The organism is Qipengyuania sp. (assembly GCF_042095715.1).
Taxonomy (GTDB): Bacteria; Pseudomonadota; Alphaproteobacteria; order Sphingomonadales; family Sphingomonadaceae; genus Qipengyuania.
Genome location: NZ_JBELMO010000007.1, coordinates 1 through 56,902, shown reverse-complemented (window position 1 = coordinate 56,902; position 56,902 = coordinate 1). Strand labels below are relative to the sequence as shown.

Sequence of the window (56,902 nt, the reverse complement as noted above, 5' to 3'; positions counted from 1 at the left end):
CACCACGAGATTCTGGTGCGCCGACCCGACCGCAGCCTTAATCTGGCGAAAGAGGTCCAGTCGTGCGTCCAAACCGGGCGTTGGAGTGTCCTTCAGCCACTGCCTCAAAGTCCTGCCCGCGACGTATTCCATCACGATGTAGGGCTGACCATCTTCCGTTTCCCCACCATCGTAGAGACGGGCGATATGCGGGTGGTTCAGCTTCGCCAAAATCTGGCGCTCGCGTCTGAACCGCTCGATCAGGCTTTCGCTTAGCGCTCCGGGGCGGATAACCTTGATTGCGACGGTGTGATCGAAATCGCCCTCATTTCTTTCCGCGAGCCAGACCGAGCCCATCCCGCCCCGGCCCAGTTGACGTATGACCCGGTATCCCGCGATATCCGGCGCAACCTCGTCACCACCGTAAAGTCCTGCGCCTGCACCCCCAGTTCGCAAAGATGCCCTGGCGTCCCGATCCGACAGCAGAAGCTCCAGAGCGCGCTCGCGGATCGCAGGTTCCAAGTCGTCGCGCGAAGCAATGTACGCTTCGCGGACATCTGGAGAATGGCCCATTGCCGCATCCAACAGGTCGAGAGCCGCCCGCTCCGAACGCCCGCGATCTCCGCCGATCATCTTATCTGCTCAATCGGTCGTGTAGCCACGCACGCGTGGCGGACCAGCGCCTCTTGATCGTGGGTTCGCTTACCCCCAGAACCTCGCCGATGTCGGCGGAATTCATGCCGCCGAAGAACCGCATCTCCACGATCTGGCTGCGCTCGGGATCGATCTTTTCCAACTCGCGCAGAGCAAGATCCAGTTCGATCAGGTCGAGAGGTATCTCCCAGTCCGCGACATCGGTACAAAGCGTGAGGGGGGTTTCCCCACGCTTGAGCGCATTTCGCTGACGTGCCGCGTCGATCAGGACGCGTCGCATCAGGTGCGATGCCAGGGCCAGGATATGCGAACGACCATGAAACTCCATGACGGTAAGCCGAGACAAGCGAATAACCGCCTCGTTGATGAGATCTCCCGTCGAAAGGGACGTGTTCCGCTCGGAGCGCAGTTTTGCGGCTGCGATTTGCCGCAATTCACCATCCAGACTTGAAAACAGCGCATCCCCTGCCTTGCGATCCCCGCCCTGCCACTGTCCGGCCAAGGCCACGAAGTCGGTTTGGTCCGCCATTTTCCCCCCGAAGAAAACCTGCTCCCATTACTAAGGCGCAGGATAGCAGATTGTCGGATCAATTAGAAACGCTGCCGATCTCGATCACTCGGTGCGGCTCTGCTCCTCAAAAGCCCGCTGACAATGTCAGCACCGCCGCACCTGCATCCTTCGTGTCCTCTTCACCTACGCGCCATCTATAGGACGCTTCCAGCCGTCCAAAGCCGGATCCGAGCGGAAAGACGACATCTGCGCTGGGACCCAATTCCAGGCGTGCGACATTCTTTTCCGCTCCTCCCCAAACCCCTGCTCCGATTGCCATCGCCGAATTTAGGCCAACAGGTATCTTTTTTCCCAGAACGAGATTGCCGTCTACAAACTGGGTATCGGGTTGCCCGCCGACATATCCAGCCTGCGCATAGCCTCGGACGGAAGCGCCAAGCTTGGGTACAACATCGTCGATACCGCCAGACACGAAAGCCGCCGGAGCGATTTGCTGACTTCCAGCCGACAAATACACGCGGCCTTCGAGGTGAACATTGATCGGAACGCCCCCTATCGGCCTCGCCGCCATTCCGACCCCCAGATGGCCATCCTCGCGGTCGTCGAGCGACTTTACCGCTCGAACATAGGCAAAAGGTCTTCTCGAAGATTCTGAATCCATCGCAAAGCGAAGAACCGCTCCGGTCTGGCTGCCGCCATAGGCCGACGCTCCAAATCCGGAAGAATTGGACCGAACTGCGTCAGGCCGCACCAGAAGCCAAGCATCGATTGACCAGGTGCGCTGGTTGCCTAACCGCACGCGGTCCGGTGCACGTGCATTTCCGATCCCGTTATCGCGCAACACCGGCCACGGTGACAGTCTTTCGCGGACCTGCCCGCAGCTGGCTTCTTCTTCACAGCTCTTTAAGCTGGGCATGGGCGATACCGTCCGGCCGGTGAGAAATTGAGGCGCAACGCGTTCTTTTCGATCTGGCGCCGCGACGTTGCCCTGCTCCCCCCCGAAGAATTTGGACTGAAGCGGGGCCTTTCTAGAGCTCTGCGCGATTGCCTTCACGAGCTGCGAGCGCGGCTCGATTGCCATATCGCGCTTCGCATACAGTTGAGGTTCGATCATTGGATCATAAACTGCAATCCTCAGGGCGATCCACGATACCATTACGGTAACTAGGGCAATCAGCGGCTGGCCACGAATGGTCGCACGGGAGGATGCGCTCACTTCGATCCCTCAGCCTCTATCGCGGGGATCGGATGATCGAAGTGTTCCGTCTTGTCCCAACTGGCCACCCCACCCATCAGCGAATGGATATAGGCAAAAACAGCTCGTCTCGCCGCCACGATGGCGATTGCATTCGACACCACAATTCTCGGGATCGCCAGCAGAGCCTGCCGCCGGCCATGCTCGCGCCAAGTGAAGAGTGACCGCGAAAGCGCACGCCAGGCCAGGGCAAGAAGATTCGCGAACAGCAAAATGTCGAGCGTCGAACTCAATGGCGGCAGTGAGACGAGATCAAGCCACCGCAGCATCAGTTCGATTCCAAAAAGGACCACTAGGAAATAGGCCAGAAAGAGAAGAAATGCCGCAAGTGGGCCGCGCCGGTCGCGACTGCGCATCCACAACTCGACAGGCGACCAGTTCCAGCCGAGCCGGTCCCATCCTTGCAGCGCGATACCATGTATCCAACGGGCTTTTTGCCGCACCGCTGCATTGATGTTGGTGGGAAAATATGCCCGCGTCGCGATGAGCCGCCCCTCGGTGGTCCGGATTCTCAAAAAGCTGCTTTTTCCGCCCCAAGCCGCGACGCCGATCCCAGGCTCATAATCCTCGGTCAACGCTCCGGTGGCAAACGGGCCCCTTCCGCCACTCGCGACGGACAGACGTTCGAGATGCTCGCGAGCGATCGCACAGCCCACCCCGGCACCGGGGAGACTTCGGGCCAAGGCAGCGCGGACGACCATCGTTTTTGCGTGAGATTCTGCAAATTCATCGGAGTAATGTCCGGAAATCCAGGGGGATCGCGGGTGCGGCATCGCGAGTACGGGCAATTGCACGAAGGCCGCCTCGCCGATCGCCTGATCGAGCAGATTAATAGCGGCAGGATCCACCAGGTCTTCGGCATCGTGCAGGATCACCATTCTCACAGGCCGACCGCTCGCATTCTCTTCCGCTTCCATTTCACGGAAAATTCGATTCAGGCAGTCGGCCTTGCATGTTGGCCCGTGGCTCGCGTGTATCGCCATCCGGATCCGCGGATCCTCGAAAGACGCTTTCCGAACCGCGTCGATCGTGCGCGGATCATTGTTATAACAGCCGACGAATATAAGCAGATCGGCCTGGGGCCAGACTTTTGAAATGTGAGACAGGGTGGTCGCGATGACTCTCTCTTCCTGCCACGCCGGGATAAATACGCAGCACCTGCCCCGCAGAGGTCGCGATCGCAGGCAAGCCTCGTCGACCCGCTCCCGCTTGATGCGACCAGTCAGGTGCAAAACGAGATAAGCGACATCGATCAGCATCTCGTCGATAGCGCCGATGAGGAAGAAGCAACCGGTGAAGAGAAACAGTTCCTGCCGAGCCAACAACAGCCATTCGCCCGCCGCCATACCCAATACCCCCCCATCGATACCCCGGCAAAATCAAGCGTAACGCCTTGGTGCGGGGTTGCAACGCGCGCTGCAATCGCGAAAAGCGCCGATATGAACAAAAGTGATCAGACGAACCCGCTGCTAAGCGTCCTGCTCGCCCCGGTGAAAGCGTTGTTCGTCAGCGAATCGAAGCAAGGCATCCTTCTCATCGTGGTGGCCGCCGCAGCCTTGATTGCAGCCAATTCCATATTCGCCGAGGCCTACCATCATTTCTTCCACGACCGGCTATCATGGACGCCGATCCCCAAACTCAACACGGCGCATCTGTGGATCAATGACGGCCTGATGGCGATTTTTTTCTTCGTCGTCGGCTTGGAAGTGAAGCGCGAGATTATCGAGGGGCAGCTATCATCCCCGGAACAGCGCCGCTTGCCAGTGGTCGCAGCCATTTCCGGCATGATCGCACCTGCGCTCGTCTACCTCAGCATTGCTGGCGGGGTGCCGGGGCTCACGCGCGGCTGGGCGATCCCTGCCGCCACGGATATCGCATTCGCGATGGGCGTCCTGGGACTGTTGGGAAACCGCGTGCCCGCATCGCTTCGCATGTTTCTCCTCACCGTGGCCATCGTCGACGATATCGGTGCAGTCCTGATCATCGCGCTCTTCTTCACTGCGGGGATAAAGCTCACTTGGTTGATCGGGGCGCTCGTCGTCGTGGGCGTGATGGTCGCACTCAACCGTGCCCGTCACTCCGTGACGACAACCTATATTCTGCTGGCCCTGGTGCTGTGGTTCTGCATTCTCAATTCCGGGGTGCATGCCACCGTGGCGGGCGTGGTAGCGGCGCTGACCATTCCAATGCGAGGCCGCGACAACGACACCATGGTCGAACGCGTCGAGCATGCGCTCGCACCCTGGAGCGCCTATCTGATCGTTCCCGTCTTCGGTTTCGCCAATGCAGGCGTGCATGTGACCGATCTCGGTCCGGAAGAGTTCCTTGCACCCCTGCCGGTGGCGGTTGCCGCCGGCCTCGCGCTAGGCAAGATGGTGGGGATATTCGGGATAGTGCTGGCGGCCGAGAAAGTCGGCTTTGCCAAGCGACCCGGTGGCGCCAACTGGGTCGAGATCTGGGGTGTGTCGATGCTTTGCGGGATCGGGTTCACCATGTCGCTGTTCATCGGCGAACTGGCATTCCCCGGGGTCAGCTCGCTGGCAAGCGAACTTCGTGACGAGGCGAAGATCGGCATTCTCGGCGGATCGCTGATCTCGGCTATTTGTGGCTACACGGTCCTGCGCCTGTCACGAAAGACGCCGGAAACGGCGTAAAGCCGCAAGCTCACCAGCTTCCAACATTCTCCATGCTGGCCCAGGGTTCCAGAGGCGGCAGGTGACCGTCCTGTAGCAGTTCGACCGAGATGCCGTCGGGCGATTTTACGAAAGCCATGTGCCCATCTCGCGGCGGGCGGTGGATCACATGCCCGGCGTCGAGGATCGCCTGGCAGGTTTCGTATATGTTCTCGACCCTGTAGGCGAGATGACCAAAGTTGCGCCCGCCATCATAGGATTCCGGTTCGCTAGCGTCTTCGGACGGCCAGTTGTATGTCAATTCGACCTCTGCCAACCCCTCCTGCCCTGGTGCAGCAAGAAAAATCAGGGTGAAACGGCCCCGGTCGTTGTCGACGCGCCTGATTTCCTTGAGACCGATGAGTTCAAAGAACGCGACCGTGGCATTCGGATCTGCCACCCGGACCATCGTATGGAGATATTTGACCATGGCTTGCTCCTCGCCGCGCGAAGTAATCAGATATCTTCCCGACGCAAGCCAAACGGGCCCGCGCACCATGTGCACGAGCCCGCCGCCCCCCGGGTTCCCCCCTTGGAAAGCCTAGAAACTTACGCTGAGCGTTCCGACAATGGCATCGTCGGTCAGGCCGTCGACGGACGGTCCTTCAACCCCGATGTACGAAACGCCGATATCGAGTGAGCCAAGCACCGTGGCACTAGCGCCGACCGACCAGTCGAACCCAGTATCGTCCACCGCTCCAGCCAGGACCGGCGGAGCCAGAACGCCGTCCGTATATCCGAGATGCGCGCTCAGGGAGATCGGCGTGTTGGGAATGGCCGTTCCCAGATCGGTGTAGAGATAAAGGTTGTCACCCCCCAGCGAGTCCTGGTCCCAGGCATAAGCCGCGCCGATAGTTGCTTCGACCGGGCCCATGGTGGTGCCAATGGAAGCGTACGGCTCCCAATAGTTCACGTTGTCGTCGAACCCGTCGGCATTCTTTTCCGTGGGGTAGAGGTAATACAGTACCCCGACGTCGAGAGTGACGCCCTCAGCCACATCGGCGCTCCAGCCCCCGTAAAGGTCGAGTTCCAGGTCGCCATAGGCAGAACCCCCTGCGATCGAACTAGCCCATGTGCCGACATAGAAACCAGCCGGAAGGGCCAGATCGATGCCGCCCTGAACCGCTACGTCGCCAGCGGAGAGTGAGACACCGCGAAAGCGGTAATCGGTAACGAGCGCCACATTGGCGGAAACGCTCACCGGCGATTCCACCTCTTCGTCCTGCGCGTTGGCCGGAGAAAAGGAAATCAAGCTCGCCGTGGCAAGCGAAGCGGCGATAAGGCCGCGAAAGGACGTCAGCATGACAAGCTCCTATGGTTGTCGCTTCGTCCCACCTGCGCGCAAAGCCGGGCCACGTTTGCGTGATCCTCAACCAAAGCAAAACGATATTTCAGGAAAAGAGGATAATGCGCAAGGAAAAATCGTTGAATGTTTACATTTGATGACAAAGCGTTGCCATTGTGCAACTGCGAGATGCGTTCATCGCCGCTTCAATGGTTGTCTGCCATTACGCTCTCGCTTATGCGCACGCGCGCCTCGGCATGATCGAGCCCTTCCCCCTTATACAAGCCAATCGAAAATCCGATGTTGAATGCAATTCGCCAGATGATACGGCCCTCGACCCCCCGCCCTGTGGCCTCCGTGCCTGTAGGGCAGCGGTGGTATGTGATCGGTGATGTGCACGGCTGTTGCGATCTGCTCAAGGCACTCGCCGATGCGATCGAACGCGATGATGCGAAGCGGGCGGAAGCGGATACCACGGTGGTACTGCTTGGAGATCTTATCGATCGTGGGCCAGACAGCGCGGGCGCTGTGCAATTCGCTCGCGAGTGGGGACAAACTCGAAAGGTCCGCCATCTTGCCGGAAACCACGAAGAAATGTTTCTGGAGAGCTTCTCACAGGTCGATGTTTTGCGCCATTTCCTGCGCCACGGCGGCAAGGAGACCATCCATAGTTACGGGATCAAGGGCGACCAGTACAACGCCATGACCATGCCGGAGCTACAGACTGCAATGCAGCAGGCCGTGCCCGCGAGCGATCGGGACTTTCTGGCCGGCGCAGAGGTTTTGATCGAGGCCGGAGATTATCTGTTTGTTCACGCCGGAATCGATCCCGACCGACCCCATACCGATCAGAAGAGAAGCGACCTTCTTTGGATACGAGAAAGGTTTCTGCGTCATCCTCACGCATTCAGTCATGTCGTGGTGCATGGCCACACCATCGTCGACGAGGTGGAGGATACGGGGACCAGAATTGGAATCGACACGGGTGCCTATCGGACCGGAAGGTTGACCGCCCTCATCCTTGAGGGCAGCGGGCGACGGACGATTCAGGCGGTGGAATCGAACGGATCCATTACCATCGTCACAAACGGGGATTGACGAATGAAGATCGCAATGGTGGGTTCGGGCTATGTGGGCCTGGTTTCGGGTGCCTGTTTCGCCGATTTCGGGCACGAAGTCGTATGTATCGACAAGGACCAATCGAAGATCGATCGTCTTCACGACGGAATTATGCCGATCTACGAACCGGGTCTCGACATGCTGGTCGAGAATAACGTCAAATCAGGCCGGCTCAGCTTCACCACAAGTCTCGCCGAAGGGATCAAGGACGCCAAGGCAATCTTCATTGCCGTGGGAACGCCAAGCAGGCGTGGTGACGGCCACGCCGACCTGACGTTCGTTTACGCCGTGGCAAAGGAGATCGGCGAAAATCTGGCAAACGATGTGGTCGTTGTAACCAAGTCGACCGTCCCGGTCGGCACAGGTGACGAGGTCGAACGGATCATCGCGGAGTGTAATCCCGACCACAAGTTCGCCGTTGTTTCCAACCCCGAGTTTCTCAGGGAAGGTGCGGCCATTGGGGATTTCAAGCGCCCCGACCGCATCGTGATTGGTGCCGAGGATGAATTTGGGCGCGAGGTGATGCGCGAGGTTTATCGCCCCCTTTTCCTCAACGAATCTCCAATCCTCTTCGTCAACCGGCGCTCCAGCGAACTGATCAAATATGCCGCCAACGCTTTCCTTGCGACGAAGATCACCTTTATCAACGAAATGGCCGATCTTTGCGAAAAGGTGGGCGCAAACGTGCAGGACGTTTCGCGCGGGATTGGCCTCGACAATCGTATCGGCAAGAAGTTTTTGCACGCCGGACCGGGCTATGGGGGAAGCTGCTTCCCGAAAGATACCCTTGCGCTTCTCAAGACGGCAGAGGACTACGAAAGCCCCACGCGGATCGTCGAAGCGGTGGTCAAGGTCAACGACACCCGCAAGCGCGCAATGGGCCGCAAGGTTCTGGACGCCATCGGCGGCGTTGACGAGGCACGCGGGAAGCGCGTTGCCCTTCTGGGGCTGACCTTCAAACCCAATACCGACGACATGCGCGATTCACCCGCAATCGCCGTCGCGCAGATGCTGACCGACGCCGGGGTTAAAGTCACGGCCTTCGATCCGGAAGGCATGGAACTCGCCAAACCCCTGATGCCGGAAGTGGAGATGTGCTCGGATTCGTATGAAGCGATCGAAGGGGCGGATGCCATAGCGATCGTGACCGAATGGGATGCGTTCCGTGCTTTGGATCTCGATCGGGTCAAGCAGATGGCCAAGGCTCCCGTTCTCGTGGATCTGCGCAATATCTACAACCCGGAGGATATGGCCCGCCGCGGCTTCACCTACGTGAGCGTGGGAAGGCCCTGAGGCAAAGGAAGGCGAAGTCTTTCGCCTTCCCCCCCAATCCTTTTCCTATTGTTCTGGACGCCCATCGCGCGGCCCGTGAGCCTTTAGATCACCCAGTCGTTCGCGATGGCCGATGCCTCGCGCACCAACCTGGCCTCGCTTCCTAAGGGAAGGGCGGCGGTCGTTGCGACAACCACGGTCGCACCCGACCGGGCCGCAAGGCGGGCGGCGGCATGCGCGCGCCTGCCCCATTCGGGAGAGCCGCTTTCGATATCCGCGCAAAGGTCCGACGCCAGGACCGCATCGTCGAAGGACATGACGCGGCTTCCACTGGCCGACAGCGCGGTAATGATGCGACTCAGTTCGCGCTGTGCATCCGGATGGGCGGCATCGAACCAGACAATGTTTTCGCCCGTCCCCTTGCGTGATCCCGCCGCGCTCTCCTCCAGCGCGTCGATCATTCCGCATGCTACGGTCTGCCGCGTTTCCTTGTCGATCAGGATGAAGGCGCCGAAGCGGTGATCCCTTCTATAGAGTTCAACCGGCAAATCGCTCGCGAATGACAGATCGACATGCTGAATGGCATTCAGCACGGGGGTCTCGTCCCCACGCCGAATATCGACCTGCACCGCCAGGGTCCGGGTCGTTGCCTTCAAAACATAATCGCGAGATCGCTCAAATGGCCGCTCGTTCAGCCAGACCAGTTCGGCTGAGGCGCGGTGCGCCATCGGAAGCGGCTGCTCGGCAGTTGCAATAACGTCACCGCGAGAACAATCGACGTGGTCGGCAAGTACCACCACCACCGCCTGGCCCGATTGGGCTCGTTCAAAATCGCCGTCCATCGTGACGATCCGCGCCACGCTCGTGGAGTGTCCACTCGGTTGGACGACTACCTTGTCGCCCACCGCAACCTCGCCAGACGAAATTGTGCCGGCAAAGCCCCGAAAACTTTCGTCCGGTCGCAGTGCGAGTTGCACCGCCATGCGGAATGGTTCACTCGCATCAACCTGGCGCACGGCCAGCGGTGTGGTTTCCAGCAAGCCGAGCAAAGGTGGGCCATCATACCATGGCATGGCGCCCGAAGGGCTTGCTACGTTTGCGCCGGTGAGAGCCGATAGAGGAACGGAATCGAAGCGGTCGACCCCCTCTGCCTCGGCAAACTCCGCGAAGGCGGAGACTACATCATCGAAGGGTTCCTGGAGGAAGCGCACCCGGTCCATTTTGTTGACCGCCAGAACCATGCCCGAGATACCCAGAAGTTTGAGCACTCTGGCGTGCCGCTTCGTCTGCTCCGTCAGGCCCTGCCGCGCATCCGCCAACAGGACGCCGTAATCGGCCTGAGAGGCCCCGGTCACCATGTTACGGGTATATTGCTCGTGACCCGGGGCATCGATAACGATGAACTTGCGCCTCTGGGTCGCGAAATAGCGGTAGGCGACATCGATGGTGATGCCCTGCTCGCGCTCCGCGGAGAGACCGTCGACCAGCAGTGACAGGTCGAGTTGCGTACCCTGCGTGCCGAACCTTCGGCTTTCTGCGGCGAGCGTTTCAAGCTGATCGGCAGGCACGCTGTTGGTTTCATACAACAGACGCCCAATGAGAGTCGATTTGCCATCATCGACGCTGCCGCAGGTGATGAAACGGAGGAGATCCCGTTCGCCTGCGGATGTTTCAGGGCGCGAGTCTCCCACGACGCGAGATACGGCTTGGCCGTGCATCAGAAATAGCCTTCCTGCTTCTTGCGCTCCATGGAATCGAAGCTGTCGCGGTCGATCGCGCGCCCCTGCCGTTCCGACACCTTGGCGGCGAGCGTTTCGGCGACCACCTTGTCCAGAGTATCGGCACGGCTTTCGACTGCGCCGGTCAGGGGATAGCAACCCAGCGTGCGGAACCGGATCCAACGCTCTTCCGGCATCTCGCCTTCGCGAAGAGGGAATCTATCGTCGTCCACCATGAGCAGCATGCCATCGCGCTCCACCACGGGGCGCGGGGCGGCGAAATAGAGAGGAACGATCGGAATGTCTTCCGCCGCTATGTATTGCCAGATATCCCGCTCCGTCCAGTTGGAGAGCGGGAAAGCCCGGATGGTCTCGCCGGGTGCCGTGCGAGCATTGTAGAGATTCCAGAGCTCCGGCCTCTGACGACGAGGATCCCAGCGATGGCCGGCGCTGCGCACGGAAATGACACGCTCCTTGGCGCGGCTCTTGTCTTCGTCGCGCCGGGCGCCGGCGAAGCTGGCATCGAACTTGTAGAGGTCCAGCGCCTGTTTGAGCCCCTGCGTCTTCCACATGTCGGTGTGCAGCGAACCGTGGTCGAAGGGATTGATCCCGCGTTCCTTGGCTTCCGGGTTCTGGTAAACCAGCAACTCGACCCCGTATTTCTCCGCGATGGTATCCCGGAATTCATACATGGCGCGAAATTTCCATGTCGTGTCGACGTGCAGCAACGGAAACGGGATCGGGGCCGGATAGAAAGCCTTGCGCGCTAGATGAAGCAGCACGGCGGAATCCTTGCCCACCGAATATAGCATCACGGGGTTCTGGCTCTCGGCCACCACCTCGCGCATGATATGTATGCTCTCCGCCTCGAGCATTTGAAGATGGCTGAGCGGTGCGGTCATGCGGCATTTCCGATGAGATGAGATACGGCCTCGGCAGTCACCTGTCCGATGATGACGATCACCGGCGCCCCTTCGGGCAGCGTGGCGGTACGCTGTGGCAGCGCGGCCAGAGAACTGCGGACCTCGGCCTGATGCGGCAGGGTGGCCGACGCGATTGCGAGCGCAGGCGTGAGCGGATCGAGCCCGGCCGAAATGGCGCGGCTCGCAAAATCCGCCAGCGTTGCGCGCGGCATATAGACCGCGGTGGTGACATGCGGGTCCGCGATGGACTGCCAGTCAAGATCCTCGGGCAAGACCCCGGCCATGGAATGGCCGGTCACGAACTGAACCCGGCGGGCATGTTTGCGCTCGGTAAGCGAGAAGCCAAGAGTAGCGGCGGCGCCCTGTGCGGCCGTAATGCCGGGCACGATCGAAACAGGCACCCCCGCCACCCGGCAGGCTTCGAGTTCCTCGGTCGCGCGTCCGAAGATCAGCGGATCGCCGCCCTTCAGGCGCACGACCCGTTCGCCTGAACGCGCGTGCCGAACGAGCTCTGCGTCGATGTTCTCCTGGCTGACAGAGGGACCTCTGCCGCGCTTGCCCACCGAAATGCGGTGCGCTTCGCGACGTGCGAGCTCGAGCACCTCTGCCGACACGAGATCGTCGTAGAGGATCACGCTGGCCGTCTGCAGCGCGCGCACCGCCTTGAGCGTGAGCAACTCGGGATCGCCGGGCCCCGCGCCCACCAGCGTAACGCTGCCGCCCGCATCGCCATCGTCCTTCAGCATCCGGGTGAAGTCGCCAACACCGGGTGTATGCTCAGGAGCGTTCCACGCAGCAGCCGTGAATCTTTCCCAGAAGCGGCGGCGAGCCCTACCATCGGGAACCCGAGCCTTCAGGGTGCCGCGCCAACGCTGCGCAGCGGCGGCCCAATCGGCAAGACCGGCGGGCAGGACCGCTTCCAGCCTGCTACGGATCGATTGTCCCAGCATGGGAGCGGCGCCGTCGGTAGAAATACCGATTACCACGGGCGAGCGATTGACGATCGAACCGATCTGGAAATCGCAAAGCGCAGGCTTGTCGACGACATTGACCAACACACCGGCTTCGCGCGCCGCAGCGGCAAAGGTTTCACCTGCGGATGGGTCCAGATCGGCGATCGCCAAAGCAAGCCCTCTCATGTCGGCGGGTGTCCAATCACGTGCTTCAAGCTTCACCGGACCATCCACCGGGCTTTCGACCAGCCCCGCCCATCGGGCGGCATCGGCATCGGCACCTGGCAATACCAGGACTTCAGCTCCGGCCGCACTCATCAGTTCGGCTTTCCAGCGCGCACCGTCGGTATTGCCGGCTACAAGAACGTGGCGTCCATGCAGGGCATGAAATAGCGGCAGCTTCGGCAGAGGTCCGATGCGGGGTGGCGTTTTTTTCGGGCTCCGGCTCATTGAGCGACCTCCTTCGCACGGACGAACTTGCCATCTGCATCGACATGCAGGCCGCATTCCTTTGCGGTATCCTCCTCCCACCACCAGCGGCCAGCGCGCTCGGGCTCGCGCGGGGCGATTGCCCGGGTGCAAGGCTGGCAGCCGATCGAGGGATAACCCTCCGCATGAAGAGGATTGATCGGGATCTTTTCCGTGGCACAGAATTCGGCAACGCGTTCGCGCGACCAATCGTAAAGCGGCGCGGCCTTGGCGAGGCGATGGCCGGTGTCGAACTCGATACCCATGATATCGCCTCGCGCCTGCGACTGATCGGCACGCAAGCCTGTGACCCACGCGTCGGCCCCGGCGAGGGCGCGCTTTAGCGGTTCCACCTTCCGCACGCCGCAGCAGGCCAGGCGCGCTTCCTTGGCGAGATAGAAGCCGTTGGCACCCCAATCGTCAAGAAGTGCGGTCAGCGCCTGCGGGTCTGGATGGAATGATCGGATACGCAGTCCATAACGCTGCTCGGTCTCGGCCCAAACGGCGTGGGTCTCTCCGAAAAGCCGCCCGGTATCGAGCGTCACGATGTCGATGTCATGCCCGCCGGTGCGGATCATGTGCGTGATTGCCTGGTCCTCGATGCCGAAACTGGTCGTGAAGACGATCCGCCCCGAGACAGAGGCACGCAGCGATGCGAGCCTCTCCTGGGGCGTTGCACCTTCGAATGCAGGTAGAGTCACACCGCACCTCGTGCAGCGGCGCGGCGAGCGAAAATACCATCGGGCCCCACATAGGTCCGGGTGATGGTGGAGGCAGCCGCCTGCCATTGCTCCACCGGCTGCCGGGCCAGATGCTCATCGGTGATCTCGACCTGATCGATTCCGCAATCGAGCGCGAAACGGAATTGGTCGGGAATGAGCGGACCGACGGCCCGGATGGTTCCGCGATAACCGCGCTCGCGCAGCGTTTCTGCCAGGCTGAATACCCTGCCATTCCCTGTCTTTTCGATCGTTATGGCAATGATATCGGCGCGCTGCGCTTCCCGGGCGAGCGCTTCCCCGTGTGCCTCTGCCGGTACGGTCACACCGATCCGGTCGCCCGGTCCGCGATTCTCCAATGCATCGTCGAGCTCTTCCAGCTCAACGAGAGTGGCGCCGTCCACGGCGAGGCCCCTAGCATCAAGAAGCGGCATTGGCGGCCTCCTTAGACGCCTCCAGCGCCGGCTTGAATGGGTCCGGGCCGGTTCGCTTCAGCACCTCGAGAAATTGCTCCTGCGGTCCTTCGCGAAGCTCAAGATAGGTATCGACGATCGCCTCGATGGCGGCGGGCACCGCTTCGGCATCGATTCCGGGTCCGAGGCGCTCGCCCAGCGCCGTGACATTTCCAGGGTCACCACCCAGGGTGATCTGATAATTCTCCCGGCCTGCTCGCTCCAGCCCCAGGATCCCGATATTGCCCACATGGTGATGCCCGCAAGCGTTGATGCAGCCCGAAATCTTGATGCTGAGCTTCCCGATCTCCGCCTGACGTGCGGGATCGGCGAACACGCGCTGGATATCCTGCGCGATCGGGATCGAACGCGCGGTGGCGAGCGCGCAGTAATCCATACCGGGGCAGGCGATGATATCGGTGATCAGCGCGGCATTGGGCTCGGCAAGTCCGGCTTCCACGAGCGCTTCATGAAGCGCAGGAACATCGTCGAGCCGGACATGCGGCAGCACCACGTTCTGCATGTGGGTGATGCGCATTTCGTCGTGCGAATAGCGCTCGGCCAGGTCGGCCATCACGCGCATCTGGTCGGCCGTGGCATCGCCCGGCGGCTTCCCGATTGGCTTGACCGAAATGATCACCGCAGCGTGGCCTCGAACTTTGTGAGGCGCCAAATTGTGGCGCGCAAACAGTTCCAGCGCGGGGTCGGCGACGCGGGCCTTACTGAGAGCGTCAGAAGGTTCGCTCCGCTCTTCCAGCGCCGGCGGCGCGAAATAACCGGCTATGCGTGCTAGCTCTTCCTCGGCAACGGCAGGTCCACCCCGCTCCATTGCACGATATTCGTCTTCGACCTGCGCGGTGAATTCGGCTGCGCCCAGTTCGTGCACCAGGATCTTGATGCGCGCCTTGTATTTGTTGTCGCGCCGACCGTGGCGATTATAAACCCTCAGGATCGCCTGCAGATAGTTTAGAAGCTCCGCCCGCGGCAAAAATTCGCGGACCGTCTTGCCGACCATAGGAGTGCGGCCAAGCCCGCCGCCGACGATGATCCGATAACCCACGTCGCCAGCGTCGTTCGTCACGATCCGGATGCCGATATCGTGCACGTTCACCGCAGCGCGATCGTCTTCGGCACCGGTCACCGCAATCTTGAACTTGCGTGGGAGGTATTCGAATTCGGGATGAAGCGTGGACCATTGGCGGATCAGCTCTGCCGTCGGTCGCGGATCCTCGATCTCGTCTGCGGCGGCACCGGCCAAATGATCGGCGGTTACATTGCGGATGCAATTGCCCGACGTCTGGATCGCGTGCATCCCGACATCGGCCAGCATGCCCAGCAAGTCCGGCACATCGACGAGCTTCAGCCAGTTGTACTGCAGATTCTGGCGGGTGGTGAAATGGCCATAGCCACGATCATATTTGTCGGCGATGGCTGCAAGCTGGCGCATCTGGGCCGAATTGAGCGTGCCATAGGGGATGGCGACCCGCAACATATAGGCGTGGAGTTGAAGATACAGTCCGTTCATCAGGCGAAGCGGCTTGAACTCATCCTCGCTCAGCGAGCCATCCAGACGTCGCGCGACCTGGCCCCGGAACTGCTCCACCCGCTCACGCACGAGTTGCTCGTCGAATTCGTCATAACGATACATCAGGCAGCTCCGCCAAATCGAATAGTGGGTCCATCAGCGCGGATGGCCTCGCGGTAGTGCGCGGCAGCGGGCTTGCCATCCACTCCCGCGCTTGCCGACACCAGATAAGCGTCGACAACCGTACCCGTGAATTGTGCCACCATCGATTCAAGGCGACGGGCGTCGGTTTCGTCCTGTGCAAGGTAGGCACCGGATAGTTCAGTCACCCAACCCCTCCCATCGAAATAAACGACCTCGCCACCGCGAAGATCATTGGCGGTAAGGACGACCGGAAGAGGCGGCAGTTTGGAAGATTTTTCCATAGGAGCGATATAACCCTCTATCGGTTGATACCCAACTCTCTCTACGCAATAACAAGCCTCGTGCATATAAGCGCCGTTCTTGAGAAAGTTCTTCTATTCTGGGCTAGGTCAACGCATGGATGATGTCGATCTCTCGATTCTGCGTCTGCTGCAGGTAGACGCGGGGCTTACCGTGACTGAAATTGCCGCCAAGGTGAATCTTTCGCAAACGCCCACCTGGCGTCGCATTCAGAAGCTCGAACAAGCTGGCATCATCGCGCGCCGGGTCGCGCTTCTGGACCCGGAAAAGGTGGGCAAGGATATTACCGTGTTCGTCGACATCCAGACGTCCGATCACTCCCCCCAATGGCTGGAAGCTTTCGCCGATACGGTGGATAAGATGCCCGAGGTGATGGAGGTCTACCGCATGGCGGGGGAGGTGGATTACACCCTGCGCATATCGGTGGGCTCGATGGTGGATTTCGATGCCTTCTATCGCAGGATTATCGCCGCCGTGCCGCTGAAGAACGTCACCTCGCGCTTCGCCATGGAAAGGGTGAAGTACACCACCGCTTACCCGCTTTAGCCAAATGGTGGTCGCGCAGCCGCCCACACACTTCAACGCCACATTTCGAAAGGTCCGGCGCTCAATGCACGAGCTTGCCGGCGATAGCCGATCAACGCCTGCGCGGAATGACGAGTTCGGCCGCAAGCGTGTTGAGCAAAATCAGACCGCCGCTGATCGCACCAATACCCCCTCTCAAAAATATCAACATGCAAATGCGAATGACTTGCAGAAACAAAAGCCGCGTCGTAGGAGCCTCGCTGTCAACGTGAGGGAAATTTGTGAAGGTCAATCCGTTCTGCATTGCTGTCGTCGCGGCAGCCTTATTCATGTCGGCCAGCGCGGGTCACGCTCGTGCCGCCATCTCCCCTATGTCGGCACCCCTCCCGCACGACCTCAGCGTATGGGGCATGTTCGCGCAGGCGGATTGGGTGGTGAAGCTGGTCATGATCGGGCTGGTCATCGCCTCCATTGTTAGCTGGACCGTCTTGATTGCAAAGCACCTCGAACTCTCGCGCCAACGCGCCAGCGCCGAGACGTTCCGGGACCTGCTGGCCGGAACTACCTCGCTCGCCCAACTCGATGGGTCCGCAGCCAGCCATCCCCTTGTTACCGAAGCGCACCAAGAGATCGCCCAATCAGAGGATGCGCTCGACGATAGGGATGGTCTCAAGGAACGGCTCGCATCACGGCTCGATCGGCACGAAGCGAAGCTGGCCCGCAAGATGACGCAGGGTGTCACCATTGTCGGAACGATCGGAGCGACCGCACCATTCGTGGGTCTGTTCGGCACCGTCTGGGGCATCATGAACAGCTTCATCGGCATCTCCGAGATGCAGACCACCAATCTCGCTGTGGTGGCACCTGGCATTGCGGAAGCGCTCCTCGCGACTGCCTTGGGCCTGGTCGCCGCGATACCCGCAGTCGTGATTTACAACCATTTCGCTCGGGCGATCGCGGCCCACCGCGCGATTGTTGCCGACAGTGCTGCGGCCCTGTTGCGTGTGGTCTCTCGGGATCTCAGCCGAGGTACCCTGAAGCGGGCCGCAGACTGATGGCACTCAAACTCGCATCAGACAGCGAAGACCTGGCCGTCGCGCATGAAATCAACGTGACGCCTTTCATCGACGTCATGCTCGTGTTGCTGATTATTTTCATGGTGGCGGCGCCGCTCGCGACGGTTGACGTGAAAGTAGATCTTCCGGTCTCCAACGCGCAGCCGGCGCCGAAGCCGGAAGCCCCCGTCTATCTCTCGCTCCAGAATGGCGGAGCCATCCTCGTCAACGAAGAACGAGTGAAACTGCCGCAACTGGCCGCAGCCATTGAGCAGGCAACTGCCGGTGACCGTGAAGAGCGCGTCTATCTGCGTGCCGACAAGGCAATCACCTATGACGAAATCATGCAGGCGATGAACGCCCTTCGATCCGCAGGCTACGTCCATGTCGCCCTCGTCGGATTCGAAGCCGCCGAGGGATCCGGTCGGTGAAACTAGCCAGCGACAGGGTCGATTGGCTGCGGGCCGGCGGTATCGCTCTCTTAGCCCACATGGCAGGCTTCGCCGCTCTTGCGCTGATAGGCGAGGTGCCCGCACAAAAAATAGTCGAAGAGCCGATCGTCCTGATCGAACTCCCCCCCGAACCAGCGTCATTTTCTGCCGCTGCCCCCGCAAGCGAACCCACCGAACAGGCAGAACCCCAGTTGGAACCTGTCACTGCCCCTGCGCATTTTCAGCCGCCCCGGATCAATGCACCACAAATCCGTGCGCCGCTTCCCCGGGAATTCGTCTCCACGCCGCCGAAAATTATGGCGCCTACACAGCGTGTCGCTACGGAGATGCGGCCTATCAGCACTCCCAGCGTTCCCAGCGCTCCGAGCCAGCAGGCGTTAGCGCCGTCGACCGCGGCTGACGGCACGGCGGATGCCAAGGGCGACGACCCCGAAGCAAAGCGCGAAGAGGCGAATTACTACTCGCTCCTCAGCGCGCATCTCAATCGAAAGAAGCGGTATCCTAGAGAGGCGAAGAAGGCGCGCGAGCAAGGGATCGTCACGGTCCGCTTCACGGTCCATTCCAACGGCCAGATCAGCGATGCCTCAATCCGAAAGTCGAGCGGACACGAGCTTCTGGATCAGGCCACGCTCGACCTCATGGGACGCGTGGCACCCCTTCCGAAATTTCCCGAGTCAATGACCAGAGCTAGCGTCACCATCTCGCTGCCCATCGACTACTCTTTACGAACACAATGAAATGAAAGGCTTTTTAATGCGCAACCATATCGCCCGCCCCGCCAGCAGTGGTGTTGTTCGCCCGTTGAGTCTGCGGAACGCCGGACGCGGGGCTGCGACGGTCATCGGCCTGTCCGCCGCAATCATGGCAACCGGAGCAAGAGCCCAGACTGGCGACCAGAATCAGGAGGGCGAGGTCGTCCTTCAGACCTTGAAAATCGAAGATCGCACGGCTGATGTAAATCCATACGGCACCCCCGGAGCGCCCTACAAGGCCGAGCGCTCGGGCGACATTCGTCTGACGCGGCCGATCGCCGAGCTACCCACTACGATCACGGTACTGACGGAAAACCAGATCGAGGATTCCGGATACACCGATCTCGCGCGTGTTCTCGACGCCCAACCGGGTATAACTGTCGGCACCGGCGAGAACGGCAACGCTTTCGGTGACCGCTACATCATTCGCGGACAGGAGGCGCGCTCCGACGTTTTCGTCGACGGCCTGCGCGACCCGGGCATGACCACGCGCGAAAGCTTCGCGGTCGAGCAGATCGAGATCACCAAGGGCCCGAACTCGACCTTCGCAGGGCGCGGCACCGCCGGCGGCGCGGTGAACCTCATCACCAAGGCGGCCACCACCGACTACGACTTCTTCGATGGCACCATCGGGGTCGGCACCGACCGCTACGTGCGCCTTACCGGCGACGTGAACCTCGCGCTCGACGAAACCTTCGCGATCCGCGCCAACGGGCTTTACGGCTACACCGACATCCCTGATCGCGCACCCGGCAACCGTCGCCGTTCGGGCGGTGCGCTGTCGGCGACTTGGTCGCCCGGCTATGACTTCGACCTCACGCTCGACTACTACCTGCTTCGCGCCGAAGACCGGCCCGACCTCGGCGATTACCTTTCCGGCAGTGTCGCAGATGGCAACCGCGAACCGGTCGAAACTCCGGCCTACATGCAGGAGCAGGACATCCAGAAGTCGAATGTCGATGTCGTCACTGGCCGCCTCAATTGGCAGCTGACCGACAATATCAGCCTCTCCAACCGCGCCCGCTATGGCGAGAGCCACAATGGCTATGTCGTAACCGGGGCGCGTGGCACCACGACCGATGCGAGCGACCAGAACGGTGTCTATGACACCTTCTCGCTTTCCACCCATCAGGGCTGGCAGGATGTCGAATACTTCGCCAACCAGGCCAACCTGCTGATTGAAAACGAAGCACTGGGCGGCCAGAACGACTTCATCATTGGCGCCGAATACACCAACCACAAGGTTCTGAACGGCGTCTATAATGTGAACAACAGCGGCGCGACCAACTGCGTAACGCCCGGACGTGGCGGTGTGAGCCCGAGCTATTGCGGGATCGGGCCGAACGGGCAGGTCGTGTCGGGTCTGGACAACCTGCTCGGTCGTCAGATCACCCGCAGCGACTGGGATTCGGACTGGCAGGTAGAGACATTCTCGGTCTATTTGATGGACACCATCGATCTTACCCAAAGCCTGACCGCGTTCGGCGGCCTGCGCTGGGATACCTTCGATTTTACGCTCTCCACGCAGGGGCGCAGCAACGACACTTACGCCTACGACGACAGCTTCTGGAACGGTCACCTGGGCATCACCTACCGCCTGAACGACTGGGCCATGGTCTATGGCTCGTTCGCGACGGCAGCCGATATCAACGGCGGCGAGAGCGACCTTGGCACCAACTCGGGCTATGGCGGTCTCGTCATCATCGACGGCGAATTCCGTGGCGGCTCGCCCGAGCGTTCGGAAAATTGGGAACTGGGCACCAAGCTTGAACTGTTCGACCACAAGTTCCTGCTCACCGGCGCGCTGTTCCAGACGACCAAGAGCGACGTGCTCGAAGGGTCCGCTGGAGGATACACCCCCGATGGCACCGGCAACACTGGCAAGAACCGCACCCGCGGTTTCGAACTGGCAGTGGCGGGCAACATCACCCCAGCCTGGTCGATGCAGGGTGGCCTCACCTATATCGATACCGAGGTGCTCGAAAGTGCGGTGAATGCCGACTATATAGGCAAGGAACTGGCCAACACCGCCAATTGGCAGGCCTCATTCCAGACCCGCTATCAGGCCACGGACGCCTTTGCGATCGGCGGAGCGGTGAAGTACAAGGGCGAGCGTTACGGTGGTCAACCCGATACCGCCGCAAGCTTCGCCGAGTTGCCTGGCGGCGGCTTTGCCTACAGCCAGCCGGTTCCTGCCTACACCGTGGCCGACGTGTTTGCCGAATATCGCTTCAGCAACAACATGAGCCTGCGGGTGAACGTGAACAACGTGTTCGACGAGGACTATTATCTCGCCGTCTATCGTTCGGGCGGGTTTCTCTACAAGGGTGATGCACGGCAGGCGGTTGCGACACTCAACGTGCGCTTCTGACGCGAAACGAGGGGCGGCTGCGAATTACCCCCGCCCCCTTTCCCCAACTAGGCGATCCAGGAATGCTGATCATCATAGAAAACCTGCTGGCCGCAGACGACGTCCGAACCTTTCGAGACCGTCTGGTGGATGCATCGTGGCGCGACGGGGCCGATACGGCCGGATCCCGGTCCGTGGCGGTGAAGCGGAATCTTCAGCTGCCGCGTGAAGACGGTCTGGCTCGTGAATTGGGCGATGCGATCCTGCGCAAGCTGGGGCAGCATTCGGAATTCCTCAGCGCATCGCTCGCCGAGAAAATCTGGCCGCCCGTTTTCAACCTGTATCAGGACGGGGGCCATTATGGGACGCACACGGATGCAGCACTCATGCGGCTTACCGAAGCAAACCTTACCCTGCGCAGCGATCTGTCTGCCACCGTGTTCCTATCCGATCCGCGCTATTACGACGGCGGCGAGCTCGTCATCGAAGAGCAATTCGGAGCGCAGCCGGTCAAGCTGGAAGCTGGCGATGCGGTTCTCTATCCCTCGTCGAGCCTGCATCAGGTCATGCCCGTCACCCGCGGGCAACGTATATGCGCCATCACCTGGATCCAGAGCGCCGTGGCGGACACATCGGCTCGCGCGCTTCTCTACGATCTGGACCAGTCGATCCGGGCGTTGACACCCGGGCGAGCGAAAGACGACCCTGAAATAAATCGTCTGATCCATGTGTATCACAACCTTCTCAGACGCTGGGCGCATGTCTGATGAGTTGGCGACGAGCATTGATATGGCTCTTGCTCGGCATTCCGGCGGTTGTGATGGTTCAACGCTATCTGAGTGGCGACGCACTTGCGATGGAACTCTACCATCCGAGCGGCGAGATGAGCGTAAGGTTGATGATCCTGGCGCTTTTGCCTGGTCCACTGATCGATACCTTCGGGCCTTCACGATTTCTTCGCGGCTGGATGTCTCTTCGCCGCAATCTTGGCGTGGCCGCTTTCGCCTACGCTCTACTGCATCTTGTCCTGTATACGCTCGACATGCGGACACTATCGGCAATGATCGCCGAGTTTGCGCTACCAGGCATCTGGACTGGCTGGCTCGCATTCGCTCTGCTGCTCGTGCCGGCATCGATCAGCTTCGATGCGGCCATGCGCGGACTTGGCGCGCGATGGAAGCGGATGCAGCGGCTCGTCTATCCCGCTTTCATTCTTGCCCTTGCCCACTGGCTCCTGCTGGACTGGGACCCGATCCCGGCCCTCGTTCACCTCACTCCGCTAGCCCTGGCGTGGGCCTTGCGCTTCGTGGTGAAACGAAAAAAATCTACCTCAAGGAGTATGGCATGATCGTCCGCAAATTCGTCAAGATATCCACCCTGCTCGCCGCTCTGATTGCCCTCGGATCCACTGCGCCAGCCCATGCCGATGGTGACGTGCGCTGCAATGCGGGGCCGAAGGAGGGCTGGCAGAAGATGGCCAAGCTCAAGAAGCAGGTCTGGCTCGAAGACTGGAAGCTCTTGAAAATGCAGGTAGAGGGCGATTGCTACGAAGTCTACGCCCACACCAAGGAAGGCCTGTCTGTGGAGGCGTTTTTCCACCCCGTAACTTTGAAAAAGCTGGTCGTCTTCCGGCGCGGGCAAGAGATATTCCGCGCCGAAGGCTTCAAGGGATAAGCATGAGACCCTGACATGCCTGTCGCCCTAGTTGATACGAAGCAGTGCGAAGGAGGACCTCTCGCAACCGTTTTTCCTCACTTCCATTGGCACGGGAGACGCAGTTCGCTCGAAACAGATCCCATCGAGAAATTTGGTCCATCGCGCGATGGACGGTCAGATATTGCAATCTTTCAATAGCCTAGATGCGCGTCACCTAAAGATGTGAAGGAAGCGATTGACAGAGTGAACGTTCTCAATCATGTCTCGCGAGCATAACAGGCTGCCCTTACGCAGCTATGGGGAGAGAGATATGAGCAAACTGCGTTCGCAACGTAGCGCTTTTGTGCGCAGCGGAGTTTCATCGGTAGCTGTCGTCGCGGCTCTGTTTTCGGTTCCGGTATTTGCGCAGGAGCAGTCTGGCTCAGCCGACATGGATCCGGTTCGCTCAGCGGACGCCGCCGACATTACGGATGAGAATGCCATCATTGTCACCGGCATTCGGGCAAGTCTGCGAGAATCCCTGAATATCAAGCGCAACGCGCAGGGCGTCGTCGATGCGATTTCCGCAGAAGACATCGGTAAATTCCCCGACACCAACCTTGCCGAGTCTCTCCAGCGCATCACCGGTGTTTCCATTGACCGCAGCAACGGCGAAGGGTCCACGGTAACCGTCCGCGGTTTCGGACCGGAATATAACCTCGTTCTTCTCAATGGGCGGCAAATGCCAACCTCCACGCTTGGTGACGGCGCCAGCGCTCCCTCGTCCCGTTCCTTCGACTTTGCCAACCTGGCATCCGAAGGGATTTCTGCGGTCGAAGTATATAAGACCGGCCGTGCCGCGGTGCCTTCTGGAGGTATCGGTTCGACAATCAACATCATCACCCCCAAGCCGCTCGATCGGCCGGGCATGAGCGGCAGCATTGCCGCCAAGGCCGTCTACGACACGTCGCGCAATGACGAGGACGTCGTGACGCCGGAGGTGTCGGGCATCTTTTCGAATACATTCGGCAACGACGACCAGATCGGCGTGCTCATCAGTGGTTCGTATCAGCGTCGCAAGGCGAGCGTGAATAGCGCAAGCTCCGGTTTTCGCGACGGCTTCCTCGGTGATTTTAACATCAACGCGGCGCCTCCGTATGAGAACGCCTGGGGCGCCCTGCCCAATAACGATCCGCGAGTAACGAACCAGCCGACCGGCACCGACGTCTACGAGATTCCGCAGAGTGCGGCCTATGACCTCATCGACATCGATCGCGAGCGGATCAACGGGCAGGCAGTCCTGCAATTCCGCCCTACGGACTCCCTCACAGCAACGGTCGACTTCACCTATTCCCGCAACGAAGTCGAAGTCCGGGATTCCAGCGTCGGCATATGGTTCAACTTTGGCGATGTAAGCAGCGAATGGACCGACGGCCCCAACGCCGGACCCGTATTCTACGCCGAGAATTTCGCGCCGGGTAAGGATCTTTCCTATTCCCAGTCCCTGACCGCAAACGTCAGTGAGAACAAATCGCTGGGCGGTAATCTGACATGGGATGCGCCGGGTGGCGTCACCGTGGTGCTGGACGCGCATCACTCGACCGCCGAATCCCGCCCTACCAACGAATACGGCACCAGCACATCGATCGGCGCCGCCATTTTCGGTGTCCAAAGCCAGCGGATCGATTATTCAAACGACCTGCCGGTGATCAATTACAGCATGTTCCCCGGCATCGACCCCCTGGACGCATCGCTGATCACCCCTACCGGCAACGCGTTCCGAAACGCTTACTTCCGCGATGAGATTACTCAGGTCCAGCTTCGCGCCCATTACGAGCATTCCGGCGATTTTCTGGAAAGCATCGACGCTGGTTTTTCCTACGTGGATAACCAAGTGCGCTCTGCCTACGGATTCATCCAGAATGAGACATGGGGCGGCGTAGACCCAGCGGGCCAGGCTGCTGGCGCAGCGGCGGTGCCCGATGACTTTTTCGAACTCGTCACCCTGCCGGACAAATTTGATGGTTTTGATGGATCCGGTGGCTTGCCCCCGGCGATCTATACTTTCAATTTCGAGCAGATGGCTGAACTACTCCGTACGCGGTACAATATCTGCAGCAACTCGCAGACGGGAACGGTCCAGTCGGGTACTTGCCTAGCCGATTACACAACCGACCGGCGGATTCAGGAAAAAACGATATCGCCTTTCGTTCAGTTCAACGCAGGTTTCGACCTTTTTAACGGCCCTGCTCATATCATCGCGGGGTTACGGTACGATCAGACTGAGGTCACGGCGACCGGTCAAATCCCGATTTATAGCGGTACACGGTGGACGGGCGCCAACGAGTTTGCGCTCGTACCTGAGCCCGGGCAGTTCACCTTCACAACTTATACCGGCTCCTACGACAACTGGCTTCCTGCAATCGATTTCGATATCGAGTTACTCCAGGACGTTAAACTGCGTGCGTCTTATAGCCACACTATTACGCGCGCTAATTATGCAGATTTGCAAGGAGGTTTAGAGCTTGCGCTAAACCCCCGCATCGGTGGTGGAACAGGAAATCTCGGAAATCCTGGTCTGGTCCCGTTCAAATCGAAAAATATCGATGTTTCTGCGGAATGGTATTACGGCCCTACAAGTTACATTTCAGTGGGATATTTTAATAAGGACGTATCGAATTTCATCAGTTCGACGCAATTCAATCAACCGGCATTTGACCTACGCAATCCTGCCGATGGCCCCCGGTATCGGGATGCTGTTGCAGCACTTGGAACTACTGACGCCGTACGTGTGCGGGATTATATTCTTCGTAATTACCCAGGTTCGTCGCGAGTCACAGGGACCACCGAGGCGGGCGGCGTAGATTACCTTACAGGCGATATATTTGGGCTGCCTGAAGATGATTTGTTCAATTTTCAGATCAGCCAACCATTCAATAGCGACCAAACCGCCAATATTTATGGCTTTGAGTTCGCCATCCAGCATAGTTTCTGGGATACCGGTTTCGGTACTATCCTGAACTATACCGTCGTGCGCGGTGATGCCTCTTACGATACTACTGAAAGTCCCTACGTCGGCCAGTTCGCGCTGACCGGTCTGAGCGACAGCGCCAACGCGGTCGTTTACTACGACAAGGGCGGGTTGCAGGCGCGCGTCGCATACAACTGGCGCGACGAGTTTTACGCAGGTGGCGCGTTCGATCCTGTCTTCGTCGAGGCGTATGGTCAGGTGGATGCGAGCGCCAGTTACGAGTTTATTCCGGGACTCACCGCATTCGTCGAGGCGATCAATCTGACCAATTCCAACCGGCGCGGTCATCGCCGCTCCGACAACTTCGTAACCTTCGCGCAGCCAGGTTATGCTCGTTACGCGGCAGGTTTGCGCTTCAACTTCTAGGCGGCGTCGATCGGTATGGGTGCAGGCGCTCGTCAAAAGGTGTGACTTTCCCGCCAATCCGGTCGACACTGGCGGCAGGTGTTAGCGGGGCACGCAATGGAAACGGCAATCGGCAGGATCGTGATCATCGGCGGTGGAACCGCCGGTTGGCTCGCGGCCTGCCGAATTGCATCCAGGGTTAAGAAGGCCGCCTCGGGTCGGCCCGCTCTATCCATCACCCTCGTCGAAAGCCCGCAGGTTTCGACGATCGGTGTGGGCGAAGGGAGCTGGCCGACATTACGCCGGACACTCGCCAGCATCGGCATCGGCGAAACCGACTTCCTCCTGGAATGTGATGCGTCTTTCAAACAGGGAACGCGCTTTTCGGGCTGGCGGAACGGCTCCGCCGAAGACGTGTATTTTCACCCCTTCACTTCGCCAGGCGATGGCGACCCCCGTCAAGCCGTGGCAGTCTGGCGCGATGCTGCTTCCGAAAAGCGTTTCGACCTCTCGGTGACGCCGCAGCCTTCGGTCTGCCGGCATCACTTGGCCCCGAGAAAACGCGCCATGCCGGAGTATTCGGGTGCCCTGAATTATGGATACCATCTCGATGCCGGCAGACTAGCAGCGATGCTCTGCCGGCACGCGACTGGCAAATTGGGTGTGCACCTTGTCCGCGCTCACATTACGGGTTTCGAGCGCTCCCAAAACGGAGACATTGCCGCCGTCCTGACCAAGGATGGCGAGCCAATCGCCGGTGACCTGTTCATCGATTGCAGCGGACACAACGCACTCCTGATCGGGGGCGAACTCGAAGTTCCGTTCATGTCCCGGTCGAACACGCTTCCCAACGATCGTGCCTTGGCTGTGCAGGTCAAGGTAGACCCGGACAGCCCGATAGCCTCCCAGACCAACGCCACCGCTCACGATGCGGGTTGGATCTGGGACATCGGACTCCCCACACGGCGGGGCGTGGGCTGCGTGTATTCGTCGGCACATTCATCGGACGAAACTGCGGAGGAGACGCTCCGCTCTTATCTCAGCCAAACGGCGCCGGACGTCCAACAATCGGACCTGACCCCACGTCTGTTGACCTTCCATCCGGGCCATCGGGCGCGCTTCTGGGAGCGCAACTGCGTGGCGATCGGCCAGGCGGCGGGATTTCTCGAACCGCTCGAGGCCTCGGCGATAGTGATGATCGAGTTGTCCCTCGACGCTCTGCTGGACGACTTCCCGGGCCGTCGCGAGGCGATGTCTGCTCATGCACGCCGCTTCAACCAGCTTTTCTCCTATCGCTGGGAGCGCATCGTAGAGTTTTTGAAACTTCATTACCTGCCGAGCGATCGGCTCGCACCATACTGGCGGGCACAAAGAGATCCCGCCTCGATCCCGGACCGCCTGCAAGACTTGCTTTTGCTGTGGCGAGATCGCGCTCCTTCGCGAGGCGACTTTCCGATGCTCGACGAAGTGTTCCCGGCGGCAAGCTACCAGTACGTTCTGTATGGCATGGGCGCGCCACCCCCGCCCCCGGGCCCTATGGATATTCTGATCCAGGGTGCCGATGGCTTGCTTGCGCAGACCGTGCACCGCAGCCGGGCGCTTGCCGCCAGCCTACCCACCAATCGCGACTATCTGGACGCGCTGCGTGCCGAGCGCCAGAAGAGCACTGCCTTAGAGGAAATCCATCCGCAGATATGACCGACCACACCATCCTCAGCGCGGAAGCCCACCGCGATCTTCGTATCCGCACGGACGCAAGCCAGGACCTGGGTGACGGCGTTATGGCCTGCCTGACCTTTCCCGACGAGTTCCGCCGCGTGCAAAGCCATTACCCCATCCTTTTCCGGCACAATCATGAGAGCAACACCTTATCTGCCATGGCCATGTTCGGGCTGGAAGAAGGGGAAAACCTGTTCCTGCAAGACGATAGGTGGGATGCGCCTTACAAGCCGATCGCTCTGGCCATTCAGCCATTCCTCATTGGCGGTCCCCCGCCCGGGCAAGCCGGAACGAAGAAAGTTCACATTGACATGGCGAGCCCGCGCATATCCCATGGCAATGCCGACGGAACGAGGCTATTCGACGAGGACGGCCAAGCCACGCCGTTCCTGGAACAGATAGCGGAAATGCTGGGCGAACTGGACGAAGGCTACCAAGCGGGTTTCGGCTTCTTCGAAGCTCTGCAAAGATACGAATTGCTTGAGCCGATGGTTCTGGACGTCCCCCATTCGGATGGCTCCGCCCACCGGCTCGTGGGCTTCCACATGGTGGATGAAGCGAAACTCGAGGCTCTCCCCCCGGAGGTCGTCGCCGAACTGCATTCGGCAGGGTACCTTATGCCGATCTTCATGGCGGTCGCATCCCTTGGGCACCTTTCGCAACTCGTCACCCGGAAGACCCGCAGAGATGGCCATGGCTGAAGCCGATCCGGGTATCTTTTCGAGCCTCGGCCTTATTTCCGAGCGGGTGATTGCAAGCGAGGCGGAGCTTGACCAGGCGCTGCGGCAAGCGCGGGCACCCTTCGTGGTGCGGGGTCTGGTGCGTAGCTGGCCCCTGGTGGAGGCGGGGCTCCGTTCGCCTGACGAGGCACGCCGATATCTTCTGCGCCATCATCGCGATGTCCAGTATCCCGTAACCGTCGGATCTCCCGGGGGCGGTGCCCGCTTGTTCTACGATGACGCCATGCAGATGAATTTTCGCGTCATGAAAGCGCGACTGGTCGAGATCTTCACGAAGATGGCGTCGGTGGAAGCGGCGCCCCACGCTCCGGCAATATATCTCGCGTCGATAGATACCGACCAGTTCTTTCCCGGTTTCAATCAGGACAATCCCGCTCCGCTCGGCTCGCGAAAGCCGATGCGCAGCATCTGGATCGGTTCGCGGACAAGGGTTGCGGCCCACAATGACATTCCGGACAATCTGGCCTGCGTCGCGGTAGGGCAGCGACGTTTTACGCTCTTCCCCCCAGACCAGATTGATAATCTCTATGTTGGTCCGCTCGATAATACGCCGGCCGGGCGCGCGGTGAGCATGGTCGATTTCCATGCGCCGGATTTCGACCGGTTTCCGCGGTTCCGCACCGCGCTGGATCATGCCCAGATCGCCGAGCTTGAGCCGGGCGACGCTATTTTTATTCCCTCCCTGTGGTGGCACCACGTGGAAGGAACGGCCGCTTTCAACGCGCTCTTGAATTACTGGTGGCGCGATGCCCCGGCCTTTCTCGGGAAGCCGGAGGATGCACTGTTGCATGCAATCCTTGCAATCCGGGACCTTCCCGATGCCGACAAAGAGCAGTGGCGTGACTTGTTCACCCGATACGTTTTCGAGAACAAACCCGAAGTGACAGAGCACATTCCGGAACATGCGCGAGGCGTTCTCGCCCCCCTGACACCCGAAACCGCGGGCCGACTACGCGCAAAGCTCTTGCGGAACCTGTCGCGGTGAGCGGGCCCTACGCGATGCGCCGGATCGTGATCGCCGGCGGTGGAACAGCCGGATGGATGGCAGCGTCGGCATTGGCGCGGACGCTTGGCCCGGCAATCGACCTTACGCTCGTGGAATCTGAGCAGATCGGGACCGTCGGTGTGGGCGAGAGCACCATCCCACCGCTGCAAAACTTCAACCGTATCCTTCGCATTCCCGAAGCGGATTTCATGCGCGCGACCAGCGCGACCTTCAAGCTGGGGATCGAGTTCGAGAACTGGAAGGAGGATGGTCACAGCTATTTCCATTCCTTCGGAACCACGGGCCGGGATCACTGGAGTGCGGGCTTTCAGCATTTCTGGCTGCATGGCCTCACCAATGGGCATGACGCCCCCTACGACGATTATTGCCTGGAACTTCTGGCAGCCCACGCCGGTCGCTTTGCCCACCTCCCCAACAACCGGATGAACTATGCGTATCAGCTCGATGCCACGCGCTATGCAGCGTTCCTCCGCCAGCTTGCCGAAGAGGATGGGTGCAGGCGAGTGGAAGGCAAGATCGCCTCTGTAGAGCTGGTTGGCGAAACGGGCGACATCTCGGCCCTGGTTCTTGAAGGCGGACGCCGGGTAGAGGGCGATCTCTTCCTCGACTGCACCGGGTTTCGAGCCCTCCTTATCGAACAGGCGATGCACGTAGGGTTCGATGACTGGACCCACTGGCTGCCCTGCGATTCCGCAATCGCCGTGCAGACCGCCAGCGTCCGATCCCCAGTGCCCTTCACCCGCGCAATCGCGCATGATTCCGGTTGGCAATGGCGCATTCCTCTTCAGCATCGGCAGGGTAACGGTATCGTCTATTGCAGCCGCTATCTTGAGCATGAGGTCGCACTCGACAGGCTGCTGTCTACTGTCGAAGGCAAGCAGCTGAGCGAGCCCAATCGGCTGAGGTTCACCACCGGCGCGCGGCGCAAGCAGTGGCATCGCAACTGTATTGCAGTGGGTCTTTCGGGCGGCTTCCTGGAGCCGCTCGAATCCACGTCCATCCATCTCATCCAACGCGCGATCCTTCGGATCATCCGAATGCTTCCGCTATCCGGCATCAGCCAGCGCGATATCGCCGAATTCAACGATCAGCATTTGGCCGATCTCGAACAGATCCGCGATTTCCTGATCCTGCATTACAAGGCGACCGACCGTCGCGATTCTCCTTTCTGGAGGCAGTGTGCTTCCATGGAAATCCCCGAAAGCCTCGCTCAGAAAATGGAGCTGTTCCGCGAAACCGGGCGGGTCTTCCGCCGAAACGAAGAGCTGTTCGCGGAAAACAGCTGGGTGCAGGTGATGATGGGGCAGGGCATCACCCCCCACTCCTACCACCCGGTGGCGACCAAGCTTACAGCCGAAGAACTCAAGACCCTACTCGATGGCCTGCGTGACAATGTCCGCAAAACTGTCGAGCAACTTCCCCCTCACGAAGGCTTCATTGCTCAATACTGCGCAGCCGCTGAGAAATCCCCGGTGCAACCGGCAGCAACCGTCATATGATTCTTGCGACGGTGGGCTTGCGCGCAGGGCCACGCTGCGCGACATCGCCTCGGGCACATTCGGGGGCGTAAGCAAAGACTATGGCGCGGCGGCGACAGGCAGTGACCATGCGGCACGTGGCGGAAGACGCTGCCGTCTCTTTGCAGACGGTCAGTCGTGTTCTTCACGACGACGCCAACGTGCGTCCCGCCATGCGCGATCGGGTAAAGGCCTCGATCGAAAAGCTTGGCTATGTCCCTTCGATCGCAGCCCAGCGGATGAGCGGATCCCGATCCTATCTGCTCCTTGCCCTAAATGATCGCGACCGGACGATTTCCGACTGGACCGAACGGCAAGGGACCGATTGGGTCGATCAGATGCTACTGGGCGGAATGCTCAAATGCGCCGAACATGGGTATCGCATGCTGATCGAGCTGGTCGATACCCATTCCAGACATGTCGAACGCGAACTGACCGCAGCGATTGCCGCCCTCCAGCCAGACGGCATCATCCTCACGCCGCCCCATTCGGACAATGACGCCATCCTTTCGGTTCTGAGGAAGCAGAATATACCCTTCGCCCGGATCGGTTCACGCGGCGAAGGCGGGGGGTTCAAGCTGGAAATGAATGACGAAGGCGCGGCGGCGGCCGCCACCGGCCATCTCATCGGCGCCGGACACCGATCGATCGGATTTATCGCCGGACCGCAGGATTATGCGCTCAGCAATTGGCGCATCGCGGGATGGCAGGATGCCATGGCCGAAGCCGGGTTCGAAACCGCAGGCCTCCTCGCGCGGGGCGATTTCGGTTTCGAATCCGGAGTGGCGGCGGCGCGCCAGCTGCTCGCGCGGGAGGATCGACCGACTGCGATCATCGCCAGCAGCGACCAGATGAGCCTTGCGACGCTCGAGGTTGCTCGCGAGTTGGGCCTGGGTATACCGCGCGATCTATCCGTGATCAGTTTCGACAACACACCGATCGTCAAATTTGCATCGCCGCCGCTCACTGCAGTCGATCAGCCCATCGCCGCGCTTACCGCCCGAGCGGCGGAATTGCTTATTAAGGTCCAGCGCAACCCCGACCTTGCGGAGAGCGATCAGGGCACGGTCATCCCCGCCAGCCTCGTGGTTCGCGAATCGACCGATGCTCCGGGCCGGTAGGTCGGCGGGGGGGGGATGGACAGACAATCACCTCGTTTTCTGGCGCTTTATGCCCTCGCCTGGGCAGGCGGGGCAACCGCCTATGTTCCTTTTCTCACGGTGCTCCTCCCGGCCCGCGTCGCGCAGATTGCCGGACCCGAAACCATCCATTGGATGGGATATCTGGCCTTTGTCGGGGCGATTGCCGCCAGCCTTTCCAATATCCTGGCGGGCTGGATCAGCGATATCGTGGGATCTCGAAACGCGCCTGCCGTGCTCGGCCTTTGCGCTTACGCTGTTCTGACACCCCTGTTTGGCGGGATCAGTGATCTGCCCACCCTGCTCCTGACGATCGCGGCCTGGCAGATTAGCCTCAATTTCGTCCTGGGGCCGATCGCCGCACTGGCCGCGGACGTGGTTCCCAACAAGCAGAAGGGCACGCTTGGCGGTCTGCTTGCCTTTGCGCCAGCCGCGGGTGCCCTTGCGGGTGTCGTCGTCACCATGCGCGGCTTTGCCGATTTCCAGGCGCGCCTGTGGATCATCGATTGCCTCGTGATCGCCATGATCGCTCCGCTCATCCTGCTGAGCCGCCCCCGCCCCATCGATCAGAGCGCTCTGGAACCGCCGGCTCGCAGCGCTTCCGTCCGCCGGGATTTTCGCCCGGCGCAGATGTGGCTGGCCCGTCTTCTGGTGCAGATTTCCGAAGCCACTCTGTTCGCGTTCCTCTATCTCTGGCTGCGCTCCATTGACCAGAGCTTCGATGATGCGACCGCGGCGCGTATCGTGATGGCGATGATGCTTGCCGGTATCCCTGTCAGCATCGCCGCGGGGCGCTGGTCGGATATCCGGGGTGAGCCGTTTCTGCCCCTGCGGGTTTTCGCGGCGGCTTCCGCCCTGGGCCTTGCCATAATGGCTCTTGCCACCAGCCTGACCGTCGCCCTGGTCGGCTATGCGCTTTTCTCCCTCGTGACGCTGGCCTTCCTGTCGCTACACAGTGCGCAGGTCCTGCGCGTGCTGCCCAAACCGGATCGGCGCGGCCGCGATCTTGGCATATTCAACCTCACCAACACCGTTCCCTCGCTCATCATGCCCTGGCTCGCGATTGGGCTGCTGCCGGAACTGGGTTTCACCGCCCTGTTTGCGGTGCTCGCGGTTCTGGCCGCCATCGCCCCGCTGGTGGTCCCGCGCCGTTAAGCTTGTGTCCGCGCGAAAACCATGGCAGGCCTAAATGATAACGTTCACATTTAGACGGGACAGGACTTATGAGGGGATTTGCAACCGTAGTGGCGGCGGGGGCGTTGCTCGCCGGATGTGCCAGTCAGGATATCGCGCCGCCAGCTAGCACGACCAGCGCCGTACCGGCAGCCGCACGCGCAAACCCTGAATTATGGCCGGCGGCGAAAAGCCCTGCTGCGATCACCGATCCGGCGACGGAAGCTGCGATCACGCAACTGCTGGCGCGCATGACCCTGGCCCAGAAGGTCGGCCAGGTGATCCAGGGCGACATCAGCTCCGTAAAGCCCGCCGACCTCATCGAATATCCGCTCGGATCGATCCTCGCCGGCGGCAACAGCGGCCCCTACGGCGACGAGCGCGCCGATGGCGCGACCTGGAAGCGGCTGGTGGACGAATATCGCCAGCTTTCGCTCAAGGCGGGCGCCGGAATTCCGATCCTGTTCGGCGTCGATGCCGTGCACGGCCATTCCAATGTTCCGGGCGCGACCATCTTTCCGCATAACATCGGGCTGGGCGCTGCGCACGATCCGGATCTGATCCGGCGAATTGGTGCCGCGACTGCGGCGGAAGTTGCCGGCACCGGAATCGAATGGACGTTTGCGCCCACCGTGGCCGTTCCGCAGGATCTGCGCTGGGGACGCACTTACGAAGGCTATTCCTCCGATCCCCAGCTCGTGGCCGCGTATTCCAGCGCGATGGTACATGGCCTGCAGGGTGACCTTGTGGAAGGCTCGCCGCTCGCGGCGAATAAGGTCGGCGCCAGCGTGAAGCATTTCCTCGCCGATGGGGGTACGCAGGGCGGCAAGGATCAAGGTGACGCGCAGATGCCGGAGCGCGAACTGATTGCCAAGCATGCCTTGGGATATCCCGCCGCGATCGATGCCGGTGCCCTCACCGTAATGGTAAGCTTTTCGGGCTGGAACGGGACAAAGCACCACGGCAATTCAACTCTGCTTACCGATGTCCTGAAGGGCCGCATGGGTTTTGCCGGCCTCGAGGTCGGTGACTGGAACGCGCATGGCCAGCTTCCCGGATGCACGGTGACGGATTGCGCCAAATCACTCGCTGCGGGGCTCGATTTGTACATGGCTCCCGACAGCTGGAAGGGCCTGTTCGACAGTCTCGTGCAAGACGTCCGGAGCGGGAAGATCGCCGAAAGCCGTCTGGACGATGCGGTTCGGCGTATCTTGAGAGCGAAATACAAACTGGGCCTCATGGGCGATACCTTGGTAGAGCGTGGCGACCCTGCGCAGCTGGGCGCACCAGCCCATCTCGCGCTCGCGCGTGAGGCGGTGGCCAAATCGCTCGTACTGCTGAAGAACGAGGGTAGCGTCCTGCCGATAAAACCGGGTGCCCGGGTGCTCATAACCGGTCCAGGCGCGGATGACATGGCGATGCAGGCGGGTGGCTGGACGGTCACCTGGCAGGGGACCGACACTACCGCAAAGGATTTTCCCAAAGGGGCGACCATCGGACGCGCGATCGCTGACGCAGTGAAGGCCGCCGGTGGAACTGCGGTGATCGATCCGAAGGGAACCGCCAGCAGCCCGGCCGACGTGGCCATCGTCATTTACGGAGAGCATCCATACGCGGAGTTTCAGGGCGATATTCCCGATCTCGCTTTCAGGGCAAATGGAGGCGAAGACCGCCTTCTGGAGTCCTTGAAGGCGCGAGGGTTGAAGACGGTTTCCGTCTTCCTTTCAGGTCGGCCATTGTTTGCGGGTAAGCTCATAAACGCCTCCGACGCCTTCGTTGCGGCGTGGTTGCCGGGATCACAGGGCCAAGGCGTGGCGGACGTTCTGGTTGCCAACGCGACCGGTACCCCGGAACGCGACTTCACTGGCAGGCTTTCTTTCGACTGGCCGCGTGATGCGCGTTCCCCCATGGAAGACCCCCTGTTCAAGCGGGGCTATGGCCTCAGCTATGGCAATCCCGCCAGTCTTGGGTCCGTGAACGAGGACCCTGGCATGGATCTGGCCGCGGCGCGCGCCGATGAGCGGTATTTTATCAAGGGTCAGGTCGTTGAGCCCTGGCGCCTGGGCCTGGATACGGCAGTGACCGCTCGCGCAATCGATCTTGGCGCACAAGAGGACGCCCGCCAATTCGAATGGGCAGCGCCTGGAGGGATCGCCATCGATGGTCCCGCCGTGAACCTTCATCGGCAGTTGGACGAAGGATTTGCCCTTTTCCTGGATATGCGGATCGACACGCCCGCAACCGGTCCGGTCACTTTGGCGTTTGGCGGCGCCGCTCTTGATATCACTGCCTTTCTGGCCAAAGAAACCGTGGGGGACCCGTTCGTTGGGGAAATTCCCATCAAATGCTTCGCCGATGCGGGGGCCGATCTGGAGAACGTCAGCACGCCGCTTCGCATTACGGCGCCTGAAGGCTTCGCGATGACGCTGCGGTCGGCGCGGATCGACGGAACGGGGAGCGCATATTCCTGCCCCTGAGCGACCATGGATCGGATCTGATGGAGTTGGCTGTCAAATAGGCGAGAATGCACGATTTGCGGGCGGATCGTTTACTCTGCAGCGCCTTCGGCTGTGAGCGATGATGCGCCATGCGCGTCGACGGCCCCCGCCCCGTTTGCGGTGGCTGCAGCTGAATGCAGCGCGATGAAGGCGAGAGCCTGGTCCGCCCTGGTATCGAGCAGCGATTGGCGACTGGCGATCAATTGGCGTTGCGCATCGAGGACATCGAACAGGGACGCCAGTCCTTCCCGGTAGAGCGCATTCGACTGGGCCAGCGCCGTCTCGCTTTCTTCGATGGCCGCGGATAGCGCGTCGGCCCGCTCGCGATAGGCTCCGATCGCAACCAGCGCGTTTTCGGCTTCGCCAAGCGCGCGCAGGAAAGTCTGCCGGTATTCGGCCAGACTGGCTTCCAGTTGGGCGCGCGCCGCGTCCACTTCGGCACGGCGCCTGCCGCCATCGAACAGCGGAAGATCCAGAGCGGCGCCTATTGTCGCAAGGACATCGGTGAACAGATTACCGAGCGATCCGTCACCAATCAGGATCGAACCCGGCACCACAAGCGAAGGCCGCAAGTCCGATTGTTCGATCCCTACTCGTGCCGCTGCGGCGGAAAGCCGGGCTTCCGCAGCAAGGATATCCCCGCGACGCCGCAGGAGGTTCGCCGGCCCGCCGATCGCTGGCCCGACGCCGAAGGCTGGAATCGACGCGTCGCCATCCGGTGCGGGGAGGGCGAGAGTGCCGGGTGCTTCGGCTAAAAGCACGGCCAGCGCATGCTCGGCCCGGGCTCGTGCTATTTCGATAAGTCCCAGCCGGGCTTGCGTTTGCGCGAGATCGGTAGCAGCCCGGCGGACATCGAGGTTGGCAGAAAGCCCGGCCTCGAAACGCAGGGTGACGATCCGCAAAGTCTGGCGCTGAAGATCGGTCGATTCCGCAAGCAATTCGAGTTGCGCGCCGGTCCTGCGATACTCGACATATTGCGACGCGATGGCAGCAGCGATCAGGCGGCGCTGATCGGAACGCAGGTAATCAGCCTCCGCATATTGAGCGGATGCCAGGCGAATCTGAGCGCCGATCCTGCCAGAAAAATCGGTGTCGAAGAGGCCAATGAGGCCTCCGCCTCCGCTTACACGCGAACCGTCGTCGCCCACTTCGACCCCTAAGTCTGCCGTCGCATCGAGCGTAGGAAGGCGCCCGGCGCGCTCCGCAACAAGCAAGGCCTCGGCGGCCCGCAAGCGTTCCGTTGCGGCAACGAGATCGAGGTTGGCAGCGAGCCCTCTTGCTATGAGATCATTGAGGACCGGATCTGAAAAGGCATTCCACCAAACCGGGTCAGACCCAGATGGAGGCAAGTCCGAAGCGAACTCGGGTGGTGCTGCCAACGGAACTTCGAATTTGTCGACCCCGCTCGCAGTGCAGCTTGCTAGCAGCAGCGAACATAGCGAAAGGGCCGATCGCCTGATCATTACGCTGGCGCCATCGTCATGTCTTCGTCGACGTCGGCAATCTCCTCCCGCAGCTTCACAAGATCGACACTGCGCGGTTTCCCGAAGCGTGCGATCCCGAGATAAATCACCGGGGTCAGGAAGAGGGTGAAGAAGCCTGCAATACCGAGTCCGCCGAAAATTACCCAGCCGATGGATTGGCGCGCTTCGGCCCCCGCCCCGGATGCCAGGATCAATGGTACGGCGCCGATCACGGTCGAGATCAGGGTCATCCCGATCGGACGCAGCCGAATGGCTGCCGCTTCTTCGGCTGCTTCGCGCACGCTGCGGCCTTGATGGCGAAGCTGATCGGCAAATTCGACGATAAGGATGCCGTTCTTAGCCATAAGGCCGATCAGCATGACCAGCCCGATCTGAGAGTAGATGTTGAGCGAAACGCCCGACAGGAATAGCGCGATAATGGCTGCGGCAAGCGCGAATGGAACGGTGAACAGCACCACCAAGGCGCTGGTCAGACTTTCGAACTGCGCAACCAGCACCAGAAACACGATGACGAGCGCGAAGAGGTAAGTCATCAACACGTCGTTCGATGTTTCCTCGAAGCTCTCGGCCTCACCCTGAAGAAGCATGTCGATGTCGTCAGCGACGACTTGTTCGGAAAGGCGCTCGATCTCGTCAACTGCGTCCTGAAGCGGCACCCCTTCAGCAATATTCGCTGAAACCTCGATCGCGCGGCGTTGTTCGGTCCGGTCGAGTTCAGCGGCGACACCCTGCTCGACTATTTCGGTGATGCTGGACAGTGGAACCAGCCCGCCACCTTGCGTCCTAACGTAGAGATTGCGGAGGTCGGAGGGATTTGTCACCGCCAGGGCCGTCGATGTCAGGAAGATCGGCACTGCCTGGTCTCCCACATTGAGGTCGACCAGATCATCTCCGCCAGCCATTGCGCGCAAGGTCTGCGCTACATCGTCCAGCTCTACGCCGAGATCGGATGCGCGCTGACGATCGATCTGCACCGACAACTGCGGTTGTGTTGGCTGATACGAGATGTCGGGATTCGATAAAATGTCGGAACCGGTGTCGATAATCTCACTCAAGGCCAATGCGGACCGATAGATATTTTCGTATTCGCCACCCGTCAGCGCGACCTCGATATTGCCACCCCCGCCGCCGCCGAAGCTCAGCGTGCCGCGCCCCCGTGCGTTGGTACGTGATCCAGGAATGTTGCCGAGAGGTTCGTTTAATTCCTCGACGATCTCCGTCTGACTCTTCGCGCGATTGTCCCAGTCCGCAAGCTGAGCCGTCACCCGTACACGATTGGGATCGTAACGACCGACTATCGAAAAGGTGCTCTGGATTACACCGCTGTCGATATAGGGCTGAAGGACCAATTCTATTTCGTCGAGCTCACGATCCATGAAATTGAGGCCGACGCCATCGGGACCGCTCGCATCAACCTCGATCACCCCGCGATCCTCGTCGGGAACGAGCTCTCTATCGAGCTGTGTGAACAGAAGACCCGTCAGCGCTGCAACGAGCACTGCGAGGCCCAGCACCATCTTGCCGTGATCGAGACACCAGCCAAGCGCTCCAGTATATCGCTCCTGCAGCTGCCCTCCCCAGCGCGACAAGCGATCGGAGCCATTTCCACTTGTCAGGTCGAACCTCGCGGCAAGCGCAGGAACGAGCGACAACGCGACAAAAGATGAAATCAGAACCGCCGACGAAAGCACGAACCCGAATTCACGGAACAGCCTTCCTGCCTGTGATGGAAGAAAGCTGATCGGAAGAAAAACGGAAACCAGCACCGCCGTCGTCGCGATGACCGCAAAAAATACCTGCCTCGTTCCCACGACTGCGGCTGCGCGGCGGCCGAGGCCCTTGTTCTGCAGCCGCTGCGTATTCTCGAGCACCACGATGGCATCGTCGACGATCAGCCCGGTCGCCAGGACCAACGCCAGCAGGGTCAGGATGTTGATGGAAAATCCTATCAACCAGATCCCTGCCAGGACGCCGACCAGTGCAACCGGTATTGTGGCGCTCGGAATCACGGTGGGTCGCCAGGCCCGGAAGAATACCAACATCGTCCCGACCACCACTAGGATCGTGAAAGCCAAGGTGATCATCACTTCACGGACGGAAACCTCGATGAAATCGGCGTCATCGGACACGATGCTGATATCGATATTTTCATAGCGTTCGTTGATCCTCTCGACCGAATTACGAATGGATTGCGAAATCTCGATCGTATTGGAACTCGCCTGCCTTACGACACCCAGACCCACGATCGGTCGACCGTCGAGACGCACGAAATTGGTCGCATCGGCCGGAGCGAGAGTGACTTCCGCGACATCGCCAACCCGGGTCGTCCCGTCGATCGCGACCTGCTTGATCAAGGCGGGATCAGTCGCGCTGGCATTGGCACGAACCACGAGCTCCTGGGCCTGTGATCGGAACGATCCTATCGGCACGTCGTAGGGCGCTCGCCCCAGCGCTGCGGCAACGTCGCTCATGGTCAGGCCGAAACGATTGAGCCGCGCCGGATCGACGGATACGCGCATTTGCAGGGGACGCGTGCCGAATTGAGCGATGCTCGCGACACCTTGGGCCGTGAGAAGTTCCGGGATCACATCGTTATCGACCACGCGGGTCAGGTCGGCCTCGCCAAAGCGATCGCTGGACACGGCCAGGATCATGATCGGCTGCGCATCGGCGTCGGCCTTCACGATGTTGACCTGTTCCACGCGGTCGGGGAGATCGCGCGTGACACGGCTGACTGCTTCACGGACATCGGAGGCTGCCGTGTCGAGATCTACCCCCGGATCGAATTCAGCCCGGATTCTGCTGTTGTTTTCCTCGCTCGAGGAATTGATCTGACGAACGCCGGTAACCCGCGCGACGGCATCCTCGAGTACGCTTGTAACCTCGCTGTCCATCGTTTCGGGTGCGGCGCCCGGCAATGAAGCCGAGATGGAGACGATCGGGCGGTCAACGTTGGGAAGTTCTCGGACCTCGATGCCAGCAAATGCCGCGAGGCCAGCGATCACGATCATGAGATTGAGAACGCCCACCAGCAGCGGTCGCTTGACCGCGAGCATGGGTAGGTCCGACTTATCCGCCATCGTCGCCGCGTGTTCCGGAGCCCGCGCGCATTTCCACATCGGCCTCACGCGGCTGAGCGGGACGAACCAGGCGGATGGCCTGGCCATCTCTGATCTTTTGAACACCCTCAACGATGACGCGATCGGCCCGGGAAAGGGCACCATCGACCAGCGCCAGGCCATCGCGGCGCGAGGTGATGGTGACAGGAACGCGCGCCGCCTTCGCATCACGCACTACGAACAGGCTCGATCCTTCGCTGCCCCAGACGATCGCCTCTTCCGCGACTGCCGCCCTGCTCGTGTCGTTGCGGGTGAAAGTTACGCGAAAGCTCATGCCCGGTCGAAAGCGATCTCTAGAATTCGGGATCGCGGCGCGGGCGATGAAATTCCGGCTGTCCCCGGACACCGTTGAATCGGTTGAGACAATGCTCGCATCGATCGGGTCGTCAGGATTGGAGAAGGCCACGGCCCTCACCACTTCGCCTTTCCCCAAGGAGGCGAACACCTCCTCGGGTGCAGGAAAATCTATGTAGAGCCGTCCGCGCTGGTCGATCTGCGCTATCGCAGTCTGATCGCTGACGCGGTCGCCCGGATCGATGTCGGTCAAGCCAATGTGGCCCGAGAAAGGTGCACGGATGACCGTGTCGGCGAGTTCAGCTTGTGCCTGGCGCAGCGCCACCTTCGCCGACGCCAGCGCGGTTTCGCCCGCTTCGATCTGGCTCTCCGAAATGGCCCCTGTGTCTTCGATCCGGCGATACCGACCGAGCAATTGTTCGGCTTCGAGGACTTGAACCCGCGCCGCATCGACCGCCAGTCTTTCTTGCCTGGCATCGAGTTCGAGCAGTGGCTGGCCTTTGCGGACATAGTCACCGGCGGAAAACATCACACGCGTTACCCTGCCCGCTCTTTCCGGATAGATTTCCGCCGAGGTTACGGCACGCGCCGTTCCGATCGCCTCGACCTTGGTTTGCTCGGGAATATAGCGCACCTTCTCGGCAACGACGGGCACGGCTTCCTCAGTGCGTTCGCCGCTTTCACTCGAGCAACTGGCGAGACACAACGCGCAAAGCAGGCCAAACACTCGATTGAGGGAAATCATGACCCCCGGGGTAGACAACCGGATCGGTGGGCGAAAGGTCAAATCCCGCCTTATTTTCTGGTCACTGTAATCGCGAGCGCGCGGATCAAAACAGTCCGTGCCATTCATTGCCTTCGGCCGCCGCCGCCGAATACTTTTCGCGCGTCAGATTACCGCCACTCCATCCATTTCACGAATCGATGAGATTGAAAGAGCCCGTCTTCAGTCGCGCGGTCGCTCTCGAAGTGTCATAACCGACTGAGCCGCATTGCAAGATTGGCCAAGCCGGGAAAGCGTGAAGCCGCGATCATAACAGTCGCACCGCGCGATGTTTCTGCCACATTCCAAAGCGCTTTCGCCAGACGCACAGGGCGCGCCGCTCTCGAAGCAAAGCGGCGTTGATATTGCGATGCTCCCTGACCTTGCAGATAACTCTGCGCAGCGGCCCTGCCGCTGGCAAGCGCGATTGCCATACCCTCGCCCGCCAAGGATGGGATAACTGCGGCCTGATCACCAAGCCGATAGACGCCATCTTCGGTTTCCTGGGCGATCCACCCATACGGTACAGCGCCAATGGTATCGATGGGCAGCTGCCCCTCGGCGCATGCCATGCGTCTGGCGAAATGTGGATTGTCATGCGCCAGTGCCTTGAAGACTGCCCAAGGATCGCCTCCCGCCTCGGCCAGCGCAGATTTGCGCAGGGCCAGACAGATGTTGGCGCTGCCGCCTTCCTGCAGCACGATCCCGGCATAGCCACCTGGAAAAAGGTGCAGTTCTATCGTGTCTCCAATGAGGTTCTGGAGTTCCGGCGAACCTGGCAGTCGCAACCGCAAGCCAAGTGCCGGATCAGAGGCACTTCGCGGACGCGCTTCGCCGCGCACATCGTGCTTGCCACTGGCAAGAAAGATCGCAGGACTTTTCCAGCAGCGATCGTCGCCCTCGATAACGCCCTGCCCGACCCTTCGCGCGCGATCGATCTCGAGTTGCGCTCCGCCATCTATTGCAAGCTGCCGAAGAGCGCTGTCGAGGGCATGGCGGGAAATTCCACACGAGAGGCCCGGCAACGGCGCTTCCGCTTTGCGCTCACCTTGATAGAGGCGAAGCCTCGTAACGGACCTCGCTCCGAGTGCGGCCGGATCGCAGCCCAATTCACGCAGCGCACCCACCGTTCGCCAACTGAGAAATCCGCCGCAGATCGGATCGCCCACCTCGGCATCGCGATCGATCAAAATCGGCTTCGCTCCCCCCTTCGCGAGGAGCAGAGCGGCCACGCTTCCGGCCGGCCCCGCGCCCAGTACGATCGGGCGGGTCATTTCAACCGCTCGACGCACAGGCGGAAAGGAAAGCGGCGTTCGACCCTTGCCGCGTCGATGCCAGCATCCGCGAGGATAGGTGCCCACTCTTCAGGCCGGTAGGATCGCGCAATAGAAAGGTGCCCATCCTGCCGCACGATGGGATGCCAACCCGCAATGCGTGCGAGTAGGGGGTAGCCTATGTAGGCGATGCCGTGTCGGTGCAGATCATTGATGTACCAGCCCGCTACAGCCTCGGACTCCATGAACCGCAAGAACGCGACTAGTTGAGGACGCGTCATGTGATGCGCGACGAGGCTGGACACGATGCAGTCGAACCGCGACCCTGCCAAATCGGCATAATCCCCGGTTCGATACTCGATCGGCTCGCGAGCGTCAGTTTTACCGCGAGCCACTTTCTCGCTGCGCGGATTGAGATCGATCCCGACAAGACGCGCGCTAAGTCCGCGCCTTCGCGCCCAATCCGCTATTGCGCGCAGCATGTCGCCATCGCCGAAACCGACATCGAGGAGAGAGAACTCACGCCGCTTGCCAATCGCGCGGTCGAGAAAACCGAGCGTCGGCCGCCGCGCCATCGTGACGGTGTTGACCTTCGCCAAATCACTCAGAACCGCGGCATAGACTTCCGCTTCCAGCGCGGGGTCGTCCATGATTTCTTCGGTCTGCGCCCTGCTAGCGAGCATCGCACCACGCGAAGCGGAAGCCTTCCATGGCAAGCCCCGGCCCGAAGGCGAGCGCGACGCCGTTTTCCGGTCGTTCTCTCAAAAACCTCTCAAGCACGAACATGAGCGTAGAGGACGACATGTTGCCGAAATCGCGCAAGACCCCGCGCGAATGATCGAGCGCATGTTGATCCAGTTCGAGGCCTTCCGTGACCGCGTCGAGGATAGATCGGCCACCCGCATGCACGGCGAAACTGGTGGGCCTATTACCTCCACCGAGAACGCGCTTCCTGACCTCGTCACGCTTCAACGCGCTGCTTATCCGACCCGGCACCTCGCCCGAGAGGCGCATTTCGAAGCCGGTATCTCCGATTTGCCACGTTATAAGCTCGTCGCTCTCTTCAAGCGCGGCGGTTATTCCCGTCCCTATCGAGAGCCCCTCGCCACTCCCGCTGACGATCGCCGCGGCAGCGCCATCCCCGAATTGCGCGCCAGCCAGCAAGGGCTCGATGTCGACTGTTTGTTGATGGTGCAAAGTCGAAAGCTCGACCGTCACGACAAGAACGCGTGCTTCAGGCTCGGAACGGACAATATGGCGCGCCGTACGCAGCGCCGTGACCGCCGCATAGCATCCCATGAAGCCGATCAAGAACCGCTCTACGTCATCCGACAGGCCCAAGCGCCGCGCGATGATCTGATCGATTCCGGGTGCGACGAACCCGGTGCAACTGGCGACGACGAGATGGGTTATCTCGCCAAGTGGACCCAGCTTACCGATGGCCGAGAGCGACAGCTTGGGCGCTTCCTCGGCATAGATAATCATCCTCTGCGCAGTGGAAGGGGCATCAGCCGAATAGAAGCCATGGCCTTCGTCGAGCTTGGCATCTTCTTCGGAAAGCACCGACCATCTATGATCGATACCGGAACGATCAGCCATACGGGCGTACAGCCTTGCCTCCCGCCGCCCCTCTAGTTGGCGAAGTGCCCAGGCACGATAATCCTGTTCGAAATCGCAATCGGGCACGGCAGTGGCCAAGTGATTGATCCTTGCCGTCATGATGGAAGAAGTCCTCGTTTCGGTTGATCAACCCTCACGATTAACCATCGTTCCTGTCGGGACCTCGCGGTGGTTTTCGTGAGCTAGATCAACATAAAAAGGCCAATGGCGGAGCGGGTGGGATTCGAACCCACGATACGGGGTTACCGTATACACACTTTCCAGGCGTGCGCCTTCGACCACTCGGCCACCGCTCCGCATTCCTGTTTGTCCTACGCGAGGACAAGGGGGCCGCCCGGGTTGCCGTGGTGCGCGGGGCGCCATGCAAGCCGACAGGAGCGCGCGCACCTAGCGGCAGTCGCGCGGCGGCGCAAGCGGGGGCTTTCGCCAGCCCTCGGTTCGCGGCAAAAGGAACGCCATGAGACACCTCGCCACCCTCGCGCTCGCCCTTGCCCTCCCGCTTCCCGCCATGGCGCAGGAGGCGCCGGAAGCTGCGCCCTCGCCTGGCGAGATCGTGGCTGGCGCTCCGGCGGATCAGTGGATCGCTATTCCCACGGAAGACCTGCTGGTCATGACGCTTTCCCCAGATCGCGACGGCACACCGCGCCAAGCGATCATCCAGCTTATGCCGCCGCCCTTCTCGCAAGGCTGGGTCGGCAACATCCGCAAGCTCGGCGCCGCGCATTGGTGGGACGGGCTCGCGATCGTGCGGGTGCAGGACAATTACGTCGTCCAGTGGGGCGATCCCGATGGCGAGGATGCGGCGAAGGCCAAGCCATTGCCAAAAAATTTGGTGACGATGAGTGAGGGCGATTATGTGCTGCCTTGGCGAAGCGAAGGCGGCGAGGCTGTCGTTACTGCTTCGGGCCAATATCAAGCGAAAAAGCGAGCTGTCGAAAATGCGCGGCAACGCTCCGCTGCTGGACCAAATGTCATGGTGATTCCGGATGGCCCACCTCGGGATTCTTACGCCATGATAGCGAGCTTTTATCGCGGCTGGCCCATCGCTGCGGGAGGAGTTGGATCGGGAAGTGTCTGGCCCGTCCACTGCTATGGCATGGTCGGCGTCGGCCGGAATGACTCGCCCGACACGGGCACCGGCGCGGAGCTTTACACCGTGATCGGCCATGCGCCGCGCCATCTCGACCGCAATATCGCGCTGGTGGGCCGCGTAGTGGAAGGGATGGAAAACCTTTCCAGCCTGCCGCGCGGCACCGGGCCGCTGGGCTTTTACGAGACCGCGGAAGAGCGCGTGCCCATCGTCTCCATTCGGCTCGCAAGCGAACTTCCCGAGGCCGAACGCCCGCACCTTGAATATCTTTCCACCGAAAGCGACAGCTTCGCCCATTATGCCGATGCGCGCGCCAACCGCCGCGATCCCTTCTTCATCGTACCCGCCGGGGGCGCGGATATCTGCAACATCCCGGTGCCGGTGCGGCGTGCAGCGCAATAGGCGGCCAAAAGGCCAGCACCACAAGGGGCTTGCCATCGTCACCATGGCGGGGCTTGCGCTTGCCTTGGCGAGTTTCGCGGTGACGATGGCGATGCAGCCGGGGGAAACGCTGTGGCACGCGATCGCCGCTCCGGCAGAGGACGGCGCTTGGGCCTTCACAAGCATCGACGGCACCGACGTCAGCCAGGCTCGCTACTCTCTGAGCATTCGCTGGGGACGCATTGAGGGATTTTTCAACGGTTGCAATTCTTGCGGCTTCAGTGACGACAAACCCTCGGGCTCCAAAGAGCGAATGCTGACCTGCACAATGCAATGGTGTCCCACCACCCCGCGAGACGCCCTCGCCCAACGCTTCATGTATGGCAATCCGGACATGCAGATGGAGGGCGACCGCCTGCTTGTGACCCTCCCCGGCCATCACGCCGAGCTGATCCGGAAACCGCGCCAATGATCCTGCGCGACGCGACACCCGAAGACGCCCGCGCCATCGCAGCGCTTCACGCCGCGAACTGGCGCTCGGCCTATGCCGGTATTCTCGATGCCGATTATCTGGCGCACGAGGTGGAGGAGGAACGGCTTACCGCGTGGCGCGAGCGCCTGGCCGATCCCGCGCCAAATTTCGAAACCGTGGTCGCCTTGGGCGAAGACGGATCGCTGGCGGGATTTTCCAGCCTGTACCACGCCCACGATGCGCGCTGGGGCGGCTTCCTCGACAATCTGCATACCGATGCGCGCGTGCGCGGCGCAGGGTATGGGCAGGCGCTGCTGCGCGAAACCGCGCGGCGCTTCGCAGCCCGCAACCCCCGCACCGGTTTCTATCTGTGGGTGTTCGAGGATAACCGCCCCGCCCGCCGCTTCTATGAACGGATGGGCGCCGAAGAATCGGAGCGCGTTCCCAGCGACTGGACCCGCGCTCCCGACACCTGGAAATACCGCTGCCATTGGCCAGAGGCGCACGCGGTGCAGGCTTAAGGTTGCCCGATCGGCGAACCGGTGACCACCGCCCGAATGGATAGGCGTGGACCGCACACCGGGGGGTTTTACGAAACTGCGCCCGGTTCATGTCTTGCCGATCTGCCAGTAGGGATCAACCAAGTCGCCCGCCCGCCGAAGGAGGCGGAAGAGCGCGGAATCGTCAGGCTTTTTGCGGATTGCGCGCATCTCCCCGCGATAAATCACCGGCTGGACAAAACCGGATTCAAGCCTGCGCCGAAGCTCCAGATCCGTCACTTTCCGAAAATCTTCCCGCGGCTGCTTCCAGCGCCCCGATCGGGGCGGGGACAGAACGTGGTCCCAGGCGGCCGCGAAGCTGCCGGCCCCGTCGCAGCTGCGCAAGCGATACGCGCTCGCAGGGGCCATCCCCACGCTGCGCGCGGCGGTCGTGACCGAACCGGTGACGTAAAGCGCGGTGAGAAAGGCGCATTGCCGCTCCTCGCTCCAGCCGTCGGTGCGCTGGCGAAGTGGCACCGGCCGAAAGAAGGGTGGGCGGCGGCGGATCCGATGGGCGGGAGTCTTGCGCATCGAACAGGGTAAGACAGACTTGTCGCATGTAGGAAAGCGAATTTTCCCGTTCTGTTCTCAGCGACAGGTCCCGGAGCGCACGAGGCCGATAGTTTCGTGCCGACCGGGAGCCTCGTATTCCGCCGACCGGCACCCGGCGCGACCGGATATATCCGCGGATGCATGATAAAGCGCAAACGGTGGGTGAAGCTGGAACGCCCGCCCCTCCCATCCATTCGAACCGCATGGATATCAGAACCGAACAGCGGAACTTCCGCGACAGTACGCCTTCCCGCCTTGGCAGAGGCATCGAACGGCTTACCCATCCTTTCGGAAAGGCCTTGGCCAGCGTCGTGCCCAACAAGATCGTGGAAGCGGTGCTGAAGGGGCTCGACAGCGCGGTGGGGGCGCCGCAACTCGTTCGCTTCGATCATGATCCGGCGAATATTGATGCAGCGCATCGTGCCGCCAGGACGGTTTCGCGGACCGCGCGCACCGTCAGCGCCACAACGGGTGCGGCCGCAGGCCTCGGCGGAGCGTTATCGATGGGGGCGGACATTCCCGCCACGATCGCCATCGCCTTGCGGACTATCCGCGACACGGGCCGCGCCTATGGATATACCGGAGAAGGGCCTGCGGAAAAGCTGTTCCGGCTTCAGATACTGGAGCTGGCGGCGCTGGACGATCCCGACATACGGACACAGCGCATCGCAGACCTGGAAGCGGCCATCGGCGAGAACGGCCAGTTGGCCGGGGCCGATCACGAACACATTACCCCGGTCATCGATCAGGCCGTGGAACGTATCTCGCGCGCCATCGCCTTCGCGAGCTTCCGTAGCCGGGCAGGGATGATCGTACCGCTCATCGGATCGGTCGTTGGCGGAATCGTGAATTCCTCCTTCCAGAACGATGTCGGCAAAGCGGCAAGGTTCGCCTTCCAGGCCAGGCGGCTGAAGCAGGACGCTACCTTATAATCGGCTGACTGGAGACAGACCCGGCTCAGCCGGGATCGAACCTCAGACCCGTTCCATCAGTTCGATACGATTCCCGAACGGGTCCGTGGTGTCTCCGCGGATGTAGCCATCCAGCGGCTTGCCCAGGGTGAAGGGAACACCCGCCATTTCCAGGCGGTGCCGCACCTTGCCCAAGTCAGATACCAAAAGCGCGGGATGCGCCTTGCGCGAGGGGCGGTGGCCGTCTTCCACGCCCAGATGGACATGCGCCGACCCCCCTTCGAACCAGCACCCGCCGTTCACCGCGAGATGCGCCGGCTTTTCCACCTCCTGCATTCCCAGTACGCCCGTGTAGAACCGGCGCGCACGGTCTTCTCCGCCATGCGGCATGGCAAGCTGGACGTGATCTATCCCGAGGATCGTCATGGGCGGCGCACCATCAGACGCGCTCTGCCTGCGCGACCGCGTCGCTGGCGCGCAGCGCGCTGACCACGCGGTTGAGGTGGTTGAGGTCCTGCACCTCCAGATCGATTTCGTAGGTGGTGAAGGGATGATCGAGCTGGGTCTCCGCCAGGCTCTTCACATTGCACATGTTCTGCGCGCAGATACCCGCCATTTCGGCCAGCGTGCCCGGCCGGTCGTAAATCGTCACGCGCACCCGCGCCACGGCGCCCGCTGCGCGCTTGCCCCAGGACAGGTCCACCCAATCCGCGTCGAGCCCGCTGGCCAGCGCGTGGCAATCGATGGTGTGCACCTCGATCTTCTCGCCCGACCGGCGCGTGCCGACGATCCGGTCTCCGGGAATAGGATGGCAGCATTCGGCAAGGGTATAGCCGACGCCCGGCGTAAGCCCGCGAATGGAAAGGGTCTTCTTGCTCCAGTCGGGCGTTTCCTCGATCCCTTCGGTGCAGCCGGGGACCAGCGCCTCCATCACCTCGCGATCCTCGATCTTGGCCGCGCCGATGGCGTAATAGAGATCGTCTTCCTCGCTCATGCCCAGCCGGTCGATGGCACGTCCGATGGCCTTCTTGCCGATACGGGCGGGCACCCGGCTGGCGATGTCGTCGAACAGCTTGCGGCCCATGCCCGCCACCTCGGCCCGCTCGCGCAGGCGCACCGCACGGCGGATGGAGGCGCGCGCCTTGCCGGTGACCACGAAGCCCAGCCAGCTCAGTTGCGGTTCGGCATCCTTGCCCTTGATGATCTCCACCACGTCGCCATTGGCGAGCGGAGTGCGCAGCGGCACGTGCCGCCCGTTGATCCGCGCACCCACCGTCAGCGCGCCGAGATCGGTATGGACCGCGAAGGCGAAGTCCACCGGCGTTGCACCTTTGGGCAGCTGGAACAGCGCGCCCTTGGGGGTGAAGGCGAAGATGCGATCCTGATAGATCGCCATGCGCGTATGCTCGAGCAGTTCCTCGGCATCCTGGCTGTGGTCCACGATCTCGATCAGGTCGCGCAGCCAGCCCACCTGGCCATCGGGCCGGTTGCCCTGCTTGTAGGCCCAGTGCGCGGCCAGTCCGAATTCGTTGAGCCGGTGCATCTCGCGGGTGCGGATCTGCACTTCCACGCGCATGGAGTTTTCGTACATCAGGCTGGTGTGCAGGGACCGATAGCCGTTGGTCTTGGGTGTGGAGATATAGTCCTTGAACTTGCCCGGCAGGAATTGCCACGTCGTGTGCAGCACGCCCAGCGCGGCGTAGCAATCGGCCTCGCTTTCGGTGATGACGCGGAACGCCATGATGTCGGTCACCTGTTCGAAGCTGACATGGCGTTCGGCCATCTTGCGCCAGATGCTGAAGGGGTGCTTCTCCCGCCCCGAAACCTCCACCTGCAGCCCCGCCTCGGCCAGCGCCTGCTTGATCGCGAGCGCGATGGCATCCACCTGCCCGCCGTCCTGCGCGCGAAGCTGCTCCAGCCGTTTGGTGATGAGGTTGTAGGCTTCCGGCTCCAGCTGTTCGAAGGCCAGAAGCTGCATCTCGCGCATGTATTCGTACATGCCCACCCGCTCCGCCAGGGGGGCGTAGATATCCATCGTCTCGCGCGCGATGCGCTGGCGCTTCTCCGGCTTCTTGATGAAGTGGAGCGTGCGCATGTTGTGCAGCCGATCGCCCAGCTTGACCAGCAGCACGCGGATATCCTCGCTCATGGCGAGCAGGAATTTCCTCAGGTTCTCGGCCGCCCGCTCGTTCTCGGGCATCTGCTCGATCTTGGAAAGCTTGGTGACACCATCCACCAGTCGTGCGACATCGGGGCCGAAATTGGCCTCGATATCCTCGATTGTGGCGAGCGTGTCCTCGACCGTATCGTGGAGCAACGCGGTGGCGATCGTCTCCTGATCCAGCTTGAGATCCGTCATCAATCCCGCGACTTCGACCGGGTGGCTGAAATAGGGATCGCCGCTGGCCCGCGTCTGGGTACCGTGCTTCTGGACGGTGTAGACATAGGCGCGGTTGAGCATCGCCTCGTCGGCGTCCGGGTCGTATTCCTTAACCCGCTCAACGAGTTCGTACTGGCGCAGCATCCTCAGAACACGATGTGGGCAAAACCCGCCGTAATGCAACGTTAAAACGGGATTCAGGCGGGTCGGCGCTGAATGTGTGCCCTTAGCGCCGCGATGAAAGGGGCCGGATCGTCCAGCCGGAACGCGAGCCGGGCGATGGCGCGCGGACGACCCAAGATATCGCGGCGCTCGAGCGGCGGATCGAGCCGCAGCACGATGTTCGGGTGGGTCAACAGGCTTGCGCGCAACACATCGCGGCGCTTGCATTCCTCGTGGCTGATGGACGGTTCGATCGACGCAATGGCGGCAAGCGGGACCGACACGTCGGTGAAGGGTCCCGCACGCAAGCGAATGCCATCTTGCATCAGAAGCACGGGATATATCCGCAGCCCGTTCATCAGCGCGAGCGTGAACATCACGCCCCAGACGCCAAGCGCCAGGAGGATCAGCGCCGCCGCCATGCTCCAGTGCGAGATCACGAGATGCACCACACCGATCTCGATGACCTGAAGAGCCAGCATGACCGCGATCATCTGGTTTTCTATCCGGTGGCCGGCGAAAGCTAGAGCACCGTTTGGAACCTCTGGCCGCCGGTGCCAGCCCACCAGCGCCAGACGCATCATCCCAAGTTCGAAGGCGGCGAATTTCACCAGCTGCGCGGGCAGGATTTCGCCTGCCGCATCCTGCCACGATCCGGTCCGGCGCAATACCGCGAAGGCACGAAACAGCGACCAGCCGAGGAAGGCCGCGCCCGTCAGCGCCATGGCTGCGATAACCGCTTCCATGTCGAGCAGGGCCGCGCGGACGGACTGCGCAGCGCCAAGCGTAGCGATCACACATCCGGCGAAAATGGTGCCCAGGGCCGCGCGCAGTCCGGGCCGGTTACCCGGGGTTTTGGCGATCAGCGCAAGCGTCAGGCTGTCGGCGGCGATCCACACGAACAGAAGCCCGGCGGCGCGCGGGTAACGGCCTGCAAGCTCGCTGTGCGTGGCAATCCGCGCGGCAAAAATGGCGGCGAACGGCGCGAGCCAGAGCGCGATCAGGCGAAGCCGGAACGATGGGGCAATGGGCATCGGACGCCTCCTCTTCCCGATGCCTTAAAGGGGAGTAGAACCGGCGGCAAATGCGCGCAATGCAAGCGCTATCGCGCAGCGCGCATGGGCCGCCAACTCCCTACTTCTTGGCCATCACCCGATCCACCGAACCGCGCGTGACGGCGTGATAGCTGTCGCGCGTCTCGTCATAAATGCGCGTGGCGATCGCGCGGCCCCAGTCGCCCTGGTTCCACATGGTCTGGAACAGCGGCCGCACGAACTTGGCGCGGCCCACGCTCGCGAGAAACTCCTCCGCCTGCGCGACGGCGGGCTGGTAACGATTGGCGAGCGCCAGTTCGAGCCACAGGAACAGGATCTCGTTGTTCCGCGTGGTGGACAGGCCAAGGCTGCTGTCGAGCTCAGCCAATTGCGCGGCGCTGCGGGTCTTGGGAATATTGTCGAGGAAGCGCATCCGTTCCGCACTGGTCCAGCCGGAATAGGCGGCGGGAATCGTACCCGCGCTCGCATAGGCATCCACCGCCGCATCGACCTCGGCAAAAGCCTGCGGATCGGGCCTCGCGACATTGGACGGCAAGCCGGGCTCGAAGATCCATTCGCGCAGCTTCAGCCGCTCTGCCTCCGCCGGGGACTTCACCAGATTGGCCATCATGTCCCCATAGAACAGCTCGCTGGTCGCGGGCTGGAAGGCATGGTTGTCGAACCACTGGCGCAGCCACGCATCCAGCCGTTCCCGCCCCACGATGCTTTCGACGGTCCGCAGGAAGAAGTGGCCCTTGTCATAGGTGATCGCGCTGCCGATCTCGTCTCCGCTCGAGGTGTGATGCAGCGCCGTGCCCGGCGCATCCCTGCCGACTTCGGCCAGCGTTTCCTCGATCCCGGCAAAGGCCAGCGCAGCCTCCTGCTCGGCGCGCTGCTTGCCGTAGACCGCTTCCACGATCCGGTTTTCGAAATAGGAGGTCACGCCTTCGTTGAGCCAGCTGTCCTCCCACACCGCATTGGTGACGAGATTGCCCGACCAGCTGTGCGCCAGTTCATGCGCGACGAGGCCGTTGTTGGACCGGTCACCCGCGATGAAGGTGGGGGTGAGGAAGGTCATCACCGGGTTTTCCATGCCCCCATAGGGAAAGGAGGGTGGCAGCACGATCATATCGTAGCGGCCCCAGCGATAGGGACCGTAAAGCGCCTCTGCCGCCTCGACCAGTTGCTCGGTATCGCCAACTTCCTTCGCCGCGCGCTGCAAGGTCGCGGGTTCGCCCCATACGCCGGTGCGCGGGCCGGTGGCGGCGAAATCGATATCGCCCGCAGCGATGGCGATGAGATAGGGCGGGACCGGCTTGTCCATCACAAAGCGGAAGGCCCGCCGGTCGTTGCCAAGGTCCTCGGGTTCGCCCTGGCGCACCCCGCTCATCACCACGTCCAGAGGCTTGGGCGCGGTGATCCGCGCCTCCCAGGTCTGGCGGATGCCCGGGCTGTCCTGCGTGGGTATCCAAGTGCGGTTGAGGATGGCCTGCCCCTGGCTGAACAGGAACGGGTATTTGCCGCCGGCGGTCTGTTCCGGCGTCAGCCATTGGAGGGCGCTGGCATCGGCCGGGGCGCGGTAGGCAATGCGGATCTGCCTGGCCCCGCCAAGCGCGATGGTCAGCGGCGCGCCCTTGCCGTCCTTTTCGACGCTCTCACCAATTTCGTAAGCAAGCGGACGCCCCGCCCCATCGGTGACACTCTGGATTTCCAGTCCGTTGCTATCGAGCACGATGTCTTTCGCTTCGGGCTGCGCCAGCACGTCGAGCACCGCCGTGCCCCCTACCCGCTGCGCATCGAAATCGAGGTCGAGGTCCAGCGCCACATGAGTCACGCGGGCCACCTCCGGCTGCGCGTAGGTCGAACTGTCGCGCGCTTCCGGCGTGGTCAGGATCGGCGCGATCATGCCCCGTTCGCCGGGGGCGGATACCATGTCGGGTGCGGTGGTGGCGCAGGCAGTTGTGGCGAGAAGGAGCGTGATCGCGGAAATGGTGCGGCGCATGGCTGTCCTTGATCTGGTTCGGTAGGCGTAACGGTCGGATATAACGATTGGTGCCCTATGCCCCGCTCGGGCCCTTGGCGGCAATGGCCTGACCGGCTATGGGAACGTTCACAAGATAAGATGCAAAGGGATGATGAGCGATGAAGACGGCAATCGTGCTCTGCGTGGCGGGGCTTCTGGCGGGCTGTGCCACACCAATGGTTTCGGGCGCGCCCGATGGCGACCGCCGCCTGCTTTTCTCGGATGAATTTAACGGCACTGCACTCGATCGCAGCAAATGGAATGTCGAAGGGCCGGACTTCTGGGTCAATGACGAGCAGCAGGCCTATCTCGATCGCCCCGATACTATCGCCGTGCGCGACGGCGTGCTGGTGCTGACCCCGCGTTTCGAACCCGGCACGGATCCCAAGGCGGAGCGCAAGGCCCCCTTCGTATCGGGCCGGATCAACACCAGCGGCAAGTTCGATTTTACCTATGGCCGGGCGGAAGCGCGCATTCGCATGCCCGATGCAGTGGGCGTCTGGCCCGCCTTCTGGCTGCTGGGCAACGGCCCCTGGCCGACCACGGGCGAAATCGACATCATGGAATATGTCGGGGACAAGAGCTGGGCCGGCACCGCCATACACGGCCCCAAATATTCCGGCGAAACGCCCTTCGTCGACCGGTTCTATTTTCCCGCCGGGGAGGATGCGACCGGCTGGCACACCTACGCTGCGGAGTGGAGCAAGGATCAGGTCGAATTCTTCATCGATGGCCGGCTGACCTATCGCGTGACCAAGCCGATGGTGCAGAATTACGGGCGCTGGGCCTTCGACAATCCCGAATATGTCATCATCAATTTCGCTATGGGCGGCGCCTATCCGGGCAAGGTCAACGGCATCACCCAGCCCTATTTCGGGGTCCCTGCGGAGACCGTCGAAAAGGTGAAGCGCGGCGAGGTGTCTATGGAGGTCGACTGGGTGCGCGTCTGGGCGCCCGAGTGATTTAGCTCCAGACCGCTTCGGGCGGCAGGCTCATCAGGATCGCGTCGATATTGCCACCGGTCTTCAGGCCGAACAGCGTGCCGCGATCGTAGACAAGGTTGAATTCGGCGTAGCGGCCGCGCCATTCGAGCTGGGCCTGCTTGTCCTGAGGCGTGAACTCCGCCGCCATGCGGCGGCGTACCAGCTTGGGGAAAATGTCCAGAAAGGCTTCCCCCACGTCGCGGGTGAAGGCCAGGTTCCGTTCGAAACCGGCTGTATCGGGGCATTCGAGGTGGTCATAGAATATCCCGCCCACCCCGCGATGCACGCCGCGATGGGGGATGAAGAAATATTCGTCCGCCCATTTCTTGAAGCGATCGTAATAGGTCGGATTATGGGCCGAGCAAGCGGCGCGGAAGCGGGCGTGGAATTGCTCCGTATCTTCCGCATAGGGGATCGGGGGGTTGAGATCGGCCCCGCCCCCGAACCAGGCTGACTGCGTGGTCAGGAAGCGCGTGTTCATGTGAACCGCGGGAACATGCGGGTTGGCCATATGCGCCACCAGGCTGATTCCGGTCGCCGAAAAGCCGGGATTGTCCGCACTGGCGCCATTGATGGTGCCAGCGAATTCGGGGGCGAAATTGCCCCTCACGGTGGACACGTTCACGCCGACCTTTTCGAACACCTTGCCCTTCATCACCGCGCGCGTGCCGCCGCCGGGATCGGTGTTGCCCTCCTCCTCGCGCTGCCAGTCGGTGTATTCGAAGGCAGCGTCCGAGCCCGCCTCGCGCTCGATCGATTCGAATTCGGCGCAGATGCGGTTGCGCAACTCCTCGAACCAGTTGCGGGCCTGCTGTGTCTGTTCGCTCCAGTCGGTCATGCAGGCCTCTTGCCAAGCGTGTCGCCACGCGGCAAGAGCGCTTCATGGTTCCCCTTTCGTTCGCTGGCGAGGAATTCGTCCTTACAGAAGGTCGCGCGCTTTACTGGCCGCGCGAGCGTGCACTGCTGGTCGCCGATCTTCACTTGGAGAAAGGCAGCTTCTTTGCCGGCCACGGGCAGCCCATTCCGCCCTACGACAGTCGGGAAACCCTGGAGCGCATAGCCATCGCCATTCGCGAAACCGATGCGCGGCGGGTGATCACTCTGGGGGACAACTTCCATGATTCGCAGGGCGCCACGCGGTTGGAACCGCATGCCTGCGGCATGCTGGAGGCGCTGACCCGCGCGGTCGACTGGGTGTGGATCACCGGCAATCACGATATCGGCAAGGACGGCTCCCTGGCGGAAGCGCGCTGCGGCGGCACGCTGGTCGAGGAACTCGAGGTCGCCGGGATCATCCTGCGCCACCATGCGCGAAGGGGCGAAACCCGGCCGGAGATGTCGGGCCACTTCCATCCGCGCCTGCAACTCACCGTCCAGCGGCGGCGTATCGTGCGGCCCTGCGCCGTGATCAGTGCCAATGAAAACGCCGATGGAACACGCAGCGGGCGCATGATCCTGCCTGCCTTCGGAGCTTATACGGCGGGGATGAACGCCGCCGATCCGGCCATCCTCAAGGCGATGCAACCCGCGCAGGCCATCGATGCGGTCGTGCCCGCCAAGGGCCGTCTCGCCACCTTTCCGCTGTGGCGAAGCGCGGCCTGAAGGGCACGCACCGCGCGAAATCCGCAAGGGTGGGCGCGTTGCCTCTTCCGAATCCTCGCGGAAATCCCTATCTCGCGCGTTCCGCTCTATTTCGTTCACTACAGGAGAATGCCCCATAGCCCGTCCACCCCGTCGTTCCATGCAGATGCCGGTTAAGTCCGGCCCGCGTTTCGACCAGTTCATTCAAGTGCCGAAGGTCCGCGTGATCGATCACGAAGGCGAGAACCTCGGCGTCATGTTCACCCGCGAAGCGATCGAGCAGGCCCAGGAAGTCGGCCTGAACCTCGTCGAAGTGTCCCCCAATGCGGACCCGCCGGTGTGCAAGTTCCTCGA

General features: G+C 61.5%; 52 protein-coding genes and 1 tRNA gene (1 of these 53 cut by a window edge). 26 read left to right on the top strand and 27 right to left on the bottom strand.

From position 1 onward, the window contains the following. From ACFDTG_RS03685 to ACFDTG_RS03670, 4 genes are all read right to left on the bottom strand, one after another. Window positions 1–612, bottom strand: partial view of a protein kinase gene (locus tag ACFDTG_RS03685; protein ID WP_375289691.1) — the 5' end (the start) only. The gene continues 1,803 nt to the left of window position 1, outside the view; only the first 612 of its 2,415 coding nucleotides appear in the window; it begins with the start codon at window positions 610–612; its stop codon lies off the left edge, out of view. Window position 613: 1 nt separating this feature from the next. Next, complete coding sequence (locus ACFDTG_RS03680; protein ID WP_375289690.1) at window positions 614–1,162, bottom strand: ECF-type sigma factor; 549 nt, start codon at window positions 1,160–1,162, stop codon at window positions 614–616. Window positions 1,163–1,268: 106 nt separating this feature from the next. Next, window positions 1,269–1,805, bottom strand: a complete 537-nt coding sequence (locus ACFDTG_RS03675) for a hypothetical protein (protein WP_375289689.1) — start codon at window positions 1,803–1,805, stop codon at window positions 1,269–1,271. Between the two features lie 551 nt (window positions 1,806–2,356). Next, window positions 2,357–3,745 (bottom strand): glycosyl transferase family protein, encoded by a 1,389-nt coding sequence (locus tag ACFDTG_RS03670; protein WP_375289688.1) that lies wholly within the window; start codon window positions 3,743–3,745, stop codon window positions 2,357–2,359. Window positions 3,746–3,838: 93 nt separating this feature from the next. Here ACFDTG_RS03670 and nhaA point away from each other — a divergent pair, with 93 nt between their 5' ends. Next, the gene (gene nhaA, locus ACFDTG_RS03665) at window positions 3,839–5,053 is read left to right on the top strand and encodes a Na+/H+ antiporter NhaA (RefSeq protein WP_375289687.1); all 1,215 of its coding nucleotides are present in this window, start codon (window positions 3,839–3,841) and stop codon (window positions 5,051–5,053) included. A 10-nt stretch (window positions 5,054–5,063) separates the two neighbouring features. Here the strand turns inward: nhaA and ACFDTG_RS03660 are convergent, their stop codons facing one another. Then, window positions 5,064–5,501 carry a VOC family protein gene (locus tag ACFDTG_RS03660; protein WP_375289686.1) on the bottom strand — a complete coding sequence of 146 codons (438 nt, stop codon included), beginning with the start codon at window positions 5,499–5,501 and terminating at the stop codon, window positions 5,064–5,066. Window positions 5,502–5,612: 111 nt separating this feature from the next. Then, window positions 5,613–6,374, bottom strand: coding sequence for a TorF family putative porin (locus ACFDTG_RS03655; protein WP_375289685.1), 762 nt, complete (start codon window positions 6,372–6,374; stop codon window positions 5,613–5,615). A gap of 330 nt (window positions 6,375–6,704) precedes the next feature. Here ACFDTG_RS03655 and ACFDTG_RS03650 point away from each other — a divergent pair, with 330 nt between their 5' ends. Both ACFDTG_RS03650 and ACFDTG_RS03645 read left to right on the top strand, forming a co-directional pair. Continuing rightward, window positions 6,705–7,454 carry a metallophosphoesterase gene (locus ACFDTG_RS03650; RefSeq protein ID WP_375289684.1) on the top strand — a complete coding sequence of 250 codons (750 nt, stop codon included), beginning with the start codon at window positions 6,705–6,707 and terminating at the stop codon, window positions 7,452–7,454. Between the two features lie 3 nt (window positions 7,455–7,457). Beyond that, window positions 7,458–8,768: a UDP-glucose dehydrogenase family protein gene (locus ACFDTG_RS03645; protein WP_375289683.1), complete on the top strand. Its 1,311-nt coding sequence runs from the start codon at window positions 7,458–7,460 to the stop codon at window positions 8,766–8,768. Window positions 8,769–8,851: 83 nt separating this feature from the next. Here ACFDTG_RS03645 and ACFDTG_RS03640 read toward each other — a convergent pair whose 3' ends face one another. The 7 genes from ACFDTG_RS03640 to ACFDTG_RS03610 are packed head-to-tail and all read right to left on the bottom strand — an operon-like array spanning window position 8,852 to window position 15,930. Then, complete coding sequence (locus ACFDTG_RS03640; RefSeq protein WP_375289682.1) at window positions 8,852–10,465, bottom strand: sulfate adenylyltransferase subunit 1; 1,614 nt, start codon at window positions 10,463–10,465, stop codon at window positions 8,852–8,854. Continuing rightward, complete coding sequence (gene cysD, locus ACFDTG_RS03635; RefSeq protein WP_375289681.1) at window positions 10,465–11,367, bottom strand: sulfate adenylyltransferase subunit CysD; 903 nt, start codon at window positions 11,365–11,367, stop codon at window positions 10,465–10,467. Before cysD ends, ACFDTG_RS03640 begins: the two co-directional genes overlap by 1 nt. Next, complete coding sequence (gene cysG / locus ACFDTG_RS03630) at window positions 11,364–12,791, bottom strand: siroheme synthase CysG (RefSeq protein WP_375289680.1); 1,428 nt, start codon at window positions 12,789–12,791, stop codon at window positions 11,364–11,366. The genes cysD and cysG overlap by 4 nt, the downstream gene beginning before the upstream one ends. Continuing rightward, complete coding sequence (locus ACFDTG_RS03625; RefSeq protein WP_375289679.1) at window positions 12,788–13,510, bottom strand: phosphoadenylyl-sulfate reductase; 723 nt, start codon at window positions 13,508–13,510, stop codon at window positions 12,788–12,790. The genes cysG and ACFDTG_RS03625 overlap by 4 nt, the downstream gene beginning before the upstream one ends. After that, complete coding sequence (locus ACFDTG_RS03620; protein ID WP_375289678.1) at window positions 13,507–13,962, bottom strand: DUF934 domain-containing protein; 456 nt, start codon at window positions 13,960–13,962, stop codon at window positions 13,507–13,509. The genes ACFDTG_RS03625 and ACFDTG_RS03620 overlap by 4 nt, the downstream gene beginning before the upstream one ends. Continuing rightward, the gene (locus ACFDTG_RS03615) at window positions 13,949–15,628 is read right to left on the bottom strand and encodes a nitrite/sulfite reductase (RefSeq protein ID WP_375289677.1); all 1,680 of its coding nucleotides are present in this window, start codon (window positions 15,626–15,628) and stop codon (window positions 13,949–13,951) included. Before ACFDTG_RS03615 ends, ACFDTG_RS03620 begins: the two co-directional genes overlap by 14 nt. Beyond that, window positions 15,628–15,930, bottom strand: a complete 303-nt coding sequence (locus ACFDTG_RS03610; protein ID WP_375289676.1) for a DUF2849 domain-containing protein — start codon at window positions 15,928–15,930, stop codon at window positions 15,628–15,630. The genes ACFDTG_RS03615 and ACFDTG_RS03610 overlap by 1 nt, the downstream gene beginning before the upstream one ends. 115 nt (window positions 15,931–16,045) lie before the next feature. Here ACFDTG_RS03610 and ACFDTG_RS03605 point away from each other — a divergent pair, with 115 nt between their 5' ends. Beyond that, complete coding sequence (locus ACFDTG_RS03605) at window positions 16,046–16,495, top strand: Lrp/AsnC family transcriptional regulator (protein ID WP_375289675.1); 450 nt, start codon at window positions 16,046–16,048, stop codon at window positions 16,493–16,495. Window positions 16,496–16,586: 91 nt separating this feature from the next. Here the strand turns inward: ACFDTG_RS03605 and ACFDTG_RS03600 are convergent, their stop codons facing one another. After that, complete coding sequence (locus ACFDTG_RS03600) at window positions 16,587–16,805, bottom strand: hypothetical protein (RefSeq protein WP_375289674.1); 219 nt, start codon at window positions 16,803–16,805, stop codon at window positions 16,587–16,589. A 40-nt stretch (window positions 16,806–16,845) separates the two neighbouring features. On the opposite strand from ACFDTG_RS03600, the gene exbB reads away from it, so the two are divergent. The 15 genes from exbB (at window position 16,846) to ACFDTG_RS03525 (ending at window position 35,865) form a co-directional block, all read left to right on the top strand. Further along, window positions 16,846–17,529, top strand: coding sequence for a tonB-system energizer ExbB (gene exbB, locus ACFDTG_RS03595; protein WP_375289673.1), 684 nt, complete (start codon window positions 16,846–16,848; stop codon window positions 17,527–17,529). Then, on the top strand, window positions 17,529–17,960 hold the full coding sequence (gene exbD / locus ACFDTG_RS03590; RefSeq protein WP_375289672.1) for a TonB system transport protein ExbD: 432 nt from the start codon (window positions 17,529–17,531) through the stop codon (window positions 17,958–17,960). Before exbB ends, exbD begins: the two co-directional genes overlap by 1 nt. Continuing rightward, window positions 17,957–18,718 (top strand): energy transducer TonB, encoded by a 762-nt coding sequence (locus ACFDTG_RS03585; RefSeq protein ID WP_375289671.1) that lies wholly within the window; start codon window positions 17,957–17,959, stop codon window positions 18,716–18,718. Before exbD ends, ACFDTG_RS03585 begins: the two co-directional genes overlap by 4 nt. Before the next feature lies 1 nt (window position 18,719). Then, window positions 18,720–21,104, top strand: a complete 2,385-nt coding sequence (locus tag ACFDTG_RS03580) for a TonB-dependent receptor (protein WP_375289670.1) — start codon at window positions 18,720–18,722, stop codon at window positions 21,102–21,104. A 62-nt stretch (window positions 21,105–21,166) separates the two neighbouring features. Then, window positions 21,167–21,850: a Fe2+-dependent dioxygenase gene (locus ACFDTG_RS03575; RefSeq protein WP_375289669.1), complete on the top strand. Its 684-nt coding sequence runs from the start codon at window positions 21,167–21,169 to the stop codon at window positions 21,848–21,850. Beyond that, window positions 21,850–22,431, top strand: a complete 582-nt coding sequence (locus tag ACFDTG_RS03570; RefSeq protein ID WP_375289667.1) for a ferric reductase-like transmembrane domain-containing protein — start codon at window positions 21,850–21,852, stop codon at window positions 22,429–22,431. Before ACFDTG_RS03575 ends, ACFDTG_RS03570 begins: the two co-directional genes overlap by 1 nt. After that, window positions 22,428–22,757 (top strand): PepSY domain-containing protein, encoded by a 330-nt coding sequence (locus ACFDTG_RS03565; RefSeq protein ID WP_375289666.1) that lies wholly within the window; start codon window positions 22,428–22,430, stop codon window positions 22,755–22,757. Before ACFDTG_RS03570 ends, ACFDTG_RS03565 begins: the two co-directional genes overlap by 4 nt. A 292-nt stretch (window positions 22,758–23,049) precedes the next feature. After that, window positions 23,050–26,115, top strand: coding sequence for a TonB-dependent receptor (locus tag ACFDTG_RS03560; RefSeq protein ID WP_375289665.1), 3,066 nt, complete (start codon window positions 23,050–23,052; stop codon window positions 26,113–26,115). A gap of 96 nt (window positions 26,116–26,211) precedes the next feature. Then, entirely contained in the window at window positions 26,212–27,792 is a 1,581-nt protein-coding gene (locus ACFDTG_RS03555; RefSeq protein ID WP_375289664.1) for a tryptophan halogenase family protein, read from the top strand. Beyond that, window positions 27,789–28,514, top strand: a complete 726-nt coding sequence (locus ACFDTG_RS03550; RefSeq protein WP_375289663.1) for a SapC family protein — start codon at window positions 27,789–27,791, stop codon at window positions 28,512–28,514. The genes ACFDTG_RS03555 and ACFDTG_RS03550 overlap by 4 nt, the downstream gene beginning before the upstream one ends. Continuing rightward, window positions 28,507–29,538 (top strand): cupin-like domain-containing protein, encoded by a 1,032-nt coding sequence (locus ACFDTG_RS03545; RefSeq protein ID WP_375289662.1) that lies wholly within the window; start codon window positions 28,507–28,509, stop codon window positions 29,536–29,538. Before ACFDTG_RS03550 ends, ACFDTG_RS03545 begins: the two co-directional genes overlap by 8 nt. Window positions 29,539–29,552: 14 nt before the next feature. Continuing rightward, window positions 29,553–31,058 (top strand): tryptophan halogenase family protein, encoded by a 1,506-nt coding sequence (locus ACFDTG_RS03540; protein WP_375289702.1) that lies wholly within the window; start codon window positions 29,553–29,555, stop codon window positions 31,056–31,058. Window positions 31,059–31,138: 80 nt separating this feature from the next. After that, entirely contained in the window at window positions 31,139–32,197 is a 1,059-nt protein-coding gene (locus ACFDTG_RS03535; RefSeq protein ID WP_375289661.1) for a LacI family DNA-binding transcriptional regulator, read from the top strand. A 15-nt stretch (window positions 32,198–32,212) separates the two neighbouring features. Next, window positions 32,213–33,370, top strand: a complete 1,158-nt coding sequence (locus ACFDTG_RS03530) for an MFS transporter (protein ID WP_375289660.1) — start codon at window positions 32,213–32,215, stop codon at window positions 33,368–33,370. A gap of 68 nt (window positions 33,371–33,438) precedes the next feature. Next, on the top strand, window positions 33,439–35,865 hold the full coding sequence (locus ACFDTG_RS03525) for a glycoside hydrolase family 3 N-terminal domain-containing protein (RefSeq protein ID WP_375289659.1): 2,427 nt from the start codon (window positions 33,439–33,441) through the stop codon (window positions 35,863–35,865). 71 nt (window positions 35,866–35,936) lie between these two features. Here the strand turns inward: ACFDTG_RS03525 and ACFDTG_RS03520 are convergent, their stop codons facing one another. From ACFDTG_RS03520 to ACFDTG_RS03490, 7 genes are all read right to left on the bottom strand, one after another. Then, complete coding sequence (locus tag ACFDTG_RS03520) at window positions 35,937–37,349, bottom strand: efflux transporter outer membrane subunit (protein ID WP_375289658.1); 1,413 nt, start codon at window positions 37,347–37,349, stop codon at window positions 35,937–35,939. Beyond that, on the bottom strand, window positions 37,349–40,450 hold the full coding sequence (locus ACFDTG_RS03515) for an efflux RND transporter permease subunit (RefSeq protein WP_375289701.1): 3,102 nt from the start codon (window positions 40,448–40,450) through the stop codon (window positions 37,349–37,351). The genes ACFDTG_RS03520 and ACFDTG_RS03515 overlap by 1 nt, the downstream gene beginning before the upstream one ends. Beyond that, window positions 40,440–41,528, bottom strand: coding sequence for an efflux RND transporter periplasmic adaptor subunit (locus tag ACFDTG_RS03510; RefSeq protein ID WP_375289657.1), 1,089 nt, complete (start codon window positions 41,526–41,528; stop codon window positions 40,440–40,442). The genes ACFDTG_RS03515 and ACFDTG_RS03510 overlap by 11 nt, the downstream gene beginning before the upstream one ends. A 227-nt stretch (window positions 41,529–41,755) precedes the next feature. After that, complete coding sequence (locus ACFDTG_RS03505) at window positions 41,756–42,820, bottom strand: NAD(P)/FAD-dependent oxidoreductase (protein WP_375289656.1); 1,065 nt, start codon at window positions 42,818–42,820, stop codon at window positions 41,756–41,758. Further along, complete coding sequence (locus ACFDTG_RS03500) at window positions 42,817–43,503, bottom strand: methyltransferase domain-containing protein (protein ID WP_375289655.1); 687 nt, start codon at window positions 43,501–43,503, stop codon at window positions 42,817–42,819. The genes ACFDTG_RS03505 and ACFDTG_RS03500 overlap by 4 nt, the downstream gene beginning before the upstream one ends. Next, window positions 43,493–44,539, bottom strand: coding sequence for a type III polyketide synthase (locus ACFDTG_RS03495; protein WP_375289654.1), 1,047 nt, complete (start codon window positions 44,537–44,539; stop codon window positions 43,493–43,495). The genes ACFDTG_RS03500 and ACFDTG_RS03495 overlap by 11 nt, the downstream gene beginning before the upstream one ends. A gap of 106 nt (window positions 44,540–44,645) precedes the next feature. After that, window positions 44,646–44,736, bottom strand: a tRNA-Ser gene (locus tag ACFDTG_RS03490). A 161-nt stretch (window positions 44,737–44,897) separates the two neighbouring features. On the opposite strand from ACFDTG_RS03490, the gene ACFDTG_RS03485 reads away from it, so the two are divergent. Genes ACFDTG_RS03485 through ACFDTG_RS03475 form a run of 3 tightly spaced genes read left to right on the top strand, consistent with a single transcriptional unit; the run spans window position 44,898 to window position 46,904 of the window. Next, window positions 44,898–45,932 carry a peptidylprolyl isomerase gene (locus ACFDTG_RS03485; protein WP_375289653.1) on the top strand — a complete coding sequence of 345 codons (1,035 nt, stop codon included), beginning with the start codon at window positions 44,898–44,900 and terminating at the stop codon, window positions 45,930–45,932. A 43-nt stretch (window positions 45,933–45,975) separates the two neighbouring features. Further along, window positions 45,976–46,383, top strand: a complete 408-nt coding sequence (locus ACFDTG_RS03480; protein WP_375289652.1) for a hypothetical protein — start codon at window positions 45,976–45,978, stop codon at window positions 46,381–46,383. Further along, the gene (locus tag ACFDTG_RS03475) at window positions 46,380–46,904 is read left to right on the top strand and encodes a GNAT family N-acetyltransferase (protein WP_375289651.1); all 525 of its coding nucleotides are present in this window, start codon (window positions 46,380–46,382) and stop codon (window positions 46,902–46,904) included. The genes ACFDTG_RS03480 and ACFDTG_RS03475 overlap by 4 nt, the downstream gene beginning before the upstream one ends. Before the next feature lie 87 nt (window positions 46,905–46,991). Here ACFDTG_RS03475 and ACFDTG_RS03470 read toward each other — a convergent pair whose 3' ends face one another. After that, complete coding sequence (locus ACFDTG_RS03470) at window positions 46,992–47,453, bottom strand: hypothetical protein (protein WP_375289650.1); 462 nt, start codon at window positions 47,451–47,453, stop codon at window positions 46,992–46,994. A gap of 224 nt (window positions 47,454–47,677) precedes the next feature. Between ACFDTG_RS03470 and ACFDTG_RS03465 the strand changes: the two genes are divergently transcribed. Continuing rightward, complete coding sequence (locus ACFDTG_RS03465) at window positions 47,678–48,406, top strand: EcsC family protein (protein ID WP_375289649.1); 729 nt, start codon at window positions 47,678–47,680, stop codon at window positions 48,404–48,406. A 42-nt stretch (window positions 48,407–48,448) separates the two neighbouring features. Here the strand turns inward: ACFDTG_RS03465 and ACFDTG_RS03460 are convergent, their stop codons facing one another. From ACFDTG_RS03460 to ACFDTG_RS03445, 4 genes are all read right to left on the bottom strand, one after another. After that, a complete protein-coding gene (locus tag ACFDTG_RS03460) occupies window positions 48,449–48,811 on the bottom strand; it encodes a VOC family protein (protein WP_375289648.1) in 363 nt (120 codons plus the stop codon). A 13-nt stretch (window positions 48,812–48,824) separates the two neighbouring features. Continuing rightward, window positions 48,825–50,909, bottom strand: a complete 2,085-nt coding sequence (locus tag ACFDTG_RS03455) for a RelA/SpoT family protein (protein WP_375289647.1) — start codon at window positions 50,907–50,909, stop codon at window positions 48,825–48,827. 53 nt (window positions 50,910–50,962) lie between these two features. Then, on the bottom strand, window positions 50,963–51,961 hold the full coding sequence (locus ACFDTG_RS03450; RefSeq protein WP_375289646.1) for a hypothetical protein: 999 nt from the start codon (window positions 51,959–51,961) through the stop codon (window positions 50,963–50,965). 100 nt (window positions 51,962–52,061) lie between these two features. Next, window positions 52,062–53,963 carry a M1 family metallopeptidase gene (locus tag ACFDTG_RS03445; protein ID WP_375289645.1) on the bottom strand — a complete coding sequence of 634 codons (1,902 nt, stop codon included), beginning with the start codon at window positions 53,961–53,963 and terminating at the stop codon, window positions 52,062–52,064. 140 nt (window positions 53,964–54,103) lie between these two features. On the opposite strand from ACFDTG_RS03445, the gene ACFDTG_RS03440 reads away from it, so the two are divergent. Further along, complete coding sequence (locus ACFDTG_RS03440; protein WP_375289644.1) at window positions 54,104–54,946, top strand: family 16 glycosylhydrolase; 843 nt, start codon at window positions 54,104–54,106, stop codon at window positions 54,944–54,946. A gap of 1 nt (window position 54,947) precedes the next feature. On the opposite strand, the gene hemF is transcribed toward ACFDTG_RS03440, so the two are convergent. Further along, window positions 54,948–55,805, bottom strand: coding sequence for an oxygen-dependent coproporphyrinogen oxidase (gene hemF, locus ACFDTG_RS03435; RefSeq protein ID WP_375289643.1), 858 nt, complete (start codon window positions 55,803–55,805; stop codon window positions 54,948–54,950). A gap of 44 nt (window positions 55,806–55,849) precedes the next feature. On the opposite strand from hemF, the gene pdeM reads away from it, so the two are divergent. Together pdeM and infC are read left to right on the top strand one after the other, a co-directional pair. After that, window positions 55,850–56,569 carry a ligase-associated DNA damage response endonuclease PdeM gene (pdeM, locus tag ACFDTG_RS03430; RefSeq protein ID WP_375289642.1) on the top strand — a complete coding sequence of 240 codons (720 nt, stop codon included), beginning with the start codon at window positions 55,850–55,852 and terminating at the stop codon, window positions 56,567–56,569. A 139-nt stretch (window positions 56,570–56,708) separates the two neighbouring features. Then, window positions 56,709–56,902, top strand: a 194-nt coding sequence (gene infC, locus ACFDTG_RS03425; protein WP_375289641.1) for a translation initiation factor IF-3, incomplete at its 3' end; no start/stop codon positions are given.

Coding starts and splice junctions, on each gene's coding strand:
- ACFDTG_RS03495 (WP_375289654.1), bottom strand. CDS start 44,539: ATGACGGCAAGGATCAATCACTTGGCCACTGCCGTGCCCGATTGCGAT.
- ACFDTG_RS03520 (WP_375289658.1), bottom strand. CDS start 37,349: ATGATCAGGCGATCGGCCCTTTCGCTATGTTCGCTGCTGCTAGCAAGC.
- ACFDTG_RS03605 (WP_375289675.1), top strand. CDS start 16,046: ATGGATGATGTCGATCTCTCGATTCTGCGTCTGCTGCAGGTAGACGCG.
- ACFDTG_RS03510 (WP_375289657.1), bottom strand. CDS start 41,528: ATGATTTCCCTCAATCGAGTGTTTGGCCTGCTTTGCGCGTTGTGTCTC.
- ACFDTG_RS03455 (WP_375289647.1), bottom strand. CDS start 50,909: ATGCTGCGCCAGTACGAACTCGTTGAGCGGGTTAAGGAATACGACCCG.
- ACFDTG_RS03580 (WP_375289670.1), top strand. CDS start 18,720: ATGAAAGGCTTTTTAATGCGCAACCATATCGCCCGCCCCGCCAGCAGT.
- ACFDTG_RS03440 (WP_375289644.1), top strand. CDS start 54,104: ATGAAGACGGCAATCGTGCTCTGCGTGGCGGGGCTTCTGGCGGGCTGT.
- ACFDTG_RS03485 (WP_375289653.1), top strand. CDS start 44,898: ATGAGACACCTCGCCACCCTCGCGCTCGCCCTTGCCCTCCCGCTTCCC.
- ACFDTG_RS03445 (WP_375289645.1), bottom strand. CDS start 53,963: ATGCGCCGCACCATTTCCGCGATCACGCTCCTTCTCGCCACAACTGCC.
- ACFDTG_RS03450 (WP_375289646.1), bottom strand. CDS start 51,961: ATGCCCATTGCCCCATCGTTCCGGCTTCGCCTGATCGCGCTCTGGCTC.
- exbD (WP_375289672.1), top strand. CDS start 17,529: ATGGCACTCAAACTCGCATCAGACAGCGAAGACCTGGCCGTCGCGCAT.
- ACFDTG_RS03575 (WP_375289669.1), top strand. CDS start 21,167: ATGCTGATCATCATAGAAAACCTGCTGGCCGCAGACGACGTCCGAACC.
- ACFDTG_RS03565 (WP_375289666.1), top strand. CDS start 22,428: ATGATCGTCCGCAAATTCGTCAAGATATCCACCCTGCTCGCCGCTCTG.
- pdeM (WP_375289642.1), top strand. CDS start 55,850: ATGGTTCCCCTTTCGTTCGCTGGCGAGGAATTCGTCCTTACAGAAGGT.
- ACFDTG_RS03660 (WP_375289686.1), bottom strand. CDS start 5,501: ATGGTCAAATATCTCCATACGATGGTCCGGGTGGCAGATCCGAATGCC.
- ACFDTG_RS03500 (WP_375289655.1), bottom strand. CDS start 43,503: ATGCTCGCTAGCAGGGCGCAGACCGAAGAAATCATGGACGACCCCGCG.
- ACFDTG_RS03550 (WP_375289663.1), top strand. CDS start 27,789: ATGACCGACCACACCATCCTCAGCGCGGAAGCCCACCGCGATCTTCGT.
- ACFDTG_RS03680 (WP_375289690.1), bottom strand. CDS start 1,162: ATGGCGGACCAAACCGACTTCGTGGCCTTGGCCGGACAGTGGCAGGGC.
- ACFDTG_RS03655 (WP_375289685.1), bottom strand. CDS start 6,374: ATGCTGACGTCCTTTCGCGGCCTTATCGCCGCTTCGCTTGCCACGGCG.
- ACFDTG_RS03645 (WP_375289683.1), top strand. CDS start 7,458: ATGAAGATCGCAATGGTGGGTTCGGGCTATGTGGGCCTGGTTTCGGGT.
- ACFDTG_RS03465 (WP_375289649.1), top strand. CDS start 47,678: ATGGATATCAGAACCGAACAGCGGAACTTCCGCGACAGTACGCCTTCC.
- ACFDTG_RS03545 (WP_375289662.1), top strand. CDS start 28,507: ATGGCTGAAGCCGATCCGGGTATCTTTTCGAGCCTCGGCCTTATTTCC.
- ACFDTG_RS03675 (WP_375289689.1), bottom strand. CDS start 1,805: ATGGATTCAGAATCTTCGAGAAGACCTTTTGCCTATGTTCGAGCGGTA.
- ACFDTG_RS03610 (WP_375289676.1), bottom strand. CDS start 15,930: ATGGAAAAATCTTCCAAACTGCCGCCTCTTCCGGTCGTCCTTACCGCC.
- ACFDTG_RS03620 (WP_375289678.1), bottom strand. CDS start 13,962: ATGCCGCTTCTTGATGCTAGGGGCCTCGCCGTGGACGGCGCCACTCTC.
- ACFDTG_RS03560 (WP_375289665.1), top strand. CDS start 23,050: ATGAGCAAACTGCGTTCGCAACGTAGCGCTTTTGTGCGCAGCGGAGTT.
- cysD (WP_375289681.1), bottom strand. CDS start 11,367: ATGACCGCACCGCTCAGCCATCTTCAAATGCTCGAGGCGGAGAGCATA.
- ACFDTG_RS03530 (WP_375289660.1), top strand. CDS start 32,213: ATGGACAGACAATCACCTCGTTTTCTGGCGCTTTATGCCCTCGCCTGG.
- ACFDTG_RS03480 (WP_375289652.1), top strand. CDS start 45,976: ATGGCGGGGCTTGCGCTTGCCTTGGCGAGTTTCGCGGTGACGATGGCG.
- ACFDTG_RS03475 (WP_375289651.1), top strand. CDS start 46,380: ATGATCCTGCGCGACGCGACACCCGAAGACGCCCGCGCCATCGCAGCG.
- ACFDTG_RS03515 (WP_375289701.1), bottom strand. CDS start 40,450: ATGGCGGATAAGTCGGACCTACCCATGCTCGCGGTCAAGCGACCGCTG.
- ACFDTG_RS03600 (WP_375289674.1), bottom strand. CDS start 16,805: ATGAATAAGGCTGCCGCGACGACAGCAATGCAGAACGGATTGACCTTC.
- ACFDTG_RS03460 (WP_375289648.1), bottom strand. CDS start 48,811: ATGACGATCCTCGGGATAGATCACGTCCAGCTTGCCATGCCGCATGGC.
- ACFDTG_RS03670 (WP_375289688.1), bottom strand. CDS start 3,745: ATGGCGGCGGGCGAATGGCTGTTGTTGGCTCGGCAGGAACTGTTTCTC.
- ACFDTG_RS03540 (WP_375289702.1), top strand. CDS start 29,553: ATGCGCCGGATCGTGATCGCCGGCGGTGGAACAGCCGGATGGATGGCA.
- ACFDTG_RS03570 (WP_375289667.1), top strand. CDS start 21,850: ATGAGTTGGCGACGAGCATTGATATGGCTCTTGCTCGGCATTCCGGCG.
- ACFDTG_RS03505 (WP_375289656.1), bottom strand. CDS start 42,820: ATGACCCGCCCGATCGTACTGGGCGCGGGGCCGGCCGGAAGCGTGGCC.
- ACFDTG_RS03640 (WP_375289682.1), bottom strand. CDS start 10,465: ATGCACGGCCAAGCCGTATCTCGCGTCGTGGGAGACTCGCGCCCTGAA.
- hemF (WP_375289643.1), bottom strand. CDS start 55,805: ATGACCGACTGGAGCGAACAGACACAGCAGGCCCGCAACTGGTTCGAG.
- ACFDTG_RS03470 (WP_375289650.1), bottom strand. CDS start 47,453: ATGCGCAAGACTCCCGCCCATCGGATCCGCCGCCGCCCACCCTTCTTT.
- ACFDTG_RS03535 (WP_375289661.1), top strand. CDS start 31,139: ATGGCGCGGCGGCGACAGGCAGTGACCATGCGGCACGTGGCGGAAGAC.
- cysG (WP_375289680.1), bottom strand. CDS start 12,791: ATGAGCCGGAGCCCGAAAAAAACGCCACCCCGCATCGGACCTCTGCCG.
- ACFDTG_RS03555 (WP_375289664.1), top strand. CDS start 26,212: ATGGAAACGGCAATCGGCAGGATCGTGATCATCGGCGGTGGAACCGCC.
- nhaA (WP_375289687.1), top strand. CDS start 3,839: ATGAACAAAAGTGATCAGACGAACCCGCTGCTAAGCGTCCTGCTCGCC.
- exbB (WP_375289673.1), top strand. CDS start 16,846: ATGTCGGCACCCCTCCCGCACGACCTCAGCGTATGGGGCATGTTCGCG.
- ACFDTG_RS03615 (WP_375289677.1), bottom strand. CDS start 15,628: ATGTATCGTTATGACGAATTCGACGAGCAACTCGTGCGTGAGCGGGTG.
- ACFDTG_RS03525 (WP_375289659.1), top strand. CDS start 33,439: ATGAGGGGATTTGCAACCGTAGTGGCGGCGGGGGCGTTGCTCGCCGGA.